The sequence below is a fragment of the Pseudomonas sp. BS-2016 genome (genome assembly GCF_001806145.1).
Classification (GTDB): Bacteria; Pseudomonadota; Gammaproteobacteria; order Pseudomonadales; family Pseudomonadaceae; genus Aquipseudomonas; species Aquipseudomonas lundensis.
On the sequence record NZ_MLCT01000034.1, the window covers coordinates 1 to 54,032 of the forward strand.

Sequence of the window (54,032 nt, forward strand, 5' to 3'; positions counted from 1 at the left end):
AGTTCTGGCAAATGGTGTCGAGCACGTCGCCGCTAGCTGTTCTGCAAGTCGTCGCCATAACGTACAAACTCCAAGGTAAAGCCCTGTTTACGCGGAATGCCGCCTTGCAGCAGGGCACTCTGTTCTTCTTCAATGTTTTTTAAACACCAGTTGCCCTGCACGTCGCCGTAGCCGGTGGTCAGGCCCAGCGGTTGAAGTTGGGCGGCAGCGCTGCGCAGGGTGTCGAGTTGTTTGATGCCTGAGGCAATCAAGAAGTTGAACGCCTCGGTGTCACACGATTTAAGCTGATTCGCCAGGCATTGCAGTACGTGGGCGTTTTTTTAGTCCTGGCGCTGAAATTGTGGCAATCACGTATGTAAACATGATGCATCTATGGGTGGAAAAATAGCAGCAGATACTTAAACCCCATGAAAGTCATGCAGTACAACCTGAACTAGTTACTTGAATCATAATCACCGTTGAAGCAGACTTCCTAGCTGACACCTTCCCACCCAAATTAAACCCAGGAAATACCTTCCCTCGCAAAGTGAAACGGCGCGTTGCATAGGGGCTATGCAAAAATGCGTTTGAGTTGACTGATGTGGAAGTAGATTGCTAACCTGCAAGGCGTTAGGGCACCTCGACATTATTACCTCTTGGCCCAATTTTTTCCGGGGGAGCAGACAAGGTGGTTGATTTTAAAAAAAACCTGAACGGCATAGCAACACGCATAAAAAGCACGTTCTCTTTTTTATTTTTAACTTTATTTGTTCCTATTTTTTTAGTGTGTCAAATAATAGAATTCAATGACGACGTGATTGACGGCTTTCAACTTACAGGCCTCGGAGTCATATCTGGACTGATCGTTCCTTATGTCTATTTCAAAATGCGCAGATTAATTTTTAATCATAAAAAATCCAACCCCCTAGATAAACTCAACTATCCCCAGCGCAAGCAAATACGTGAAGCCCCCTACATTTATATTATTTCTATTTTTGCCGGCCTTGTCGCAACGACTGCGCTCAACAACTGTTTCTCTGTCGCCGAGCGAACCGAGCAATTTAGGGTCGCAGGGTTTGGAACAAAACATTCAGGCAAATCCAGTTATCAATATGCAGTTTTGATAAGCGGCGATAAAAAAGTCATCTATCGTCTATCCAGCAGGGATAAATTCGAAGAGCAACAGCTTGTTGCAATAAGACTTAAAAAAGGAATTCTTGGGTATTGGCACCCATAAAAACATGATTCTTTACCAATATAACTGGCGTTTAGTTTGTGTTTTCAGTCTCTGAGCAACATCAAGAGCCATCGCAGGATGTGCCGAGAAGAAAGCACTCGACTCGAAAAGATTTAACCGGGCATACCGCAGTAGAACGCCTACCTAACGTGCATTGGTAGCTGCCAGCAGCTCTGATGAGGAAATCCTGTATTCGCGGTACTCGGCCATTTGGCTCGTTATAAAAGCGCTAGCGCACAAGCTTTTCAGGTTATGGGTGGCGCCTTAATAGACGTTCGCGGGGGCGAGCAGTTGTACCAATGCATCAAGAAGTGGCGGATATCGCGCTGGGCTTCTTGAGCCGTTCGGTAACCCGTGGTCAGTATCCACTCCGTTTTCAAGCTGCGGAATGAAACCGGACACCCATTTAGGCGAGACTGTTCGCCAGATCGAGGCCTCAGATGACCAAACAACGCCGTTCCTTTTCTGCTGAATTCAAACGCGAGGCTAGCGACCTCGTGCTCAAGCAAAACTACAGCTACATCGAAGCCAGCCGTTTACTCTGCGCCGTTGAGTTGATCAGGTTCAAAAGGAGCGCCAAGGCGTCACCTCGCAGAGCAATCGCTTACACAGGAACAGCAGAAAATCCAGGAGCTGGAAGCTCGGGTCGCCCGCCTTGAACGGGAAAAATCGATTTTAAACAAGGCTACCGAGCTCTTAATGTCGGAAGATCACGAGCGTACGCGCTGATCAATCAGTTGAGCGTCCATGAGCCGATTGATTGCCTGTGAAAGCAGCTCGGTCGGTTCAAAGTGCGTAGCCTGATGCGCGAGCTTGACCTCGTCAGTAAACAGCCCGGATCACATGCCTATAAAGGAGCGACGGTTGAACGGTTGGATATCCCGAACATATTGAATCGGGAGTTCGATGTTCCAGCATCCAACCAGGTGTGGTGCGGCGACATTACAGGGACGCCCGGACTGCCAAGGTTCGGGCCAACCGCGAGATCGCCACTTTGTCCCACGTGTTCAACATGGCCAGAGAGTGGGGCATCACCACCAAAGAGAATCCGTGCCAAGGCGTGCGAAAGAACCGCGAGAAACCGCGCGACTATTATGCCAACGATGTGGTGTGGGCTGCTGTATACAGCAAAGCGCCCCAGGAACTCAAAGACGCTATGGATCTGGCGTACCTGACAGGCCAGCGCCCTGCTGACGTGTTGATGATGCGCAAAGACGATGTAGAGGGTGGTTTCTTGATTGTCCAGCAGAATAAGACCGGGAAGCGACTCAGAATTCGCGTGAACTCTGACGGGCAAGTTAACAGCTTGGGAAAGTTACTCAGCCAGATTGCCGAACGTAATGCCAGGCTAGTAACCAGCTATTTGATTGTAAGCAAAACAGGAATACGCATGACCGCGACGATGTTGCGCAAGCGTTGGGATGAGGCGAGAGAATCAGCCAGAACATCCGCGATGATGGAAAACGATTCGTTATTGGCAAGCAAGATTGCCGCATTTCAGTTCAGGGATATCCGTCCCAAAGCAGCCTCTGAAATCGAAGATATTGGCGAGGCCAGTCTGCTGCTCGGGCACACGAAGGGAGATATTACGCAAAGGGTTTACAGGCGTATTGGAGCTACGGCTAACCCCTCTAAATGAGCTGAGTTATGGAACACATGCTAAAAAGTTTTGGAACACATCACCCAAAATCGTCTTTCAGCAACACCCTTTCCCAAACCCCAGAAACGACAAAGCCCGTCTAGGACGGGCTCTGTCGGTGTAGCAATATGGCGGAGGCGTAGAGATTCGAACTCTAGGACCTGTTACAGTCGACGGTTTTCAAGACCGTTGCCTTAAACCACTCGGCCACACCTCCTAACGTTGTTGCGGGCGCCATAATACCTGAACGAAACACGTTGTCAAACTCTCTTGATCGCTTGTTGCAGAGCCTCTGCTATGATCTTTGCTACTTAACATTTCAATACACAGGAGTATCGCCATGCGCGAACAGGATTACGCAGTTAATAACAGCGTGCAGGCCGAGCAGCTAGAGGTTAGCCGCGTCCTGCGCAACACTTACGGTTTACTGGCTTTAACCCTCGCTTTCAGCGGTGTGATGGCTTTCGTCGCGCAGCAGATGCGTGTCGGTTACCCAAACATTTTCGTTGTATTGATCGGCTTTTATGGTCTGTTCTTTCTCACCAACAAGCTGCGTGACTCGGCGTGGGGCCTGGTGTCGACGTTTGCACTGACGGGCTTTATGGGTTTCCTGCTCGGCCCGATCCTTAACCGTTACCTGGGTATGCAAGGCGGCGCTGAGGTCGTGGCTTCTGCCTTTGCGATGACGGCTCTGGTTTTCGGCGGCCTGTCTGCTTATGTGTTAATCACCCGCAAAGACATGAGCTTCCTGGGCGGTTTTATCACTGCGGGTTTCTTTGTACTGCTGGGTGCAACGCTGGCGAGCTTCTTCTTCCAGATCAGCGGGTTGCAGTTGGCTATCAGCGCCGGTTTTGTGCTGTTCTCTTCGGTCTGCATTCTGTTCCAGACCAGCGCCATCATTAATGGCGGCGAACGTAACTACATCATGGCGACCATTAGCCTATACGTGTCGATCTACAACCTGTTCATCAGCTTGCTGCAAATTTTCGGCATCATGAGCCGCGACGACTGATCCAGCAGTTGTTTGGCAAGAGCCCGCCTCGGCGGGCTTTTTGCTGCCTGGTGCAAGCATCTTGAGCCTAGTGGCTTTATCATTGCGCGAGTTTTGCAGAGAGCACCCCATGAAATTTGCTATCGCCCTATATTCTGCGGCCCATGCGCCCTCTTCCCGGCGAGCCCTGCGCTTTGCCGAAGCCGTTTTGGCTGGCGGACATGAAATTGTGCGCCTGTTCTTCTATCAGGACGGCGTGTATAGCGCATCGTGCAACATCGTAACGCCTCAAGATGAGCCTGATCTCGCCCAGCAATGGGCAGCTTTTGTGTCTGAACACCAATTGGATGGCGTGGTCTGCATTGCCGCCGCCTTGCGACGAGGTGTGCTGAATGAGGCAGAGGCCACGCGCTATCAGCGCTCTGCAGTGAATTTGACAGCGCCTTGGGATTTGTCCGGCCTCGGGCAATTGCACGATGCCATTCAGGCTGCGGATCGGCTGGTCTGTTTTGGAGGGGATTAAGATGCCCAAATCGTTACTGATTATCAGCCGACAAGCACCGTGGTCTGGCCTGGGCGCGCGTGAAGCCTTGGACATCGCGCTCGCGGGCGGCGCATTCGACCTCCCGATTGGGCTTCTATTCCTCGACGACGGCGTGTTTCAGCTGTTGCCTGAGCAACATCCCACCGCCCTTGAACAAAAGAACCTGACGGCCAATTTGCAGGCGTTGTCGATGTTCGGCGTAGACGATTTGTTCGCGTGCGACGCCAGCCTCCACGAGCGCGGACTCGCACCCACAGCGTTGGCCGTAGAAGGCGTGCAGACTTTGTCCACACAACAAATCAGCGCTCTCATCGCCCGTCATGACCAGGTGATAACCCTCTGATGTCGACCTTACATGTTTTGAGCCACTCTCCTTTTTCTGATACGCGCCTCGGAAGTTGCTTGCGTCTACTCTCGGCTATCGACGGCATTCTGCTCTGTGGCGATGCTGTTTATGCCCTCCAACCGGGCACCCTCCCTCGCGAGACGCTCGATAACATGAGCCCGGCACTCAACCTTTACGTGCTCGATGAAGACCTGCAAGCCCGTAACCTCCTGCCCCCGGAGTGGGCTACACGCGTCGACTACCCTGCATTTGTCGAACTGTCCCTTCACTATGACAAGGTCAACACCTGGCTATGACGGTCCTCACTCTCGACGGCAGATCCATTGAGCTGGATAAGGACGGTTATCTGGCCGACCTGAATGACTGGTCGCCCGAGGTGGCCACGGCACTGGCGGTGCAAAATGACATCGAGCTGACCCCGGAACACTGGGAGATTCTGCAGCTGCTGCGCAACTTCTATGAAGAGTTTCAGCTCTCGCCCGCCACGCGGCCCTTGATCAAATACACCGCGCTCAAACTGGGGGCAGAAAAAGGCAACAGCCTGCACCTCAATCGCCTGTTCAACGGCACCCCTGCCAAACTCGCCGCAAAACTGGCGGGCCTGCCCAAACCGACCAACTGCCTATGAACACCCCTGCTGCGCTGACGCTAACCACTCCCGCCGAACACCCTTTCGCTCAATTCGTACGCATTTTGGGCAAAGGTAAACGCGGCGCGCGCAACCTGACCCGTGAAGAAGCGCATGAAGCGATGGGCATGTTGCTCGACGAGAAAACTGAAGAGGCCCAGCTAGGCGCCTTCCTGATGCTGCTCAGGCACAAAGAGGAAAGCCCGCAAGAGCTGGCCGGTTTTGTGGACGCGGTCCGGGAACGACTGTCTGCGCCGACCATTCATGTCGATCTCGACTGGCCCACCTACGCGGGCAAAAAACGCCATCTGCCGTGGTACTTGCTTGCGGCAAAATGCTTGGCCCAGAACGGCGTGCGCATCTTGATGCATGGCGCAGGTGCTCATACGGCCGGGCGCCTTTACAGCGAGCAACTGCTCGACGAATTGAACATTGCGCTGTGCCGCGACTGGGCACAGGTCGAAAGCGCCTTGCAGCTGCACAATCTGGCCTTTTTCCCTTTACAGGACTGGGCACCTCAGCTGCAACACATGATCGATTTGCGCAACACGCTCGGCCTTCGCTCACCGATTCACTCATTGGCGCGCCTGCTTAATCCGCTCCACGCCCGCTGTGGACTGCAAAGCATTTTCCATCCGGGTTATCAAAGCGTGCACCGCGAAGCCAGCACGCTGCTGGGTGACACCTGCATCGTGGTGAAAGGGGATGGCGGTGAGATCGAGATCAACCCCGACTCGATCAGCCACCTGTATGGCACGGCTAATGGCCTTAGTTGGGACGAAGAGTGGCCGGCGTTATCGGCACAGCGGCACGTGAAACCCGCCTTTCTGGACACACTGCAACTCAAGGCCTTTTGGCGCGGGGACTTCGAAGACAGCTATGCGCAAAAGGCTCTGTTATCGACCATGGCCCTGGCTTTGCGCGGGCTGGGCACGCCCCGGGAACAGGCCTTCGTCATTGCCAAAACGTATTGGGAAAACCGCAACAAATCGATTTAACCGATGGGTTACGCCCACGTTTTGCGCTATTCGTTCGAACTCAGACCTTTAGACTGAACTCCAAAGCGAAACCGCCAGGAGCTTCACATGGGCTTATTAATTGATGGGCATTGGCATGACCAATGGTATGAAAGCAGCAAAGACGGTGCGTTCCAGCGAGAGCAGGCACAGCGCAGAAACTGGATCACGCCCGATGGCGCGCCCGGTCCAACCGGAATTGGCGGTTTCGCACCCGAGGCCGGTCGCTATCATTTATACGTTTCTCTGGCCTGCCCATGGGCCCATCGCACGCTAATAACCCGCACCCTCAAGGGCCTCGAACCCTTGATCGGCGTGTCCGTGGTGAGCTGGCTGATGCTGGAAAATGGCTGGACGTTTGATCGCGCTTACGGCTCCAGTGGCGACCACCTGAATAACGCTGACTTCCTGCATCAGCTGTATACACGCGACACGCCCGATTACACCGGCCGCGTCACCGTACCGGTACTTTGGGATACCCATCTAAAGCGCATCGTCAGCAACGAATCGGCGGATATCATTCGCATGTTCAATAACGCCTTTGACCCCCTGACGGGCAATCGACTCGACATGTACCCGACCGCATTGACGAACGACGTAGATGGCTGGAATGAACGTATCTACCCCGCCCTCAATAACGGTGTCTATCGCGCCGGTTTCGCCACGTCCCAAACGGCGTATGAAAGCGCCTTCGACGATGTGTTCAACGAACTCAACCACCTTGAACAGCACCTGGCAGAACATCGCTATCTAGCGGGCGTTTACCTGACGGAAGCCGACATTCGCCTGTTCACCACCCTCATCCGGTTCGACGCTGTCTACTACAGCCACTTCAAATGCAATGCGCGCAGAATCGACGATTACGCCAATCTGTCCAATTGGCTACGTGAGCTGTATCAATGGCCCGGTATCAGTGAGACCGTGAACTTTACTCACATCAAAGGTCATTACTACGCCAGTCACCGTACGATTAATCCCACGGGGATCATCCCCAAAGGGCCTGATCTGAGCCTTACCTCGGCCCACGACCGTGACCGCCTGAAGGGGCGCGGGATCTTCACTCGCTAGCGCTTGAGCACGTTTGAGTACTGGCACCGGGCGACGGGTGCCAGTAGCATCTGCGCATTGATCAAGAGAACCCCTCATGCTTATCCCCTACGACCAACTTGAACCCGACACACTGACTCACCTCATTGAAGATTTCGTCAGCCGTGATGGCACGGATAATGGCGACGACACACCTCAGGAAACCCGCGTACTGCGCGTTCGCCAAGCCCTGAGCAAAGGTCAGGCGGTGATTTTCTTTGACCTTGAAAGCCAGCAATGCCAGTTAATGCCCAAACATGCCGTGCCAAAAGAATTCTTCGATTAACGTTTGTGCGCAGTGTGAATGGATACCGCTGCGCCTTGCTGTTGACGAATACGTTCATAGACTTCAGCCCGATGCACGCTCACGTCTTTGGGCGCCTCTATCCCCAAGCGCACATGATTGCCATTGACGGCCACAATTCGGACCGTGATGTCCTGGTTGATTGAAATGTATTCGCCGACTGAACGGCTCAGAATCAGCATGGCGCTCATCTCTGCTTGATGGGTGGGCATCAAGACTGCATCGCGCAAAAACACGCTTCAATCCCTACAACAAAAAACATCCCCTCCCTACTTCTACAAAGAACAATTCCCACACCATAAAACCCAAAGCCCTACATGACTGCTCGTAGAGTCCCCTTCTGAACCGTCTTTCAAGCGCTGGTGAAACGCGGCCCCAGCAAAATGATGGTCGCGCCGATCACGCACAACCCCACCCCGACCCAATCGGTAGCCAGCGGCCTGACTTTTTCCACCGCGGCCAGCCATGCAATGGACGTGATGATGTAGATACCGCCATACGCGGCATAAGCGCGCCCTGCGTAGGCGGCTTCGACTTTGGTCAGCAGCAAGGCAAACAGGGCCAGGCTCAACATGGCAGGCACCATCCACCACGCACTCTTGCCCTGACGCAACCACATCCAGAAGCCATAACAACCGGCAATCTCAAACAGGGCCGCTAAAAAAAAACAGACATAGTTGAGCATGTTTAACCTCGAGCAATCAGCAAGCGGGCCACCCTACCTGCGCGCCGGAACCCCGGCAATGCCTGAATTTTTGAATCAACTTAAATAAGTTTGAATTAATCCCGTCTCGACGCAGTCGGACGTTATAAGCACTGCCCACCCTTGTTTCCCAAGCAGCGCTCCCTGACACCTTGCTTGTTGCTTGATCCCATTAATAAGGAATTCACCATGACCACGATTCTTCTCATCATCCTGATTCTGCTGCTTGTTGGCGGGCTCCCCGTGTTTCCTCACTCGAAAAGCTGGGGTTATGGACCTTCAGGGATTATTGGTGCCGTACTGGTCGTCCTGCTGATTCTCTTGTTACTCGGCAAGATCTAGCGCTTTACCCTGCGCAACGCACAATAAAAAAGAGGCCCTCAGGCCTCTTTTTTATTGGGTGATGGCTTATTTGGGATCAGCCACACCGGCGGTGTTATCCAGCAGACTTTTGGTGGCCGTCTGCAGGAATGACTCCAGCTTTTGCTTGAGTTCGGCTTCGTGTGCAGAATCGTTCACCACCTTGGCTTCAGGGTTGGCACCCAACGTGTATTGCCACACTTTGGCCGGCATGTCCTTTGGCTGAACCAACAAGTGATCATCGCTGATGATAGCGACAGTCTGATCGCTGCCCGACGGCTTGATCACACCACTGCCCTTGTCGCCCGCAGGCAACGTCAACAGGTCGCGACCCCAGCATTGCTGGCGGAATTCGCCGCCCAGGCGGCCCATGATGGTTGGCACGATATCAACTTGAGTCCCCACGATGTCGCTGCGTGGACCGAATTTTTCCTGAATCCCCGGCCCGATGAACAGCAATGGGACGTTGAAGCGGCCCAAGTCCATTTCAGAGATTTGCTGCTCGTTACCAAAGCCATGGTCACCGACGACGACAAACAGGGTTTCCTTGAAGTACGGCTCCTTACGGGCCTTTTCAAAGAACTGGCCCAACGCCCAGTCGGAGTAGCGCATGGCCGTCAAATGCTCATTCAACGAGCCGCGATCCGTCACAGGCTCAACCGGCAAGGGGGTCGGCAACGCATACGGCGTGTGGTTGGACAAGGTTTGCAGCAGTGCGTAGAAAGGCGCTTTGCCCTCACGCTTTTTCAGCTCTTCAAGACCCCGGTTGAACATGTCCTGATCGGACACACCCCATGTAGGATCAGAGAACACAGGATCAACGAAATCGTTGCGCCCTACGAAGGTAGTCATGCCCTGATTGCTGAAGAAACCGGACTGGTTGTCCCAGGCAAAGTCGCCGTTATAGACATACACATCATCAAAATTGCGGGCGCCCAGCAGTTCCGGCAAGCCCGAGAGCTTGTGGCTGCCTTCCGGCGTCTGCATCAGGTATTCAAAACCCGGCAGGTTCGGGAAGCACGCCATCGTGGCAAACATGCCTTGGTGGGTGTGCGTGCCGTTGGAGAAAAAGCGCTCAAACAACAGCCCCTCTTTCGACAGATTGTCGAAGTAAGGCGTGATATTGCCCGGGCGGCCCAGCGCACCAACCGAGTGGCCAGCAAAGCTTTCCATGAGGATAACCACCACGTTCTTGATCGGCAGCGTTCGCTCCGCAGGTGGCGTGGTGTCGCGACGCACGGGGGCCGTATCCGGATCGACCAGCTTGTCGTGTTCGGTTAGCAGCATGTCACGCACAGTGCCCACTGCGACGGGATCTTCAAGCGTGGCCTTCCAGATGTTGGTGCGCTCGTCAGAGAACCGGCTCTTCGCTGCGGCGATCAAAGAAAGCGAACCATTGAGGCCCAACTGGTTAGCGAAATTGGAATCGGTGGTGTAAGCATCGCCCCAACGCAGCGGAGGGCCTTGACGCAAGGTGCCACGTGCGGCAACCACACACACCAACAACACCACCACAAACACGGCAATCCGCGCATACCACGGAGCGGCTGCACGAACAGCACCAGTACCGGCAGCCGGCAGTGCCGGACGCGTGGCGCGGTCAACCCCGCGGAAAGCGAAGTACAGCACCCCGGTGCCCACCGCCCACGCCAGCAAGTAACGCACTACCGGGAAGCCATACCACAGCATGCTCATCACGGTTTTCGGGTCTTCCTTCACGTACTGGAAGACCAAGCCGTTAAGCCGTTGATGGAACTCTCGGTAGAAGTCCATCTCCATCAGGCCCAAAAACAGTGCCAGACTCGATGCAGCGGTCAACCAGAAGCGCATCACGCCGCGCTGGGCCATCGCTTTTACGCTGAGCAAGGCCAACAGCAACGGGATGCTGAGGTACACCACGATCCGCAGGTCAAAGCGCAAGCCATTGGCGAACGCTTCCAGAAAAGTCGACGCGGGGGTGTCGAGGATCATTTCCCGGTTATAAACCAGCAATGCAACCCGCAGCAGGGTAAACATCACCATCATGACCAACGCGCATAACAGCGTAAAAGCCAGATGCGATTTGACGGTCGGTTGCAACCCACGCATTCCAGCGTTGGGTTGTCTTAGGGCGTCCGGGTTTGCCATGTCGTTTTAGGACCCATTGATTCGGTTGGTGTGACATCGAGTGCGCATCTTGCGCCCTGGCAACGCTGCCGCGAGGCAGTGCCGTGGGGTGTACATGCGCGGTGGGCAAATGTTGCACAATCGCCTGTGGTTGAACACTGGCGAGGTGCGGGTGCAGCGCAGAATCAGACTCCGGGGCGTTGCGAAAGCATCATTCCAGAGCCCTTCAAGCAAGACGATGCGCGTTAATACTGGCGCGGATTCTCTTAAATGAAACGTGAAAATTTTGTTTAAAGCATATTTTGAAACACAAGAAAGGGCCTTTCGGCCCTTTCTTGTGTTTCAGCTTTTTAATCGTTACTTGCTTTATTGATGGCCTGCAACACGTACTGCGGCATGGCAAATGCTCCGATGTGAACCTCGGGATTGTAGTAACGCGTCACGATCCCGCTGCCTGCGAACCGCTGACGCAAAGTTTCAAGCGGGAGCTTGCGGTAGGCACTGTCGGTGGAGCCCCAGGCGAAGGTCATCGCGCCACCAATGTAGGTCGGCACGGCAGCCTGATAAAAATGCCAGTCAGCAAAGAGACTGCGCAGGCGCCCGGCCGTGGTTTTCACTTCTACGATTTGCATGAACGGCGTCCCGTTTTGCGTGACCAGCACACCGCCTTCATTCAGGCAACGATGGCAAGCTTGGTAGAAGTTCTCCGAAAACAGCACTTCGCCCGGACCGATCGGGTCGGTGGAGTCCGAGATGATGACGTCAAATTTTTCTTCGGTGGTGGCCACAAAACGCATGCCGTCGTCGATCACCAGGTTGAGACGTGGATCGTCGTAGGCGCCGTTGGAGTGGTTGGGCAAAAACGTTTTGCACATGTCCACTACGGTGCCGTCGATCTCGACCATGGTGATGTGCTCGATGCCGCGGTGCTTGGTCACTTCCCGTAGCATGCCGCCGTCGCCGCCGCCGATGATCAGTACGCGCTTGACCGAACCGTGGGCCAGGATCGGCACATGGGTGAGCATTTCGTGGTAGATGAATTCATCGGCTTCGGTGGTCTGGATGACGCCGTCCAGAGCCATGACGCGCCCCATCACCGGATTTTCGAAGATCACCAGGTGCTGGTGGTCGGTGCGCACTTCGTGCAGCAACTTGTCCATGCGAAAGCGCTGGCCGTAGCCCTGGTACAGCGTTTCGAGATAGTCGGTTTTAACTTCGGTCATGGGAAGTCCCCTTGAATGCTGGTGGCAACGGACGGTCACCCGCCCATGATCGACAGTCAAACTGCACGCCGCAGCGCGGCACACACGTTCAATTGCCCAAGAAAGGCGCGCATTCTACTTCGGGGAAGATGACAGGTCGAACCTTGAGGCGGACAAACACCCTGAACTGCCGCATTTTTTGTGCGGCAGGTCACTCAATGCAGGTTAAACCCTGACATTGCCGCGCGGGCCAGCAATGGCCCAGATCACCAGCCCCAATACCGGCAGGAAGATAATCAGCAACACCCAGAGGATTTTCATCCCGGTTTCAGCGCCACTTTTCAGCACGTTGATGATGGCCCAGATATCCAGAGCCAGAATGATCAGGCCAATCAGGCCGTTGAACGTGGAACCCATGATGACGCTCCTGAGTGAAGGGCTTGTTCCCTTAGGATAGTCAGTGCTTTCAAGGGTTCCGTTATTTATTCAATCGCGGGTGGTTAAACGTGAACCGCCACTTTCAGGGCTTCGAGCGACGGCTCGGCCTTGATGCCGACCTCGGCACATAATTGAAGTACGCGCTGTACGTCATTGCCATAGACCAGCACGACCTGAATCTCGTCATCCAGCGGCTGGCTGAGGTTCATCAGCACATAACCACCGTTCTCCGGGTTCATGCTGCCCATCTGGATTTGAATACGGTTCAAAGCAGTCAAGGGCTTGGTCTTGGCCAACTGCTTGGGCTTGATATTGAACGCCACACCGGGGCCGAAAGACGCCACGATCTGAGCGAAAACATCCATGTAGGTGTCTGCCTGAAACAACACGGTCTCAGGCAGGCTGCCAATCACCACCCACTCGCCCAGCGGAATCGGGAAGGTCTCGTCGTAGTTGATATCCGGATTGTTAGCCAGAAACCCCTCAGGGTCGGCGTAAGCCTGGGCCGCTTCATCAGCGATCTTGACGATTTCGTCCTCGCCCATGCACCCCGAGCTGATTTTGCTGATGAGTTCAACGAGTGTGGTTTTCATGGGCACGGCCTGTCGCAGGGAAATTTGAGGGCGCGCAGGATATATCAATTGCGGCCCTCAAGGCAGGGCATCAGCCCAACAGCTTTTCAAGTTGAGCCGCCGAGTCGGTCGCACCCATGGTTTTGGCCGCATCCAGTGCGGTGATGCCATTGGCATCCTTGGCTTTTGGATCCGCCCCTTTGCTGATCAAGTAGTCAATGATCTCAGTACGGTTGAACATCGCCGCCATCATCAACGCCGTGCGTCCGTCAAACGACGCACCTTCAATGTCGGCACCGTTCTCGACCAATGTTTTGACCATCTCCAGATTGCCTTTGAACGCAGCACCGGCAATCGGGCTCTGGCCATTGTCATTGCGCACTTCAGGGTCGGCCTTGTGTTCGAGCAGCACTTTCACTGCATCCACATGCCCGTGGTAACTGGCGAGCATCAGCAGGGTGTCGCCCTTGTGATTGCGCAGGTTCGCCGGCAAGCCTTTGCTCAGCAGCGCGGCCAGCATGGCGGCATCCCCTTCGCGGGCTTTGTTGAATACCTGTTCGGCAAAATCGGCTGCTTCTTCCGGGGTCATCTGCCGTGGTTGATCGGCTGCGGGGGTGTCTGACATTTGAGGCTCCAGATGCGCTACAAAAAGAACGTAGTTTCCTGAGACGTGCCGGGCATGTCATCCCTTTTTTACGCAAAGAGGCGATAGGCAAAAATCATCACCCGCGGTTTTCTCTTTAGTAGAAACCAGGCCCGCCTTAACCCCTGCGCAAATTGGGCAAAATGCAGGATGCACGATGGCCATTCATGCAGAATGCACGACAGGGGTATTTTGATACATCTTCAACCTATTGATTTATAAGGATTTTTTAAAAAACCAATAGTGGCACAATCACTGCAATACCTACTCCATGCAAGCCCTTCATGAGCTAATGGAGCTGAAAGACATGAGCATGATTCAAGAAAAATTCGCATCGCTGTTCTCGAACTACACCGTCACCACCAAAGCCCGCCCGGATGGCGGTGTGTTGCTGACGCTGTGTGACAGTGATGGCAAGCAGACCCAGCGCTCTATTTCTTACGCTCAACTGCACACCGCCGAGCAACTGACGTGGGTGATCAGCGCAATTCGTCGCGACCTCGCGGGCCAGGCCAGTGAACTGCCGACAATTTCGCTGCTGCAAAGTCAGAACCGCTTTGCACTGCCGACCTATCACAACGCTTGAGCAACGCCCTGAACGCAAAAGCCAGCACACGCTAATACAGCGCCTGCTGGCTTTTTTATTGCGCCGCTGTCTTCACACCAATGGCGGATCGATCTCGGCGAAACTGCGCACGGTTTTGTGCCCCGCCAGCTCGCCTCCGTCACGCGCCAGGCCGCACGTTTGCATGCCCGCTTGTTGCGCGGCATCAAGTTCTTCGACAATGTCGGAGAGAAACAGAATTTTCCCCGCCGGACAGCCTATGGCTTCAGAGATGTGGCGATACGATTGCGCTTCGCGCTTGGGCCCGGAGGTCGTGTCGAAGTAGCCACTGAACAACGGCGTCAGGTCGCCCGCCTCCGAGCAACCGAAAATCAGTTGCTGCGCCTGAATCGAACCCGACGAATACACGTACAGCGCATACCCTTGATCGTGCCAGGCCTTGAGCGCCGCCACGGCATCGGGGTAGACGTGCCCTTTTAACTCGCCCGCTTCATAGCCCTGCTTCCAGATCATGCCTTGTAACGCCTTTAGCGGCGTGGCCTTGCGATCTTCGGCGATCCATTGCTGCAGAATTTCTATCACCCGCTCCACGTCGGCCTCGGGTTCACCGCTGTCCAGGCGCACAGCCCCCAGTTGCATCGCGACTTGCGGGTCTTCTGCATGCTCGCGAATAAAGGCGGGCAGGTGTTGGGCTGCGTAGGGAAACAACACGTCGAAGACAAAACTCACTGCGCTGGTGGTGCCTTCAATATCGGTCAGGATGGCCTTGATGGGCATGCGAGATTCCTTAATCTTCGAGGCGCGGGAAACGGCTGGCGATGTCTTCACCGGTAAAATTGGCGACCCAGCCTTCAGGGTTATTGAACAGGCGGATGGCGACAAAATGCGGGTGCTCACCCATGTCAAACCAGTGTGGCGTGCCTGCCGGGACAGAAATCAGATCATTCTTTTCACACAACACCGCGTACACGTAGTCATCGATGTGCAAGGTAAACAGACCACGGCCAGCCACGAAAAAACGGACTTCATCTTCTGCGTGGCGATGCTCGTCGAGGAATTTGGCGCGCAATTCTGCTTTTTGCGGATGATCGCTGTTGAGGCTGATCACATCGACCGTGACGTAGCCCCGCTCGCTCATCAGCTGATCGATCTGCGAACGGTAGGCGTTGATCACCTCTTCCTGACTGGCCCCCGGCTGGATAGGCGTTGCCGCTTGCCAGCGGTCAAAACGCACGCCCTGCTCGGCGAGCGTGGCGGCGATGTCATCAACGTGGGTCAATACCTTGTTCGGCAGCTCAGGGCTTGAAACGTGATAAACAGACAAACTGCTCATAAAGGGTAATTCCTCGGCTACGGCACGCTTTGAGCGTTTACACACGGGTCAGCGTGCCGTTCAAATCAGGGGACAGCGCTTGCGGGCCACGTTGCCTCAACGGTGGAGCACGGCGCGGGTTTTCAGTTCACATTCAAACAAAAACTCAAAGGCTTCGATCTGGCGCAGGGCGTCGCTCATGCGCGGCCCCCACGTGTAGAGACCATGCCCGCGAATCAGATAGCCCACGCAGTCGGGGTGCGTATCCAGCCAGGGCTGAACGTTGCGTGCCAGGCGAGTGATGTCCTGATCGTTATCGAAGATCGGCACGTGCACACGCGAGGCGTGAGTCGACACCCCGCTGAACGCTTTTTGCAGTTCGTAATCTTCAAACGTGATGCTGTCGCCAGGCGTCAAGCGCGAGAGCACGGTCGCATTCACCGAGTGGGTATGCAGCACCGCTCCAATGTCTGGGCGCCAGTTATACAACTGGGTGTGCAGCAGGGTTTCAGCGGACGGTTTTTTGCCGGGCTCGAGGCTGTTGCCCGCCATATCGGTGGCCAACACGTCATCAAGGCCCAATTGGCCTTTGTGTTTACCCGATACCGTCAGCAGCGCTTCGCTGGCCGAGAGCCGGGTGGAATAGTTGCTGCTGGTGGCTGGCGACCAGCCGCGGCCATATAAAAAGCGCCCGGCGTCAATGATTTCCAGGCTCAGGTGTTCACGGGTAAGGCTCATGGCCTGTCCTCTTGCAGTCGAGTGGCAATGATAACGGCTGCGGCCAGCGCTGCGACGCTGGCCATACTAAAGGTGATAGTCGGGCCGAGGGTGTTCCAGGCATATCCGGCGTAGAGCGCCCCTGCTGCGCCGCCGACCCCGGCCAGTGTCGCGTACAGGGCTTGTCCCTGACCTTGCTGGCCCGGCCCGAAACTGCGTTGAACAAAGGTCATGGCGGCTGCATGAAAACTGCCGAAGGTCGCCGCGTGCATGAGCTGAGCCAGCAACAGCAGCCAAAAGTGCTCGGCAAACGAACCCAGCAACAGCCAACGCACCCCTGCCGTGAGAAAACTGAACAGCAACACGCGGCGTACCGAAAAGCGCAGGAGAATGCGGCGCATGGCCATGAACATCAGCACTTCGGCCACCACCCCCAACGCCCACAGCAACCCGATCATTCCACGGCTGTACCCCAGGGATTCAAGGTGCAGGGTCAGGAAGGTGTAATACGGGCCATGGCTCATTTGCATCAGGGCCACACACGCATAAAAAGCCAGCACACCGGGGCTGCGCAGCTGCTTGAAAAAACCGTCCGCCAGCACCTTGCGATTGCCGCTGGAAGGTTGCGCATTCGGCACCCACAGGCTGCACAGCACAATCGCGGCCATGACCACGACCAGCGTCACCGGGTACACGTCCAGGCTCAACCCTTCAAACACCCGGCCCAGAATCACCACCGTCAGGATGAAGCCCACCGACCCCCACAGGCGGATCTGGCTGTAGCGCTCGGGTTGCTCACGCAGGTGGGCAAAGGTGATGACTTCAAATTGCGGCAGCACCGCGTGCCAGAAGAACGCATGCAAAGCCATGACCAGCGCCAGCCACGCGTAACTTTTACTGACAAAAATCAGGGCAAAACTGAACAAGGTGCAGAGCGCACCCACGCGCACGATCAGCAGACGCTGACCGGTGTAATCCGCCAGCCAGCCCCACAGGTTGGGGGCTACGCAGCGCATCAGCATGGGAATGGCCACCAGTTCGCCGATGCGCGCACTGGAAAACCCGAGGTGATGGAAGTACAGCGCCAGAAATGGCGCTGTGGCTCCCAGCAAAGCGAAGTAAAAAAGATAGAAACCGGACAAACGCCAGTAAGGAAGTGTCGCCACCGTCGTCAGACCGTGGCGCTCAACAGCCCCTGCATTACAACTGGCCCAGCACAGGCGTGCTGACACGCACGTCGGCGTTCTGGCCGCGATGGCGCAACAAATGGTCCATCAGCACAATGGCCATCATTGCTTCTGCGATGGGCGTGGCACGGATGCCGACACACGGGTCATGACGGCCTTTGGTGATGACATCCACCGGGTTGCCGTGCACATCAATCGAACGGCCGGGCGTGGTGATGCTCGACGTGGGCTTGAGGGCAAGGTGCGCCACGATAGGCTGGCCGGAGGAAATGCCACCCAGGATGCCACCGGCATTGTTGCTGAGGAACCCTTGGGGTGTCAGCTCGTCGCGATGCTCGGTACCGCGCTGGGCAACGCTGGCAAAACCGGCGCCGATTTCAATGCCCTTCACCGCGTTGATGCTCATCAGGGCATGGGCCAGCTCTGCATCCAGTCGGTCGAAAATCGGTTCGCCCAGGCCCGGTATCACGCCTTCGGCCACCACGGTGATCTTGGCGCCGACCGAGTCCTGATCGCGGCGCAATTGGTCCATGTAGGCTTCCAGCTCAGGCACTTTGTCCGGATCAGGGCTGAAGAACGCGTTTTCTTCGACGCTATCCCAGGTTTTGAACGGAATTTCAATCGGACCCAACTGGCTCATGTAGCCACGAATCACGATGCCCTGGGTGGCCAGGTACTTCTTGGCGATGGCACCGGCCGCCACGCGCATGGCCGTTTCGCGGGCCGAACTGCGGCCGCCGCCACGGTAGTCGCGTTCACCATATTTGTGGTGATAGGTGTAGTCGGCATGGGCCGGGCGAAACAGGTCTTTGATCGCCGAGTAGTCCTTGGACTTCTGGTCGGTGTTGCGGATCAGCAGGCCAATGGCGCATCCGGTGGTGCGACCTTCGAACACGCCGGACAGGATTTCGACTTCGTCCGCTTCCTGACGCTGCGTGGTGTGACGGCTGGTGCCCGGCTTGCGGCGGTCCAGGTCACGCTGCAGATCTTCAAGGGACAGCTCAAGCCCTGGCGGGCAGCCATCAACAATGGCGACCAACGCCGGGCCATGGCTTTCGCCAGCGGTGGTGACAGTGAACAGCTTGCCGTAGGTATTGCCGGACATGCAGGGCGCTCCGTGAAAATCAGCCGATCGGGCTCAGCCGGGATAACTAAGCGCGCCAGTATACGCAGGCTGCCCCAGTAGTTCATCCTCGAACCTTATTCATCCGGGTCTGTCCAACCGGCACTCAGTCATAGATGGCGAAATGATGTTCAGGATTCTGCTTGTGGTACTCACCCTCTTCAGTGGCGTGGCGAATGCTGCGTCCCCTTCCGTGCTGTTGCGCCCCATCGAGCTGAACACGCCTACGGGCACGCTGTATGGCTCGCTGGTATTGCCCAAAAGCGACAAGCCGGTGCCCGTGGTGCTGATCATTGCAGGTTCGGGCCCGACTGACCGCAACGGCAACAATACGCAGGGCGGACGCAATGACAGCCTGAAGAAACTCGCCTGGCGTCTTGCGCAAAACAACATTGCCAGCGTGCGCTTCGACAAGCGCGGTATCGCCCAAAGCCAGCCCGCTGCCCCGGACGAGCGCACCCTCAATCTTGACCAATACGTTACCGACGCCGTGGCGTGGGGCAACCTGCTCAAGGCCGATCCACGCTTTGCGGATGTGTTCGTGCTGGGCCACAGCGAGGGCGCGCTGATTGCCAGCCTGGCAGCCCCAGCCATGGACGCGGCAGGCGTGATCTCCATCGCAGGGACCGCGCGGCCCGTGGGCCAAGTGTTGCGCGAACAACTGCAACGCAACAACATGCCACCCGGCCTGCTGCAACGCAGCGTTGAGCTGATCCACACCCTTGAAAGCGGCCGCACTGACGACAACGTGCCCGAAGCGTTGCAAGTGATCTTCCGCCCCAGCGTGCAGCCCTACCTGATCAGCCTGTTGCGCTACGACCCGGCCAAGGCGTTCGCCGCTCTGAAAATGCCCGCCTTGATTATTCAGGGCACCCACGACATTCAGGTCGACGTCAACGACGCGCGACTGCTCAAGGCCGCCAAGCCGGACGCTGACCTGGCACTGATCGAGGGCATGAACCATGTCATGCGCATCGTCCCCATGGACATGAAACGTCAGGTGCAGTCCTACAACGATCCGAACCAGCGATTATCCAGTGAACTGGGTGACAGAATTGTGCGCTTTATCACTAAAGTCATCGATCGCTGATCGGGTAACCCTCCAGTCCTGCGCATAACGGCCGATAAGCCTATGTCGGCAGCCTTTGCTTTGCCGGCATACCGGGCTTGCACAGGATTTTGCCGTTATGACCGACACCCCACAAAAACCCGCCGAAGCTCAAGAGCCGGCGACTCCCGAAGCGCCCCCGCTCCCGTGGGCGGAGGTGCAACCCGAGCATTTCAAAATGCTGCGGCTTGCACCCCTGCAAACTGACCGCAATACCGGCGGCCGCCCCCTGCGCTTCGTGCAGTTCGGTTATGCCGAACGCCATAACAAAGAACATAGCCTGTTACGCATGAGCATCCTGTTGCCGGGTCAGCGCGTGCGCAAAGAACAAAACCAGCTCGACATCTGGGTCGACCATGACACCCAACGCGTCAGCATCAGCCCGCAAAGCGGCCTGCAAGTCGAACCGTGGAACCGTGGCATCGGCCGCTTCCTGATGGCTCAAGGCATTCTGTGGGCCCAGAAAAAATGGTCGAAATACAGCGTTGACGGCATGCCGCTGGCCAGCAAGGACGCATTGAACGAAGACACGCGCCTGCGCCGCGACCACTTTTTACGCATGCATGGGTTTGATGTGGTGTACGCCGATGCCCAACACTTGAAAGCCAGCATCGAAGGCGTCCAGGTGGGCGAGCTGCTGAACAACTGGAACACCGAAAAAGTACAGTTCGTGGAAATTCTTGAAGCCGCGCAAATGCTGCAACAGGCCGAGCAAACCTTGCAGGAACAGGAAGTCAAACTGCGCGAGAAAGAAGAAAAGGTCAGCAAGTTCCAGCGTGAAGACACCGGGCTGCGTTTCACCATCACGTGCCTGGTGGCGTTCGCCGTGTTTCAGGCCGGGCTGTTGATCTGGATTGCAACACACCGCTGACCTGCCCCAGATCACAGACTGCACCGGCGGCCTCACGTGCCCGCCGGATGCCGCCAGTAACAGCTCGGGGTCTACACTCGCGAGGCGAACAGCGCCTGATGGTCACGGCATTGCTCGGCAGTGAGCATGAACACGCCGTGACCGCCGCGCTCAAAGTCGAGCCAGGCAAAATCAACTTCCGGGTACAGCGATTCAACGTGCACCTGGCTGTTGCCCACTTCCACGATCAACAGGCCTTTCTCGGTCAAGTGATCGGCCGCCTCGGCCAGCATGCGCCGTACCAGGTTCAAACCATCGTCCCCACAGGCCAACCCAAGCTCAGGTTCGTGCTGGTACTCAGCAGGCATATCGGCGAAATCTTCCGCATCCACATACGGCGGATTGGACACGATCAGGTCGAAGCGCTGCCCCGGCAGCCCCTCAAAACCGTCGCCCTGCACGGTGTAGACACGCTCATCGACGCCGTGACGCTCAATGTTCTGGTTGGCCACTTCCAGCGCCTCAAACGACAGATCCGCCAACACCACTTCAGCGTTCTGGAACTCATAGGCGCAGGCAATACCGATACAACCCGACCCCGTGCACAAATCCAGAATACGAGCAGGTTCGGCACCCAGCCACGGCTCAAACCGTTTTTCAATCAACTCGCCAATCGGCGAGCGCGGGATCAGCACACGCTCATCCACGATGAAAGACATCCCGCAGAACCAGGCCTCGCCCAGCAAATAAGCGGTCGGAATGCGTTCTTCGATGCGACGCTTCAACAAATGTTGCAGGTTAACCAGCTCATCATCTTCAAGACGGCAGTCCAGATAGCTGTCAGCGATTTCCCACGGCAGGTTCAACGCACCCAGCACCAGTTGGCGGGCTTCGTCCCACGCATTGTCGGTGCCATGACCGAAGAACAGCTCTTCCCCATGAAAGTGGCTGACGGCCCAACGAATATGGTCGCGCAGTGTGCGCAGACGGGAAGTGATCAACGGACTTACTCCTCAAAATCGACCGACGATTCTATCAGTCAAACCCCGGCGCGGCCAAAGTTGTGCCCGGCGGTCGACCCCGCGAGCCAATTCGCGCATCGCAAACGCTGCACCTGGACGGTTTGGCACATTCCAACGACTCAAATACAGCGCTTGACACGGCTACAGCCCAGCATCCACGCCGTTTTCAAGAATGACCATTCACATAACCGTCCCGTCAGTGGAGAATGTCGCAAAAGCCCCACACAAAGGAGCCCCGAATGCCTGCTTTAAAAACGATGTTTCAACTGACCGGACGTGGTTATGCCGCTGCCACTCTGAACAATGCCAGCCTGTTGATCATCGATGCGCAAAACGAGTACCTGGAAGGCCCTCTGGCCTTGTCCGGCATGCCAGCAGCCACCGCCAACATCGCCTTGCTGCTCGAAGCCGCCCGTAAAGCCAAACGCCCCGTGGTTCATATCCGTCATCTGGGCACCGTCGGCGGCCTGTTTGACCCGCAAGGCGAGCGCGGTGCGTTCATCAAAGGCCTGGAGCCACAAGGCGACGAGGTGATTATCGAAAAGCGCATGCCCAATGCCTTCAACGACACCGGATTGCAAAAAGCCCTGGAAAACCTGGGCCCCCTGGATGTGATCGTCTGCGGGTTCATGAGCCATTCCAGCGTCAGCACCACGGTGCGTGCCGCCAAGGACTACGGCTTTCGCTGCACCCTGGTCGAAGACGCCTGCGCCACCCGCGACCTGCCGACCCGCGACGGCATCATCCCGGCCGTTGATGTGCAGCGTACGGAGATGGCCATCATGAACGACAACTTCGCCACCCTCGCCCGCACCCGTGATCTGATTTGATCTGACGCCCCACTGATAGGCGGCTGATGTTGACCGCCTATCCGTAACTCCCCTTTCCTACATACCTCACATCTATTTCCCATTCCATTCAGGAACAAGATGCGACTCTCCCGGTCGAAGGCCCGATACTCTTTAAGGAAAGATCGGAATGAAGATCTCCGATGGTTTTGATGCGCGACGTTTACGCCCCAAAGGCCCCAGCAACTGGCGTTCGCGTTTGGTACTGACGATTGCAGCGCTGATCACGCTGTGTGGCCTGCTGATGACACTGACCGGTCTGGCGAGCCTGATCGGGCATTCACCGGCCCTGGGTGAACTCAACGCCAGCCCCGCCGGGGCGGCCTTGATCGCGGGTCTGGGCTTGCTGGTGACCTGGCTTGGAGGATGGATGTGGCGCCGGCGCCGTCGTTACATGCGCCAACCGCTTGGGCTGAGCATGTCTGCGCACTTGATGAAAAAACACGATTAAGGCAGATCTGCCGCACGCGGGGCGTCGACTTCGGTAAACTGGCGCCCCTTCGCGGAGGCTGACATGCAAGACGACGACTTTTCCCTGTTCAAAAACGAAATCCGCGGCGTAAAGCCGATCAAACATGATCGCGCTGACACAGGCAAACCCAAGGCCGACCGGGCGCAACTGGCCAAGTTGCGGCAAAACGCAATTGTGCGCAGCAATGAGACCATCATTGACGGCTTGTCCGATCAGTTCGTGATTGATGTCGGCCCCGAAGATCACCTGCACTGGGCCCGGGACGGCGTGCAAGAAAGCCAGATGCGCAAGCTCAAACTGGGGCAGATCAGCTTTGAAGGCAGCCTTGACCTGCACGGCATGACCGTTGAAAAGGCCCGTGAAACACTGTGGGCCTTTTTGGCCGAAGCGACCCAGCTGGAAGTGCGCTGCGTGCGCGTCACCCACGGCAAGGCCGTACGCCTTGACGGCAAACGCCCGATGATCAAGAGCCACGTCAACACCTGGTTGCGCCAGCACTCCAAGGTGCTGGGCTTTTGCTCGTGCCAGGCCAAACATGGCGGCGCAGGCGCCGTCTATGTGATGCTCAAACGCACCATGATGGAAGGCCGCGACGAGTAACCTCCGCGGTTTGGCTCAGGCCCCCAACTCTTCTTTCTTCTTTTCGGACCACGTGTGGTCGCACTCGTCACACGCGTAGTCATAGCGATTGATGACAAAGGTCGTGTTCATAAAACGGGTATTGGTGCCGCGCGAATTTTTCTCTCGCACTTTGATTCGGCCTTTGAACCTATCCAGCTCTGCCTGCCCTGTGCAGTGAACATTCAAGCTTTTGCATGACGGGCAGCGGTGACGGATAAACCGATGCCAGACCCACCCGGCCACGATTGCGGCAAACACCAAACCTATCCAAAACAGCCATTGCCCTCTGGCCTGGCGCTCCTGATGCGCTACCGCCTGCTGCTGTCGCTCTTGCAGAGCGAGGGCGCGTGCCTGCTCCTGCGCCAAGTCGGCTTGCTGTTGCGCCAGCGCCTGCTGTTGCCGGGCTTGTTGCAGGGCATGCTGTTCGTTAGTGGCCTGGGCGATCCAGTATTTAAAGCGCGGGATACCGTCAATCACCTTTTGCAGGGCCTCAACGCGCAGTCGGTAGGTCGAGTCCTGATTAGGATCATTGGCCAAATTGCGCTGGGTATTCCATTCTCGAGCTTCGTGCAGCTCGACCTCCTTTTGCTGCTCCAAGCGGTATTTTAAATAGTCAAAATCTTCGTTATCCCAGCTCAGCACCGGCTTGCCAAAGAGTTTGCCCTGCGGATCGCGCCAGGCCGACTCACTCAACACCCCCTGCACGCTATAAAAATATTTGGGCTCGAACAGAATCGGTATCGGATTGTCAGCGGCCAATACCGGAGCGCTCGCGGTGCTGTGCGCAACATGCGCCGGCATCTCGGCAGTCTGGCCTGAAGGGACACCATTCAATGCAGCAAGCTGTTGCTCATAAACCCTTAGCAAGCAGGTTACATTTGCCGAACATTGTTCTCTCGGGCCGCGCAACCATGCCAGTTGCCGCGTTCTAACTTGAGCATCCTGAGCAAGCGCTGCGCGATAAGTCAGTGAAAGCTGCTCATCCAGCGCAGACAGCCTTGGGTTGCCACAAATGGCATATTCGACGAGGGTACTGGCGTGAGCGCAATCGAAGCTGGCTGCATTGCCTTGCGCCATCCCCAAGGCTAAAAACAGCCCGGACAGCACCCTTGGCGACCTGCGAAATAAAGCGTCCATTTCAGACTTGCATCCTTAATTGATAGTTGGCCAGCTCGAGATGCCATCATTTAGACATCAGCCGCGCATGCTATCGATTTCCTGTCGTGCAAACCATAACGGCAGAACGAATGTTCACTGCCCGTGCACCCATCGCCCGACCTAAGCTACTATGTGCGCCAAATGAAGGTACCCCCCTCATGGACCCGATCGCGATCGGGGGTCAGCGCCAGGGAGCAACGGCCTGTCAACGTGCCATCCGCGGTGACATCGTCCGCCCGCTCCGCCCCGAAACGCCTCATATGGGTACATGCACATCGAGTACCCCTCCGAAACCCACATGGAAAACAGCCCTGTGACATTGGAACAAAACTACACCGCCATCCTCGGTCAGCTTGGCGAAGACGTCTCCCGCGAAGGCTTGCTGGACACGCCCAAGCGCGCAGCCAAAGCCATGCAGTACCTGTGCCGCGGGTATGAGCAAACACTGGAAGAAGTCACCAACGGTGCCTTGTTCAGCTCTGACAACAGCGAAATGGTGCTGGTCAAGGACATCGAGTTGTATTCGCTGTGCGAACACCATCTGTTGCCGTTCATCGGCAAGGCCCACGTGGCTTACATTCCGAGCGGCAAGGTGCTGGGCCTGTCAAAGGTGGCACGTATCGTTGATATGTATGCTCGCCGCTTGCAGATCCAGGAAAACCTCAGCCGCCAGATTGCCGATGCCGTGTTGCAAGTCACTGGCGCACTGGGTGTGGCAGTGGTGATTGAAGCCAAGCACATGTGCATGATGATGCGCGGTGTCGAGAAGCAGAACTCGTCGATGATCACGTCGGTGATGCTCGGTGAGTTTCGCGACAATGCCGCGACGCGCAGCGAGTTTCTCAGTCTGATCAAGTAAAACCCGCGTCCCAAAAAACCGGCGCTCATCGCCGGTTTTTTTTCGCCCGCGTATTTCAGGTAAGCTGCGGGCCTTCTTTCTTGCCCATGAGGCTATTACTGTGTTTATCAAAGCGCTCCGCGTAGGCCTGGGTCAGCTGATTATCGCTGGCGATTTCCTGACCCGCCCCAGCAAAAAACAGCGCCCTGCCACCGCTCAGGCGCAGGTTGATCAAGCCGCCCAAGGCTTGACCCTGTACCAGTTCCACGCGTGCCCCTTTTGCGTCAAGACGCGCCGCACCTTGCGCCGCCTGAACGTGCCAGTGGCCTTGCGAGATGCGAAAAACAATGAGCAGGACCGTCAAACCCTGCTGGAGCAAGGCGGCAAGATCAAAGTCCCTTGCCTGCGTATTGAGGAAGGTGGCAAGACCACCTGGATGTACGAATCCAAGGTCATCATTGACTACCTGAACAACCGCTTCGCCAACGTCTGACACCCCGCCACCGGTCGTAGAGGCACGCAGGCTGCGGGCCTTTGGGGCATCGGCCACAGGCTCAAAAAACCGGCACATGGCCGGTTTTTCAGTGCGGGCAGTTCAGCCCAGCATCGTTACATGCCGCGGGTGACTGGCCACCCGTTGTAACCAGGCTTGAATGCTCGGGTAACCCGCCAGATCAAACCCGCCCTGATGAGCCACGTGGGTGTAGGCATACAGCGTCACATCAGCAATCGAATAGTGCTCACCCACCAGATACGGGGTGCGGGCCAGTTGCTGCTCCATGACGTCCAGCGCTTTGTACCCGCGCTTTTGCAATTTTCGGTACTCCTCAAGCCGCTCCTGGGGCAGCCCCAGGTAGAACTGAATGAAGCGCGCCACGGCAACATAAGGTTCATGGCTGTACTGCTCGAAAAACTGCCATTGCAGCACTTGGGTGCGCAAACGCGGCTCGGTCGGCAGGAACTCGCTACCGTCCGCCAGGTAGTTGAGGATCGCGTTGGATTCCCACAGGCACGTACCGTCCTCAAGCTCAAGGACAGGCACTTTGCCGTTAGGGTTTTTCGCCAGGAACGCCGGGGTTTCAGTCTCCCCGTTGAGAATGTCCACTGACTGCCATTCGTACTCAAGCCCCAACAGGTGCAGCATCAGCTTGATCTTGTAGCAGTTGCCCGAGTTGTAATCGCCATAAACCTTAAGCATCGCAAACCCTCTAAGCCGCCTGTGCGGCTTGTGCGTGACGAATAACGTTGGCCAGGCGCTTGAGGCCTTCATGCAAACGCTCAGGATCGATGTGGCTGAAGTTCAGGCGCAAGCTGCCGATGTGTTGATCCGGCTCGGCAAAAAACGGTTCGCCCGGCATGAACGCGACATTTTGCTCCAGCGCCGGCTTGAGCAAGGTGCGGGTGTCGAGCGGCTGCTTGAGGGTGAGCCAGAAGAACAAACCGCCCTGCGGCACGTGCCAGTCGGCCAGGTCCGCGAAGTGCTCTTGCAGCGCAGCCTGAAAGCCATCGCGACGCACGCGGTAAAAGTCACGCAACTCGGCCAGGTGATTGCGCATTTTTTCAGTGCCGATCCACTGCAAGGCCTGCCACTGCCCGACGCGGTTGGTGTGCAGATCCGCCGATTGCTTGAGGCGCAGCAAGTGCGGGAACAAATCAGGGCTGGCGATCAGGAATCCCACGCGCAGACCCGGCAGCAGGGTTTTGGACACCGTACCGGTGTAGATCCAGCTGGCCTTTTTCAGACGGCTGACAATCGGCGTGGCACTGCCGCCGTCGAAATTCAGCTCACGGTACGGTTCGTCTTCAATCAGTGTCACGCCGAACTCATCCAGCAGCGCCGCCACGGCATCCCGCTTGGCTTCGCTGTAGCGCACGGCCGAAGGGTTCTGGAACGTCGGGATCAGGTAAATGAACGCAGGCGAATGTTTTTCCAGCTCACTGCGCAGCGCCGCCAGGTCAGGGCCGTCGGCTTGCAACGGAAAGGTCAGGCACTGGGCGCCGAACAGTTGAAAGATCTGCAAGGCCGCCAAATAGGTCGGCGCTTCGAGCATGATCTCGGTGCCCTTGTCGATGTACAGCTTGGCCGCCAGGTCCAGGGCTTGCTGCGAACCGCTGAGCACCATCACTTGGCTGGCGTCGCACTCAACGCCCAGAGCACGCGCTTCGGCCGCCAGCACTTCACGCAGGGCCGGCTCGCCTTCGCTCATGCCGTATTGGCCCATCGAGGCCGGCATGTCGGTCCAGTCGACTTTGGGCAGCATTGCTTCGGCCGGTAGACCGCCGGCAAACGACATGACTTCCGGACGTTGGGCCGCAGCCAGAATTTCGCGAATCAAAGAACTTTTCAGGCGGGAAACACGTTCGGAGAAGGCCATACAGATCACCGGTAGCGGAAGTAATTGGAAATAAGTCAAACTGCTTGACCGAAATTACGCCGCGCAGCCTAGATACGTCAATATGCTTGACCTTAAAAATCCGATCACTCAGCGTGCCGCCATGCAAGCCTTCTTCTTTGGCTATCAAGCATTTACCGCCAAGGCGGATGAAATGCTGGCCCGCCGCGGGCTCAGCCGGGTGCATCAACGCATCGTATTTTTCATTGCCCATTACCCCGGGGTCAGCGTCAAAGAGCTGCTGACCTTGCTGGGCGTGAGCAAGCAGGCGCTGAACACACCCTTGCGCCAATTGATCGACATGAATCTGGTGCGCAGCGTTGCGCCCGAGACCGACAAACGCAAACGCCTGCTGGAGCTAACGCCGGACGGGGTGCGGTTTGAAAGAAACTTGCGCCGTGAGCAAGTCAAACTCTTACAGCGCGTCTTCGCCCAAGAAGGTGAAGAGGCGGTCAACGGATGGCTGGCAATCAACCATGCCTTGGGTCAAAGCCGTCAAACCGGGGCCTGAGCCCACCCTGCCCCAACCCTTTTCGATTTAAATCCCGCACAATCCTGAAAACATTATTTGCTTTATTTGTATACAAAAGCATAATTCACCTCACGCACTTTCTTGACTCAATAGTCAGGAAGCTGCGTTTCTTGCGTCATTTGCCTCAACCAGCGCGCTCAAAAACAATAAAAGCCTGAGGAAATCACCGTGGACAGCCCTAAACCGAACGCCCCTGCTCTGGATCTTTCGCCGCCCGCCCAACGTGGCTGGCTGGAGCGCCTGTTCAAGTTGTCGCTGCATGGCACCACCGTCAAAACGGAGTTGATCGCCGGGCTGACCACCTTCATCACCATGGCTTACATCATCTTCGTCAACCCGAACATCATGGCCGACGCGGGCATCAACCACGGCGCCGCCTTTGTTGCCACGTGCATTGCCGCCGCCCTGGGCAGCCTGCTGATGGGCCTGTATGCCAACTGGCCTGTCGGCCTTGCGCCCGGTATGGGTTTGAACGCGTTTTTTACCTACACCGTGGTCGGGACGATGGGCTACAGCTGGGAGACCGCGCTGGGTGCCGTTTTCGTTTCAGGCGTGCTTTTTCTGATATTGACCCTGTCGCGTGTCCGCGAATGGTTGCTCAACAGCATTCCCGTCAGCTTGCGTTACGCCATGGGTGCAGGCGTCGGCCTGTTCCTGGGCCTGATCGGCCTGAAAACCTCGGGCATTATTGTCGACAGCCCGGCGACCCTGATTAAACTCGGCTCTTTGCGCGACCCAGCGCCGCTGCTGGCCGCCGTGTGCTTCCTGATGATTGCCGTGCTCAGCTATCACCGCGTGTTTGGCGCCATCCTGATCAGCATCATCGCCGTGACGCTGGCCGGATGGGGCCTGGATCTGGTGCATTACAACGGCATTCTGTCTGCGCCCCCCAGCCTGGCGCCGACCTGGATGGCCATGGACCTCAAAGGTGTGTTCAACATCAGCATGATCAGCGTGGTACTGGCCTTTCTGTTTGTCCACATGTTCGACACCGCAGGCACCTTGATGGGCGTGGCACAACGTGCCGGGCTGGTGAAGGCTGACGGCAAAATCGAAAACCTGTCCCGCGCCCTCAAGGCCGACAGCGCGTCCAGCGTATTCGGCGCGGTGGTCGGTGTTCCGCCTGTGACCAGCTACGTCGAAAGTGCTGCTGGCGTGGCGGCAGGCGGGCGCACCGGGCTAACCGCCGTGACCGTAGGCGTGTTGTTTGTCGCGGCCATGTTCTTCGCCCCGCTGGCAGGCATGATCCCCGCCTATGCCACAGCCGGGGCCCTGATTTACGTCGCGATGCTGATGGTGGGCGGCATGCAACACATCAACTGGGACGAGCCGACTGACTGCATCCCGGCCATTGTGACGATGATCATGATGCCCCTGACCTTTTCGGTAGCCGATGGCATTGCCTTGGGCTTCATCAGCTACGTGGCACTCAAGGCTGGCACGGGCAAATACCGTGACATTTCCATCAGCCTGTGGGTGCTGTGCGCCATTTTCATCGCCAAGTTTATTTACCTGTAAGCGCGGCGATATCAACCTGCCCCGCCACTGTGCGGGGTGCTTGTGACATGGAGGAAGTGATGAGTCTGGAAACCTGGCTGCTGTTCAGCAGCGCGGCATTGGTGGTAATCCTGATTCCGGGGCCGTTGTCGTTACTAATGATCAGCAACAGTTTGAACTACGGCCTGCGTCGTTCGTACCCGGCTTTTCTGGGCGGTGTATTCGCCTCGATTTGCCTGCTGAGCGCCTCGGCGCTGGGGTTGGGCGCCCTGCTGCTGGCCTCGGAGCAACTGTTCAGCGCACTCAAGATTGTGGGTGCGCTGTACCTGTTCTACCTCGCGTGGCAAAGCTGGAAGCAATCACGCCAGCCCGCGCAAGCAGCCACAGTGCCCGAAGCCGCCCCTAAACCGCGCTTTAGCGCACTGTTTGGGCGCGCGTTTGTGCTGGGCGCCAGCAACCCGAAAGACATCTTGTTCTTTGCCGCCTTCCTGCCGCAGTTTCTCAACCCTGACGCACCGTTTCTTAATCAGTTGTTGGTGATGATTGCGACCTGGACCGTCCTCGACTTGCTCTGCAAGCTGGCCTACGGCCTGGGCGCACACGGGGCTGCGGGGTACTTGCGCAGCGGCAAAGGACAGAGCTGGTTCAACCGGGTCAGCGCCGGATTGTTCAGTGTCGCGGGCACTGCATCGCTGTTGAGTCGCTAATCTGTAACGTGCTCCAGACAAGTCAGGAAGCCCGTTTCTGACTTGTTCCCTGATTGCATACGCCCTACACCACATTGAACGTATGCGTCACCAGCCCCTCAGGATCGCCCGCAACGATTCAACTCAGGGCCTACCGGTCAATCGGTTCCTGTCGCACAACGCCCATGAGTGAATATCGACACTGCGAGGAAGGCACGAGTCTGTTTTTCAGCGTGCAATACCACCACAGTGACAACCGTTCACTGCGCATGGGGGAGTACACCGGCGAATTCACGTTACAAGCCCGCGATAACAAGGAGCCAAACTGGATGCTGCCCATCCGCGTCGTCGTGCGCATTCACGGCAGACGGTTGCCAGGGCCTGATCCCATGGCCGTGAAATAAAAAAAGCCCGCAGTGTGAGCGGGCAAAAAACCACATGCGCAGGGTGAAACTAGCTTCCGCGATACGTGGAATAGCTGTAAGGCGAAATCAATAAAGGTACGTGGTAGTGCGCCTGCTCGGCATTGATGCCAAAGCGCAGTACCACAACATCCAGAAAGGCCGGTTCAGGCAATTGCACACCGCGGGCGCGGTAGTAATCACCCGCACTGAACTGCACCTGATATACCCCGGAGCGGTAATCGTCACCCTCCAGCAGCGGCGCGTCGCAACGACCGTCGCTGTTGGTCAGGGCAGTGGCGACCAGTTCCAACTGTGAACCCTCAACCCGAAACAACTCGACCTTGATCGAGCTGCCAGGGCAACCGTGTGCGGCATCCAAAACGTGAGTGGTCAAACGTCCCATTGATTCTGCGCGCCTGCCGAATCGTTGATCGTGCAGGCCTCGCGCCTCCCGGAGTCAGTTGATAAAAAGGACCGCTGCACCCGTGTGGAGCACGATGGGGCGGCAGCGAAGGCATGATTAAGACATTTATCAAAAAAATTGTACACAATTAAAATCACACATTTACGCAGGCCCCGATTCACGTGGCCTCACAGCTATTTCCTGTCAACGACGCCGCTCTTCACGACTTTGTATTCACGCCATGACCGATCAGGCAGGTTTCTTGCTTGTACACTTCGAGCACAATTCATGTTAAAAAAGCAAAAAATCAGGCTTACAAAGTGTTTATTAAGTTGTATACAATCAGGCCATCGCAGTGAAGCCAGATCTGGCCGATCGACTGTCAACACGAATAATAAGGAAGACTGTAGTGAGCGCTGATTACCCACGCGACCTGATCGGTTACGGTCCCAACCCTCCTCACCCGCACTGGCCCAATAACGCCCGTATCGCCCTGTCGTTTGTCCTCAATTACGAAGAAGGCGGCGAGCGCAACATTCTGCACGGTGACAAAGAATCTGAAGCCTTCCTCTCGGAGATGGTCTCGGCGCAACCGCTGCAAGGCGAGCGCAACATGAGCATGGAATCGCTTTACGAATACGGCAGCCGCGTCGGCGTGTGGCGGATTCTCAAGCTGTTCAAGGAATTCGACCTGCCGTTGACGGTATTTGCCGTGGCCATGGCAGCCCAACGTCACCCGCAGGTGATCAAGGCCATGGTTGCGGCCGGCCACGAGATTTGCAGCCACGGCTACCGCTGGATCGACTACCAGTACATGGATGAGGCCCAGGAGCGTGAACACATGCTCGAAGCCATCCGCATCCTGACTGAAATCAGCGGCGAACGTCCGCTGGGCTGGTACACCGGCCGCACCGGCCCCAATACCCGGCGCCTGGTGATGGAAGAAGGCGGTTTCCTGTACGACTGCGACACCTATGACGATGACCTGCCGTACTGGGAACCCAATAACCCGACCGGCAAACCGCACCTGGTGATCCCGTACACGCTGGACACCAATGACATGCGCTTCACCCAGGTCCAGGGTTTCAATAACGGCGAGCAGTTCTTTCAATACCTCAAAGACGCCTTCGACGTGCTCTACGCCGAAGGTGCCGAGTCGCCAAAAATGCTGTCCATCGGGCTGCATTGTCGCCTGATCGGTCGCCCTGCCCGCCTGGCCGCCCTCAAGCGCTTCATTGAGTACGTCAAAGGCCATGACCACGTGTGGATCACCCGCCGGGTCGACATCGCCCGCCACTGGCAAGCCACTCACCCGTTTACTGCAGAGAATGCCCGATGAGCACCTTCAAGACCCTCACGCCTTCAACCCTGAGCCGCGAAGCATTCGTCGAAGCCTTTGCCGATATTTACGAGCACTCGCCGTGGGTCGCTGAAAAAGCCTACGACCTGGGCCTGGACGCCAGCGTCGATCAGATCGAAAGCCTGCACCAGCGCATGAGTGACATTTTGTTGAGCGCCGATCACGCCAGCCAGCTGGCACTGATCAACGCTCACCCGGACCTGGCCGGCAAAGCAGCCGTCCAGGGCCAACTGACCGAAGCCAGCACCCATGAACAGGCTGGCGCCGGTATCCACCAATGCACGGCCGAAGAGTTCCAACGCTTCACCGAGCTGAACGAGGCCTACAAGGCCAAGTTCAAGTTTCCCTTCATCATGGCGGTAAAAGGCAGCGACCGGCACCAGATCCTCGCCGCGTTCGAAACCCGCATCCATAACCCGGCAGACGCCGAGTTCAGATGCGCGTTGGCAGAAATCAACAAAATAGCCCTGTTCCGATTACTCCAGCTCTAAGCCGAACCGGCACCCGCCGGTCAGGCATCTCCAGCCACTTATTCAAAGGCAGACAAGAAGAATGAAAGCTTACGCCGTACCGTTCGAGAAGTTCGTCAACCTGGCCGACGCCCGCCTGGGTACCAAAATCATCTCCGTGACCGATGATTGGTTTGCCGACGCCAACCGCATGTTCCAGCCGACCCCGGCCGTATGGAAGGAGGGCGTTTTCGATGACAACGGCAAGTGGATGGACGGCTGGGAGTCACGCCGCAAGCGCTTTGAAGGCTACGACAGTGCGGTGATCCGCCTGGGCGTTCCGGGCTCGATCAAAGGCGTTGACATCGACACCTCATTTTTCACCGGCAACTTCCCGCCGTCGGCCTCGCTGGAAGCCTGCTTCCTGGCCGAAGGCGAACCGACCGAGCACACCCAGTGGGTTGAAGTGCTGTCCGCTGTCGAACTGCAAGGCAACAGCCACCACTACCACGAAATCAGCAACGATCAGGCCTTCAGCCACCTGCGCTTCAACATTTACCCGGACGGCGGCGTAGCCCGTCTGCGTGTATACGGCGTGCCGTTCCGCGACTGGTCTTCGATCGGCGACAACGAACAGGTTGACCTGGCAGCTGCCCTCAACGGTGGTCGTGCCCTGGCCTGCTCCGACGAACACTTCGGCCGCATGAGCAACATCCTCAACCCGGGCCGCGGCATCAACATGGGCGATGGCTGGGAAACCGCCCGCCGTCGTACACCGGGCAACGACTGGGTCATCGTGGCGCTGGGCCACCCGGGCGAGATCGAAAAAATCATCGTCGACACCCTGCACTTCAAAGGCAACTACCCGGACAGCTGCTCGATCCAGGGCGCCTACGTCAAAGGCGGCACCGACAGCCAGATCGAAACCCAGAGCCTGTTCTGGCGTGAGCTGCTGCCGAGCCAGAAGATGGAAATGCACGCCGAGCACACCTACAGCGAACAACTGAAGGACCTGGGCCCGATCACCCACATTCGCCTCAACCTGTTCCCGGACGGCGGTGTCAGCCGCCTGCGTGTCCTGGGCAAAGTCGCGAAGTAAGGCTGGACCTGTCGTCGCTGCCGCAACCTGCGGCAGCGACGACACCTGCAACACACCACAGAAACCAGAACAAGAAGACAGACCATGCGCACTTTAACGATTGAACCCTTGAGCAAAGAAGCATTCGCCCCTTTCGGTGACGTGATCGAAACCGACGGCAGCGATCACTTCATGATCAATAACGGTTCGACCATGCGCTTCCATCGTCTGGCCGAAGTTGAAACAGCCACTCCAGAAGACAAGGCGATCATCAGCATTTTCCGCGCCGACGCGCAGGACATGCCGTTCACCGTGCGCATGCTGGAGCGGCATCCGTTGGGCAGCCAGGCTTTTATTCCGCTGCTCGGCCACCCCTTTCTGATCGTGGTCGCGCCACTTGGCGATGAACCTGTATCAGGCTTGGTCCGCGCCTTCGTCACCAACGGCAGGCAGGGCATTAATTACCATCGCGGCGTCTGGCACCACCCGGTGCTGACGATCGAAAAGCGGGATGACTTCCTGGTGGTTGATCGCAGTGGCACAGGCAATAACTGCGATGAGCATTTCTTTAAAGAGGATGAGTTACTGATCCTCGCCCCCCACCAATAAGAGAAGGCCCAAACGCTCAAAAAAGAGCGACGGGTAGAGGTAAAGACTGTGGAAGCACATTTGATGGAATGGCTGAATCTGAGCGTGCGCTGGATTCATATGATCACTGGCGTGGCCTGGATCGGTGCGTCGTTTTACTTTGTCTGGCTGGAAAACAACCTCAACCGCGTCAACCCCAAGGACGGCCTGTCGGGCGATCTGTGGGCCATCCACGGCGGCGGTATCTACCACCTCGAAAAATACAAACTGGCACCTCCCTCCATGCCGGAAAACCTGCACTGGTTTAAATGGGAAGCCTACTTCACCTGGATGTCAGGGATCGCCCTGCTCTGCCTGGTGTTTTACTTCAACCCGGCGTTGTACCTGATTGCCCCCGGCAGCACCCTGAGCGGGCCTGAAGCGGTGGCCATCGGTATCGGTTCGTTGATTGCCGGTTGGTTCGTTTACGACTTTCTGTGCGACTCCGCCCTCGGCAAACGCCCGGCGTTGCTCGGTTTTATCCTGTTCGTGCTGCTGGTCGCAGCGGCGTTCGGCCTGAGCAAAGTGTTCAGCGGCCGTGGCGCGTACCTGCATGTGGGCGCCATCATCGGCACCATCATGGTTGGTAACGTGTTCCGCATCATCATGCCCGCCCAACGCGCGCTAGTAGCGGCAATCCAGGAAGGTCGCACCCCTGACCCGGCGCTCCCGGCCAAAGGCTTGCTGCGTTCACGTCACAACAACTACTTCACCTTGCCGGTGCTGTTCATCATGATCAGCAACCACTTCCCGAGCACCTACGGCAGCCAGTACAACTGGTTGATTCTGGCCGGGATCGCCGTATTGGCCGTGCTGGTTCGCCACTACTTCAACACCCGCCACGACAGCCACAAATATGCCTGGACCTTACCGGTCGCTGCATTGGGCATGATCTGCCTGGCCTATGTGACGGGCCCGAACACGGCACCGACCGCACCTGAAACCGCCAAAGTCATCAAGTACCAGCCGATTCCGCAAACCGCTGTCAGCGGGGCCAAGCCCGACGCCAACCCGGCGCCGGTCACCGCACCGGCTGCACCGGCAACCCCGGTCGCCACGGTTGACTTCGAAAAAGTGCATGCCGTGATTCAAGAGCGCTGCACCGTGTGTCATTCCTCCAAACCCACCAGCCCACTGTTCAGTGCAGCGCCTGGCGGGGTGATGTTTGACACCGCGCAACAGATCAAGCTGATGGCACCGCGCATTCAGGCACAGGCTGTCGCCAGTCAAATCATGCCGTTGGGCAACATTACGCAAATGACCCAACAAGAGCGTGAACTCATCGGTTCCTGGATCAACACAGGAGCCCAAACTAACTGATCCACACACGTTGTGGCCGCTACCGAAGACTGCGACCTCCCTTGAACGGGAAGCTCGGCCCGATACGTCCTGCAGTCTGTCAGGTCTGTCGCAGTCTTCGGTAGCGGCTACAAAACCACACCACTAGTTCACAACAATAAAAATGACCGAGGTGTTGCATGTCCGATCTAACCGAACCGCGCATACCCGCCGTGACCGCCCCGCCGCCCATGCAGCGGCTACCGCTGTTGCAATTGATTCTGGTGGGTTTGCAGCACGTGTTGCTGATGTACGGTGGCGCCGTTGCCGTGCCCCTGATCATCGGACAAGCCGCTGGCCTGAGTCGTGAGGAAATTGCTTTTCTGATCAACGCCGACCTGCTGGTGGCGGGGATCGCAACCATTGTGCAATCGCTGGGCATCGGCCCGATGGGCATTCGAATGCCCGTGATGATGGGCGCCAGCTTCGCCGCTGTGGGCAGCATGGTGGCCATGGCCGGCATGCCCGGCATCGGCATGACCGGCATCTTCGGGGCCACCATTGCGGCAGGTTTCTTCGGCATGGTCATTGCGCCGTTCATGTCCAAAGTGGTGCGTTTCTTCCCGCCACTGGTGACCGGCACGGTGATTACGTCCATTGGCCTGTCGCTGTTTCCGGTCGCCGTGAACTGGGCCGGTGGCGGCAGTGCCGCTGCGCAGTTCGGTTCACCGGTCTTTCTGTGCATCGCCGCGCTGGTGCTGGGCACCATCTTGCTGATCAACCGTTTCATGCGCGGGTTCTGGGTCAATATCTCCGTGCTGATCGGCATGGCACTGGGCTACGTCCTGTCCGGGGCCATCGGCATGGTCGACCTGACCGGCATCGGCAACGCCCCCTGGTTTCAAGTGGTGACGCCGCTGCATTTCGGCATGCCGGAGTTCCATCTGGCGCCGATCCTCTCCATGTGCCTGGTGGTGGTGATCATTTTCGTCGAGTCCACCGGGATGTTTTTGGCCCTGGGCAAGATTACCGGTCAGGAAGTCACCCCGCGCATGCTGCGCCGCGGCTTGCTGTGTGACGCCGGCGCCTCGTTTATTGCCGGTTTCTTCAACACCTTCACCCACTCCTCCTTTGCGCAAAACATCGGTCTGGTGCAAATGACCGGCGTGCGCTGCCGCTCAGTGACCATCATGGCCGGGGCGTTCCTGATCACCCTGAGCCTGCTGCCCAAAGCAGCTTTTCTGGTGGCCTCGATTCCGCCTGCGGTTCTGGGTGGCGCGGCAATTGCCATGTTCGGCATGGTCGCCGCCACCGGCATCAAGATCCTTCAGGAAGCCGACATCGCTGACCGCCGCAACCAGTTGCTGGTGGCCGTGAGCATCGGCATGGGCCTGATCCCTGTCGTGCGCCCTGAGTTCTTCGCCCACTTGCCACTGTGGATGGGTCCAATTACCCACAGCGGTATCGCCATGGCCGCCGTCAGCGCGGTCTGCCTCAATCTGCTGTTCAACGTGCTGGGCGGGGCCGAACGCGCCGCCTTGAGTGGCCACGTGCACCAGCATTGATGGACTCACCCTCACCCTGCACGCCTCCTGCCGGAGTCGCTCAGGGTGAGGGGCTTCAGCTCTGAAAACATAATAAAAAAGGAGTTACCCATGAAGTGCATACACTGGGGCGCTACGCTCGCGGGTGGGTTATTGGCTGCCGGTCAGGCCATGGCCGGGGATCTGTTTCTGTGGCAGACCAACAGCCTCACCTACCTGTATGGCAAGAACTTTGCGATCAACCCGTCCATCCAGCAAACCGTGACCTTTGAACACGCAGACAAATGGAAGTACGGCGATAACTTCCTGTTCGTCGACCGCATCTTTTACAACGGCAAACCCGACCGCAACAAAGGCCCGCACACCTACTACGGCGAATTCAGCCCCCGCCTGTCGTTCGGCAAGATCCTGGACCGCACGCTGGCGTTCGGCCCGATCAAGGACGTGCTGCTGGCCATGACCTATGAGTACGGCGAAGGCGACAGCGAGGCCTACCTGATCGGCCCCGGTTTCGACCTGGCCGTGCCCGGCTTCAACTATTTCACCCTCAACTTCTATCGTCGCCACACCGAAGGCCCACGGCCGGGTACAGGCGTGTGGCAGATCACGCCGTCGTTTTCCTACACCATCCCGGCGGGTCGTTCCAACGTGCTGATCGACGGCTACATGGACTGGGTGGTCGACAACGACCGGAATTCGCGCGGCACCTACCACGCCAACCTGCACTTCAACCCGCAGGTCAAATACGACCTGGGCAAAGCGTTGAACTGGGGCGCCAAGCAGCTGTACGTCGGTATCGAGTACGACTACTGGAAGAACAAGTACGGCATCGAAGACAGCGGTTCATTCAAAACCAATCAGGACACCGCCAGCCTGTTGGTCAAGTACCACTTCTGATGCACGGGCCTCGGCCTGCCGCTACGGCTGAGGCGCCCGCAATACCCCGCGCAACATCAAGTCGAGACTGTCCAGCGCCGCTGTCAGGCGCTGTGGCGGTTGGTGATCGGCGGCGATCCAGAACGATGCATCCATCAACCCGCCTTGAATCAAACGCGCCAGCGCTTCGGGGTCGGTGTCTCGAATCACGTGCGTGTCCATCAGGTCGCGCAACAGGGTCGCCAGCGACGCACTGCACGCCGACTGGCTGCTCTGCAGGTATTCGGAACCCAGCACCGAGGGCGCATCGCGCAACATGATGCGTTGCACCTCGATGTGCGTGGCCATTTCCAGAAACACCCGGCAGCGCCCCCTGAAGCCTTCCCACGCATTGGCTGCCTGCTCAGACACCTGCGCCAGTTGCGCGTCCAGCTCGGCGTCGACCTGCTGCACAACCGCCTGCAACAGCCCCTTCTTGTCCCCAAAGTGGTGATAAAGCGCACCCCGGGTCAACCCTGCCGAGGCCGTCAGTTCATCCATCGACGTCTGCGCGTACCCCACCGAGCCGAAGGCCTGGCGCCCCGCCTCCAGCAACTTGTTGCGGGTTTCTTCTATCATTTGTGCACGCGCTTTGGGCGCCATGTTGGCCTCCTGCATGTTGAGATACGCCGCGTATGTTAATTGACATACGTCACGTATGCGTATATTTCTGCATACGCCGCGTATGTCAGATCCCCGACAGTGCCGCTGCGTGAGGCAGCTCGCACAGGAACACGCGGCTCACTTTTGTTTCGGAGCGTGTATGGCAAACCCTTATCGCGAGATTTTCCGCGCCCCCGGCAGCCTGGCCTTTTGCGCCGCGGGCCTGATCGCACGCATGCCGATTTCCATGACCGGGATCGGCATCATCACGTTGCTGGCGCAATTGCGCGGGTCGTATTGGCTGGCGGGCGCCGTGGCCGCAACGTTCGCCCTGGCCATGGCGTTGATCGCCCCGCAAATTTCCCGCTGGGTAGACCGCTATGGTCAGCGCCGCGTGTTGCCCGGCGTCACCGCGCTGGGCGTCAGTTCGCTGCTGGCCCTGTTGCTGTGCAGCCACCTGGGCACGCCCGACTGGACGCTGTTCGTGTTTGCCGCACTGTCGGGCTTCATCCCCAGCATGCCAGCCATGGTGCGGGCGCGCTGGACCGAGCTGTACCGCGGCTCGCCCAAACTGCACACGGCCTTTTCGCTGGAGTCGGTGCTCGACGAAGTGAGTTTCATCATTGGGCCGCCGATTTCCGTGGGCCTCTGCGTCGCCGTATTCCCCCAGGCCGGGCCGTTGGCCGCCGCCCTGCTGCTGGCCATCGGCGTGACCACCTTTGTGTTGCAGCGCAGCACCGAGCCGCCGGTTCACCCGCGCAGCACCGAACACGCAGGCACCGTGCTGCGCCAGGGCGCCGTGGTGATTCTGCTGATGGTGCTGCTGGGCATGGGCACCATTGTCGGCACCGTGGACGTGGTCAGCGTCGCGTTCGCCCAACAACAGGGCCAGCCGGCAGCCGCCAGTGTCGTGCTATCGGTGTATGCCTTGGGCTCCTGTGTGGTAGGGCTGGTTTTCGGCACGCTCAAACTGAAGATGCCGCTGCCCAAACAGTTCCTGATCGGCGCCCTGGCCACCGCCATTACCGTGGTGCCCCTGATGTGGGTCAGCAGCATCGCCACCCTGGCGGCCGCCATGTTTGTCGCCGGGCTGTTCTTCGCGCCGACGCTGATCACGGCCATGGGGTTGGTGGAAAACATCGTCCCGGCCGCCAAACTCACTGAGGGCCTGACGTGGATGATCACCGGGCTCGGCATCGGTGTGGCGCTGGGCGCCGTGCTGGGTGGATGGATGATTGACGCCTATGGCGCGCAAGCCGGGTTCCGGGTGTCGCTGGGTGCGGGAGGCGGCGTGTTGCTGTTCGCCGCGCTGGGCTATCGCTTGCTCAGCCACAGCACCCTGCCCCGTGGTGCCCGCTTCGCCTGATACATAACCTGCGTGCTTGCCCCTGAGGCGGCACGGCCACCCAGCAAAGCCACTGTTTTTATATGGCTATTAGGTTTACCCGTAAACGGCCGATACAGAAGGTGCTGTATTTTTTCACCAGACGCTCTGTCTCAAGCCTCGGGAGTACAAACGGATGTTCAATCGCCGATGGCGCCAACGCTGCGCCAACCTTGAAACGCAGCTACATGCGTTAGAGCAGGACAAACAGGCCCTTGAACAGGAGGTTCAAACCCTGCGTGCACAGGTCACTCAAGACCGCGACCAGCAGCTCGTGCTGGCACACTACGAACGCTACCAACAAGACTTGCACAGCAAGCTGGAGCGCTTTGACGAATCCTTGCAAAAGACCCGCGATGGCGTGGTTGCCCAGGCCGAAAGCCTGCAAGGAGAAGTCGTTCACCTGCGCGATAACAGCAATGTGTTTGCGCAAACCTCGGCCCTGCTGGCCGGCTTTTCCAGTTCGCTGGGGCACATGGCCGGTCAGGGGGTCAGCAGTGTCGACAGCGTGGGCGTTCTGCGCCAACGGGTCGGAGAAATCAGCCGCATCGTCGAGCTGATCAAGGCCGTGTCCGACCAGACCAACCTGCTGGCCCTCAATGCCGCCATTGAAGCGGCGCGCGCGGGCGAACAGGGTCGCGGCTTTGCCGTGGTCGCTGACGAAGTGCGCGCACTGGCCCAACGCACCAATGGCGCCACCCACGAAATCAGCCAATTGGTTGCAAGCATCAACCAGGAGACCGAAGCCGCGAGCACCGCCATTGGCGTGCTGTCGGAGGAAGCCTCGCGGTTGTCAGGCGATGTGTCGCGCTCGGCCCAAACCCTCGACGAGATGATGACCCTCGGCGAACACATGGGGCAGTTGATTGAAGGCATCGCCCTGCGCTCGTTCTGCGAGTCGGTGAAGCTCGATCACTTGCTGTTCAAGTTGATGGTTTATCAACGCCTGTTCAAACAGGACGAGAACCTGAACCTGTCGACCCACACCACCTGCCGCCTCGGCAAATGGTACCTGGCGCCTGAAACCCAGGCGCGCTATGGCGACAACCGCGACTTCCAGCATCTCAACGAGCCGCACCGGATCGTGCATGAAACCGCGCACAAGGCCCTGCACGCGGCTCAGGAAAAAAACTGGAGCCAGGTCTTGCTGGAGATCAACGACATGGAAAGCGCCAGCCTTGACGTCAGCGCCCTGCTCGACAACCTCAGCCACTGACCCTCACCCCTTGATGGCGCGCCACAGTGAGCTGGCCGCCGTCACACCCGCCAACACCACCGCGCCGGCAATAATGCCGGCCACGGCGTTGAGCAAGGTCGGCACGATGACCGACAGCGGGCCTACAAACGGCGCACTGCTCAGGGCCGCGCTCTCAACCCAGTGATGCAACAGCGGCACCCCGTGTACCAAAATCCCGCCACCGACCATGAACATCGCGGCCGTACCAATCACCGTCAGCGCTTTCATCATGTACGGCGCGGCATTCAACACCCCTTGGCCGAAACGGCGCTGAAAGCTCGGCCAGGTGCCTTCACCGGTTTTTTGGGTCAGGTACAAACCGCCGTCGTCCATCTTCACGATGCCGGCCACCACGCCATACACCCCGACCGTCATCACAATGGCAATCCCGGACAACACCACCACTTGCTGCATCAGCGGCGCATCCGCCACGGTGCCCAACGTGATTGCGATAATTTCCGCCGAGAGGATGAAGTCGGTGCGTATCGCGCCCTTGATTTTGTCTTTCTCGAACGCCGCCAGGTCCACCTCGGGGTTGGCCACGGCGTCAGACAAGGCCGCGCGCGCCTGGTGATCGTCGTCCTTGCTGTGCAGGAATTTGTGCGCCAGCTTTTCGAAGCCCTCGAAACACAAATAGGCGCCGCCCACCATCAACAGCGGCGTGACCGCCCACGGCGCAAACGCGCTGATGGCCAACGCGGCGGGCACCAGAATCAGCTTGTTGCGAAACGAGCCCTTGGCCACTGCCCACACCACCGGCAATTCACGTTCGGCCCGCACACCGGAGACCTGTTGCGCGTTCAATGCCAAGTCATCGCCCAGCACCCCGGCGGTCTTTTTGGCGGCCATTTTTGTCATCAGCGCAACGTCATCGAGTACGGCGGCGATGTCGTCGAGCAACATCAGCAAACTGCTGCCTGCCATGGGTGTCGGTTCCTTGTGGATTGAATGACGTCAAGCATAGCGCGTGCCAGCCCCCAGGCGGCAATCTTGAGCCGCTTGCAAGCACGGTGCTACCATGCCCGACCGCCCCAGCAGGCAAGGAAATACGGGTTTATGAGCAGCATCCGCGAACGTAATAAAGAGCTGATTTTGCGCGCCGCCAGCGAAGAGTTCGCTGACAAGGGTTTCGCCGCCAGCAAAACCAGCGACATCGCGGCCAAGGCCGGCGTGCCCAAGCCCAATGTGTATTACTACTTCAAATCCAAAGAGAACCTCTACCGCGAGGTGCTCGAAAGCATCATCGACCCGATTCTGCGGGCCTCGACCCCGTTCAATGCCGACGGCGAACCGAACGAAGTCCTGAGCCATTACATCCGCTCGAAAATCATGATCTCGCGCGACCTGCCGTTTGCTTCCAAGGTGTTCGCCAGCGAAATCATGCACGGCGCGCCGCACCTGAGTGAAAAACAGGTCGAGTTGCTCAATGCCCAGGCCAAACACAACATCGAATGCATCCAGGTATGGATCGACCGGGGCCAGATTGCCCCCATCGACCCGCATCACCTGATGTTCAGCATCTGGGCCGCGACCCAGACCTACGCCGACTTCGACTGGCAGATTTCCGCCATCACCGGCAAAGCCAAACTCGACGACAACGACTACGAGGCGGCGACCCGGACCATCATTCGCCTGGTGCTCAAAGGCTGTACGCCCGACTGACCCCGCACACACCGTAGTCGCTGGCGCAGGCAGCGACTACCCGCTACCGATCAGACCACCACCCCGGCATCGGCCCGCAAGCCTTGTGCTTCGATGGCGCTGATCGCGCATTGTTCATCAATGTCCGAGGTATCGCCGCTGATCCCCATCGCGCCAATTACCTGCCCGCTCGCATCGCGTATCAACACGCCCCCCGGCGCCGGGACAACGTCACTGGTGCCCATGCCATTGAGTGCTGCAAAAAACGCAGGCCGCTGCTGTGCATCCAGCGCCAGCAGGCGCGAACCTTTGCCCAATGCAATGGCGCCCCAGGCTTTGCCGATGGCAATGCTGGGGCGCAGCAGGCTTGCACCGTCTTCACGCTGCAACGCCACCAGATGCCCGCCGCCATCGAGCACCGCCACCGCCAGCGGCGCAGCCGCGATCTGACGCCCGGCCGCAAGGGCCTGGCTGGCCAGGTTTAACGCCAGTTTCAAAGTTAACGCACTCATGGTTGCCGTCCTTCGTCTTGTTATTGGAAAGCCTTTAGGGCGTCTTGGGAGACGTCTCGACAGACTCAATAGAACACAATAAATATTCATCTTGTATACAATTATTTGAGCGCGCATTTCTTCAAATACCGTAAACCTGCCTAATACAGGGCTTCCGGTCTTCCAGCGATTGATTGAACAAAAGCCATTGACCTGCACCGGGGCGGATGAATACACTCAGCCCACAGCCACTTGTATACAATTACAAAACGTAAGAGGCACAAAGCAATGAGCAAAATGAGAGCAATCGAAGCTGCCGTTCTGGTGATGCGTCGCGAAGGTGTCGATACCGCATTCGGTATCCCGGGCGCCGCCATCAATCCGCTGTACTCGGCCCTGCAAAAGGTCGGCGGCATCGATCACGTACTTGCTCGCCACGTGGAAGGCGCCTCGCACATGGCCGAGGGTTACACCCGCACGAAGGCCGGCAACATCGGCGTGTGCATCGGCACCTCAGGCCCTGCGGGCACGGACATGGTCACCGGCCTGTACAGTGCCTCGGCCGATTCGATCCCGATTTTGTGCATCACCGGTCAGGCCCCCCGCGCCCGTATGCACAAAGAAGACTTCCAGGCTGTCGACATCACCAGCATCGTCAAACCCGTGACCAAGTGGGCAACCACCGTGCTGGAACCGGGCCAGGTGCCTTATGCCTTCCAGAAAGCCTTTTACGAAATGCGCTCCGGGCGCCCCGGCCCGGTGCTGATCGACCTGCCGTTTGATGTGCAAATGGCCGAGATCGAGTTCGACATCGACGCCTACGAACCGCTGCCGCTGGCCAAGCCCAGCGCCACCCGCGTTCAGGCCGAAAAGGCCCTGGCCATGCTCGACCAGGCCGAGCGCCCGCTGCTGGTCAGCGGCGGCGGCGTGATCAATGCCGACGCCAGCGACCTGCTGGTGGAATTCGCTGAACTGACCGGCATCCCGGTGATTCCGACCCTGATGGGCTGGGGCACGATTGCCGACGATCACCCGCTGATGGTGGGCATGGTTGGTCTGCAAACCTCGCACCGCTACGGTAACGCCACCCTGCTCAAGTCCGACGTGGTACTGGGCATCGGCAACCGCTGGGCTAACCGCCACACCGGTTCGGTCGAGGTCTACACCGAAGGCCGCCGCTTCATTCACGTGGACATCGAGCCGACGCAAATCGGGCGCGTCTTCACCCCGGACCTGGGCATTGTGTCCGACGCCGGTTCTGCCCTGAAGGTGTTCCTTGAAGTGGCCCGCGAGTGGAAAGCCGCCGGCAAACTGAAAAACCGCAGCGCCTGGCTGCAAGACTGCCAGCAACGCAAAGCCACCCTGCACCGCAAGACCCACTTCGACAACGTACCGGTCAAGCCGCAGCGCGTGTACGAAGAGATGAACCAGGTGTTCGGCAAAGACACGTGCTACGTCAGCACGATCGGTTTGTCGCAGATTGCCGGTGCGCAATTCCTGCACGTGTACAAGCCACGGCACTGGATCAACTGCGGCCAGGCCGGTCCGCTCGGCTGGACCATTCCGGCTGCACTGGGCGTGGTCAAGGCCGATCCGAACCGCAACGTGGTGGCGCTCTCCGGCGACTACGACTTCCAGTTCATGATCGAAGAGCTGGCCGTGGGCGCGCAGTTCAACCTGCCGTACATCCACGTGGTGGTGAACAACTCGTACCTGGGTTTGATCCGTCAGGCACAGCGCGGCTTTGAAATGGATTACTGCGTGCAGCTGTCGTTCGACAACCTCAACGCACCGGAACTCAACGGTTACGGCGTCGACCATGTGGCCGTGGCCGAAGGCCTGGGTTGCAAGGCTCTGCGCGTGTTCGAGCCAAGCCAGATCCAGCCGGCGCTGCGCCAGGCACAAGAAATGATCAAAGAGTTCCGTGTCCCGGTGGTGGTTGAGATTATTCTCGAACGCGTGACCAATATTTCCATGGGCACCGAAATCAACGCTGTGAACGAGTTCGAAGACCTGGCGCTGGTGGGCAACGACGCCCCGACTGCCATCTCGATGCTCGATTAACGTTAAGCCTGCCCCTCTCCCACCGGGAGAGGGGACACACACATTGCAGGAGTCCACCATGCCGCGTTTTGCCGCCAACCTGTCCATGCTGTTCACCGAACAGGATTTTCTTGTCCGTTTTCAAGCGGCTGCCAATGCTGGTTTCCACGGCGTTGAATACCTGTTTCCGTACGACTACAGCTCTGCCGAAATCAAGGCCCAACTCGATGCCAACAAACTGACCCAAGTGCTGTTCAACCTGCCAGCCGGCGACTGGGCCAAGGGCGAGCGCGGGATTGCCTGCCTGCCGGACCGTGTCGAAGAGTTTCGCGCCGGGGTGGATCTGGCCATCGCCTACGCCCAAGTGCTGGGCAACGATCAGATCAACTGCCTGGCGGGCATTCGCCCCCAAGGCATCGACGAGGCGCTGGTTGAGAAAACCTTCGTCAGCAACCTCAAATACGCCGCCGACAAGCTGCAAGCGGTGGGCATCAAGCTGGTGATGGAAGCCATCAACACCCGCGACATCCCCGGTTTCTACCTCAACAACACGCGTCAGGCGCTGGCCATTCAGGAGAAGGTCGGCAGCGCCAACCTGTTCCTGCAATACGACATCTACCACATGCAAATCATGGAAGGTGACCTGGCGCGCACGATGCAAACGCACCTGCCGCAGATCAACCACATCCAGTTGGCCGATAACCCCGGCCGTCACGAACCGGGCACCGGCGAAATCAACTACCGCTTCCTGTTCGAACACCTTGATCGCATCGGCTACCAAGGCTGGGTCGGCTGTGAGTACAAGCCACTGAGCAGCACCGAAGCCGGTCTGGGCTGGCTCAAGACGCATAACGCGGTCTAAGGCCGTCATCAGCGTCCGGGTTTCGAGATCACGGGCTGGCGCGCCACCCTTCGCCGCCTTCAGCCGCGTCTACGGCTGTTTACCCCATAAAAACAAGAGGATTTGTCATGGCTAAAATCGGATTTATCGGCACCGGCATCATGGGTTCTCCCATGGCCAGCAACCTGCAAAAGGCGGGTCACAGCCTGTTCCTGTCGACCCACCACGGCGCGGCCCCTGCCGACCTGGTCGCCGCAGGCGCTATCGCCCTGGCCAGCCCGAAAGAAGTGGCCCAGGAAGCCGAGTTCATCATCGTCATGGTGCCGGACACCCCGCAGGTCGAAGACGTGCTGTTTCGCGAAGACGGGATCGCGGCCGGCCTGAGCCCGAACAAAGTGGTGATCGACATGAGTTCGATCTCGCCTACCGCGACCAAGGCCTTCGCTGAAAAAATCACCGCCAAAGGCGCGTACTACCTCGATGCACCCGTCTCTGGCGGTGAAGTCGGGGCCAAGGCTGGCACCCTGAGCATCATGGTCGGCGGCGAGGAATCCACTTTCCAGCGCGCCCTGCCGCTGCTGCAAAGCATGGGCAAGAACATCACCCTGGTGGGCGGCAATGGCGACGGCCAGACCGCCAAAGTGGCCAACCAGATCATCGTCGCCCTGAACATTCAGGCGGTGGCTGAAGCGCTGGTGTTTGCTGCCAAGAACGGCGCAGATCCGGCCAAGGTCCGTGAGGCACTGATGGGCGGGTTTGCGTCCTCCAAAATCCTCGAAGTCCACGGCGAGCGCATGATCAAAGGCACCTTCGACCCGGGCTTCCGCATCAGCCTGCACCAGAAGGACCTCAACCTGGCCCTGGCGGGCGCCCGCGAGCTGGGCATCAACCTGCCCAACACCGCCAATGCGCAGCAAGTGTTCAGCACCTGCGCCGCCATCGGTGGCAGCAACTGGGACCACTCGGCGCTGATCAAAGGCCTGGAACACATGGCCAACTTCTCGATTCGCGAGCAGTAACCGCACCTGTAGCCGCCGCCCGCCCCGCGCGGCGGCTGCACACCTCATCCCCTTCTCAAGTGTGTCGTCACCATGCACGCCCCCTCATTCAGCCAGCCTTGCCCGGATTGGGCGACGGCCCTGTGCAACGGTTTCAGCCAGATTTTCCTGCAACGTCATCCGCTGTGCGGCGTGCTGTGCCTGCTGGCCATTCTCGTCAGCGCGCCTTCACTCTTGGGGGGCGCACTGCTTGGCGGGGTCAGCGGCCTGTTAACCGCACAACGGCGCGGTTACCCCAAAGCTGAACGCCAGGCCGGGCTTTACAGCTACAACGGCGTGTTGCTGGGGTTGCTGCTGAGCCATCAGTTGCCGTGGTCAGCCATGTTGCCGCTGCTGATCATTGCCAGCGCCGGGCTGAGCACCATGCTGGTCCACCAATGGCTCAAGCGCGCCAGCAACGGCAACACCCTGATGGCTTACACCGCGCCCTTTGTCGGGCTGGGCTGGCTATTGCTCAGTTTCAACCCAGCACCGCCAGCCTCCGCCTGGCCCACCCCCGAACTCAACGGCCTCACGCTGGCGCAAGGGCTGTTGACGGGCATCGGCCAAGTCATGTTGTTGCAATCACCGCTGGCGGGGCTGTTGATCGTCACCGGCCTGTGGCTGAGCAGCCGACGCGCTGCGCTGTGGGCATTGACGGGTGCGCTGGCGGGCGTGGGGTTCAGCCTCTTGCAGCACGACCCGGCCACCGCGCTCAGCGGGCTGGGCGGGTATAACGCGGCACTGGCCGCTTTGGCATTGTGCCAACGCACACGCCACCCCTGGCAGCCACTGGCGGGCATCCTGCTGGCGTTGATGCTCACACCCGGCTTTAGCGCGCTCGGGCTGCCCGCCCTGACGGCGCCCTTCATCCTGAGCAGCTGGTTGGTACTGGCCAGCGTGCGCCTGTTAACACCCTCCAGTGTGCAATCCCGGTTGCGCATTGAGCGCTAATCCCCGAATCTTCTTACCTTTGAGATTCGAGCTTCGTACATGAATAACAACGACTGGCGCCAGCGGCTCTACGTGATGGTCTTTCAGGCCGACACCCCCGCAGGGCGCCGTTTCGACACCACGCTCCTGCTGATCATCCTCTGCAGCCTGGTGGTGGTGATCCTCGACAGTATCGACAGCATCCACCGCGATTACGCCAACCTGCTGGCCTACATCGAGTGGGGCTTCACCTTTGTGTTCGCCGTGGAATACGGCCTGCGCCTGTATTGCTCGCCCAAACCCCTGCGCTACGCCTTCAGCTTTTACGGGCTGGTGGATTTACTGGCCATCGTGCCGGGGATTCTGGCGATCTATTACAGCGATGCGCAGTACCTGCTGATTATTCGCATCATCCGCATGCTGCGAATCTTTCGGGTGCTCAAGCTGGCGCCCTACTTGAGTCAGGCCAACTACCTGCTCTCGGCACTGCGCGGCAGCAAACAAAAGATCATCGTGTTTCTGGTCAGTGTGTCCACGCTGGTGACCGTGTTCGGCACCCTGATGTACGTGGTCGAAGGGCCGGAAAACGGCTTTACCAGCATCCCGGTGAGCATCTACTGGGCCATCGTCACCCTGACCACAGTGGGCTTCGGCGATATCGTGCCGAAGACCCCGTTCGGGCAAATCATCTCGGCCATGGTGATGATCACCGGTTATTCGATCATCGCCGTGCCCACCGGGATCTTCACCGCCGAACTGGCCAACGCCATGCGCGGCGAACAGCTCAAACACAACTGCCCCACGTGCAAAAAAGAACGCCATGAACCTTCGGCGGCTTTTTGTTCTCGCTGTGGCAACGCGCTTTTTACAAAAAATGCATAAGCAAAGGCTTTTTTAATCTTTTATGCACTAAGCGTCAGCGGCTATAGTCGCTGGCAAATTGCCCCATATGCCCCTCCAACAAGGAATGAGCAGTGAAAAACCTTTTTAGCGCCTCTGTCCTCGCCGCCAGCCTGGCCTTTATGGGCGTTGCCCACGCCGCTCCCAAGCCGCTGCTGAACGTGTCGTACGACGTCATGCGCGACTTCTACAAAGACTACAACCCGGCATTCCAGAAACATTGGGAAGCAGAGCACGACGCAAAGCAAACGGTGCAAATGTCGTTCGGCGGCTCCAGCAAACAGGCGCGCTCGGTGATCGACGGGCTGCCCGCGGACGTCATCACCATGAACATGGCCACCGACATCAATGCCCTGGCCGATAACGGCAAACTGGTGCCTGAGAATTGGGTCACCCGCCTGCCGAACAACAGCGCGCCCTTCACCTCGGCCACGGTGTTCATCGTGCGCAAAGGCAACCCGAAAGCCCTGAAAGACTGGCCGGACCTGGTCAAGGATGGCGTGCAAGTGATCGTGCCGAACCCGAAAACCTCGGGCAATGGTCGTTACACGTTCCTGTCCGCTTGGGGCTACGTGCTGAAAAACGGTGGTGACGAAACGAAAGCCAAAGCCTTCCTCGGCAAGATGTTCAAAAATGTGCCCGTTCTGGACACCGGCGGCCGCGCAGCCACCACGACCTTCATGACCAACCAGATCGGCGACGTGCTGGTGACCTTTGAGAACGAAGCGGAAATGATCGCCCGCGAATTTGGTCGCGACCAGTTCGAAGTGGTCTACCCCAGCGTCTCGGCCGAGGCTGAGCCGCCGGTGACCGTGGTCGACAAAGTGGTCGACAAAAAAGGCACGCGTGAGGTGGCTGAAGCCTACTTGAAGTATTTGTGGTCGCCTGAAGGCCAGGAAATCGCCGCCAAAAACTACCTGCGCCCGCGCGACCCGCAGATTCTGGCCAAGTACAGCGACCGCTTCCCGAAAGTTGACTTCCTGTCGGTTGAGAAAACCTTCGGCGACTGGCGCGAGGTGCAAAAAATCTACTTCAATGACGGCGGCGTGTTTGACCAGGTGTACTCGGGCCAATAAACACCCCCGCGTCACCGGTGCAGGCGCTGCCTGCACCCTTGACCTGTACATAAACACAGTAAAAACAGTTGCCCCGATTTCAATCTCTGCCATGCTGTGCACCTTCTGCGCAGCATGAACGAGTGAAACGATGCGGCTGTTTTTGTGTGAAAAACCCTCCCAGGCCAAAGATATTGCGGCCGTGCTCGGTGCCAGCCGTCGCGGTGATGGCTGCTGGGTGGGCCCCAATGCCACCGTCACCTGGTGCATCGGTCATTTGCTCGAAACCGCCCCGCCCGACGCCTACGACGAGCGCTACAAACGCTGGGTCCTGGCCGACCTGCCCATCGTGCCGCAGCAGTGGAAGATGCGCGTCAAACCCAAAACCGCCAGCCAGTACAAGGCCGTCAAACGCCTGCTGGGCGAAGCCCGTGAACTGGTGATCGCCACCGATGCCGACCGCGAAGGCGAAATGATCGCCCGCGAGCTGGTCGAACACTGCCGTTATCGCGGGCCGATCCAGCGCCTGTGGTTGTCGGCACTGGACGACGCCTCGATTCGCAAGGCACTGGCCGCGCTCAAGCCCGGCGCCGACACTTTCAACCTGTACCACGCAGCCTTGGGGCGTTCGCGGGCCGACTGGCTGATCGGCATGAACATGAGCCGCCTGTTTACCCTGCTCGGGCGCAAGTCGGGCTATCAGGGCGTGCTGCCCGTAGGCCGGGTGCAAACCCCGACCTTGCGCCTGGTGGTGGATCGCGACCGCAGCATCAGCGATTTCATCCCTGTGGCCTATTGGGCCATTGATGTGCAACTCAGCCATGACGGGCAAGTGTTTACCGCCCAGTGGCGCGCCGACCCGGACACCTGTGACGACCAGGACCGCTGCCTGAATCAGGCCCACGCGCAGCACGCCGCCACGGCGATGCAAAACGCCCGCCACGCACGGGTCATCACCCTGCGCACCGAGCGCCTGCGCGACGTCGCGCCCCTGCCGTTCGACCTCGGCACGCTGCAGGAAGTGTGTTCCAAGAAATTAGGGCTGGGCGCCCAGGAAACCCTCGACATCGCCCAATCACTGTATGAAACCTACAAAGTCATCACCTACCCGCGCAGCGACTGCGGCTACCTGCCGCAAAGCCAGCACGCCGAAGCCGCCTCAATTCTCGGTGCCTTGCAGCAGGCGGATCCGGCCTTGCAACCGCTGGCAGGCTTTCTGGACCCGCAACGCCGTTCACGGGCGTGGAATGACGCCAAGGTCAGCGCCCACCACGGCATCATCCCCACGGCGGCCGCGAAAAACCTCGAACGCCTGAGCGGCAAGCAGCGGGCCGTCTATACCCTGATTCGCGCGCGTTACCTGGCGCAGTTCCTGCCCAACCATGAATACGACCGCACCCAGGCCGACTTCGACTGTGCGGGGCAGGCCCTGCGCGCGGTGGGCAAGCAGATCATCGAGCCGGGCTGGAAGCGCGCCCTGCCCGAAGCCCTGGCCCCGGCCAAGGGCCGTGAAGCCCCGGCACCGCAGCCGCTACCGCGCCTGCACGAAGGCCTCGACTGTGCGGTGGCGAACGTCCTGCTCAAAGACTTGTGGACCCAGCCGCCCAAGCCGTTCACCGAGGGCGACCTGATCAAGGCCATGAAAAACGTCGCCAAATGGGTCCAGGACCCGCTGCTCAAACAAAAACTCAAAGACACCACCGGCATTGGCACCGAAGCCACCCGCGCCGGGATCATTCAGGGCTTGCTGGACCGCGGTTATCTGAACAAAAACGGCAAGGCGCTGGCGGCCACGCCCGCGGCTTTCAGCCTGATCGACGCCGTGCCCCGCGCCATTGCCGACCCCGGCACCACGGCGATCTGGGAACAAGCGCTGGACATGGTGCAAAGCGGCGACATGACCCTCGACATCTTCGTCGCCAAACAGGCCGCCTGGATGAGCAAGCACATCGAACGTTGCAGCGGCCTGCAAATGACCATTCGCGGCCCGGCCAGCCCGGCCGGGGCCGCCCCCGCGTGGAAGAAAAAACGCAAGGCGCCCGCCAGCAAACCCAGGGCCAAACGCGCGGTTAAAGCAAAAGGGGCCTGAGCGGGCGACAGCGCAGCAAGCCGAGGCCTTACAGCGTCAGATGACCCGAGAGACAAGTCACCGCCGCGCCACCCACCCAAATATCGCCCCTTACGCGTTCGATGGCGACGCGCCCGGCCCGGCCCATGGCCGTGCCCTGACTCACCGTATAACGCGCCGGTGCCAAGCCCTGCGCCATCAGCCATTGCGCCAAACCGGCATTCAGGCTGCCGGTGACCGGGTCTTCCTGCATGCCATCCCCGGCGATGAACGCGCGCACTTCAAAGTGCGCATCATCGCCATCCTTCGCACTGTCCCACGGCGCAATCACCCCCAGCGCCAGGCCCAGCAGTTGCGGGTAGTCGGGCTCCAGCGCCAGCACCTGCGCCCGATCGCGCAGCATCACCGCCACCCACCCCGGCCCGTTGTCGACCCAGCTCGCGCGGACCACCGACTGTGGTTCAATCCGCAAGCCCGCACAGATGCGCTGTATCAGCGCCTCTTCCACAGGCCCGCTGCGCAACAAAGGCGGCGCCTTGAACGCCAGTTGTTCAGCGTCGCGCCGAATCGTGATCAGACCCGCGCCACATTCCTGAATGACTTCCCGGCCTTTTGGCTGCCCCCCGGCTTCTAGCCAGGCATGGCAACTGCCCAACGTCGGGTGCCCGGCAAAGGGTAGTTCGCGCAGGGTGGTAAAGATGCGCAAACGATAATCGGCCTGCGGGTCCTGCGGCCTGAGCACGAACGTGGTTTCACTGAGGTTGGTCCAGCGCGCAAAGTCCGCCATCTGCGCATCGCTCAGGCCATCGGCATTGAGCACCACCGCCACCGGATTGCCCTTGAGCGCCACCCGACTGAACACATCCACTTGTTTGAATTGGAACTGGCTCACACACGTCACTCCTGTCAAAGACCCTGCCCGTCAGGACGGTGCGCGGCACAGGCGCTGGGTCGGGTAGCCCGCAACATAGAATCTCGCGCACGCCGTGACAAGGTATTATCCCTGCCCGTTTTCACA

General features: G+C 58.5%; 60 protein-coding genes, 1 tRNA gene and 4 pseudogenes. 42 read left to right on the forward strand and 23 right to left on the reverse strand.

All coding sequences use genetic code 11. From position 1 onward, the window contains the following. Positions 1-32 precede the first annotated feature (32 nt). A pseudogene (locus BKD70_RS17455) lies at positions 33-239 on the reverse strand (phage tail protein); the annotation flags it as partial. Positions 240-667: 428 nt separating this feature from the next. Between BKD70_RS17455 and BKD70_RS17460 the strand changes: the two are divergent. The 3 genes and pseudogenes from BKD70_RS17460 to BKD70_RS17465 form a co-directional block, all read left to right on the forward strand. Further along, positions 668-1,216 (forward strand): hypothetical protein, encoded by a 549-nt coding sequence (locus BKD70_RS17460; protein WP_047275768.1) that lies wholly within the window; start codon positions 668-670, stop codon positions 1,214-1,216. Between the two features lie 440 nt (positions 1,217-1,656). Further along, a pseudogene (locus BKD70_RS24825) lies at positions 1,657-2,163 on the forward strand (IS3 family transposase); the annotation flags it as partial. Continuing rightward, positions 2,157-2,855 (forward strand): annotated as a pseudogene (locus BKD70_RS17465) (tyrosine-type recombinase/integrase); the annotation flags it as partial. The pseudogenes BKD70_RS24825 and BKD70_RS17465, both read left to right, overlap by 7 nt. A 129-nt stretch (positions 2,856-2,984) precedes the next feature. Here the strand turns inward: BKD70_RS17465 and BKD70_RS17470 are convergent. Further along, a tRNA-Ser gene (locus BKD70_RS17470) sits at positions 2,985-3,072 on the reverse strand. A 123-nt stretch (positions 3,073-3,195) separates the two neighbouring features. On the opposite strand from BKD70_RS17470, the gene BKD70_RS17475 reads away from it, so the two are divergent. The 8 genes from BKD70_RS17475 to BKD70_RS17510 all read left to right on the forward strand — a co-directional run bounded on the left by BKD70_RS17475 (position 3,196) and on the right by BKD70_RS17510 (position 7,752). Then, positions 3,196-3,867, forward strand: a complete 672-nt coding sequence (locus BKD70_RS17475) for a Bax inhibitor-1/YccA family protein (protein WP_047275770.1) — start codon at positions 3,196-3,198, stop codon at positions 3,865-3,867. 109 nt (positions 3,868-3,976) lie between these two features. Further along, entirely contained in the window at positions 3,977-4,369 is a 393-nt protein-coding gene (gene tusD, locus BKD70_RS17480; protein ID WP_047275771.1) for a sulfurtransferase complex subunit TusD, read from the forward strand. A gap of 1 nt (position 4,370) precedes the next feature. Next, positions 4,371-4,733 (forward strand): sulfurtransferase complex subunit TusC, encoded by a 363-nt coding sequence (gene tusC, locus BKD70_RS17485; protein WP_047275774.1) that lies wholly within the window; start codon positions 4,371-4,373, stop codon positions 4,731-4,733. Further along, positions 4,733-5,032: a sulfurtransferase complex subunit TusB gene (gene tusB / locus BKD70_RS17490; RefSeq protein WP_047275776.1), complete on the forward strand. Its 300-nt coding sequence runs from the start codon at positions 4,733-4,735 to the stop codon at positions 5,030-5,032. The genes tusC and tusB overlap by 1 nt, the downstream gene beginning before the upstream one ends. Continuing rightward, positions 5,029-5,364 carry a TusE/DsrC/DsvC family sulfur relay protein gene (locus BKD70_RS17495; RefSeq protein ID WP_047275778.1) on the forward strand — a complete coding sequence of 112 codons (336 nt, stop codon included), beginning with the start codon at positions 5,029-5,031 and terminating at the stop codon, positions 5,362-5,364. The genes tusB and BKD70_RS17495 overlap by 4 nt, the downstream gene beginning before the upstream one ends. Then, positions 5,361-6,362: a glycosyl transferase family protein gene (locus BKD70_RS17500; RefSeq protein WP_047275779.1), complete on the forward strand. Its 1,002-nt coding sequence runs from the start codon at positions 5,361-5,363 to the stop codon at positions 6,360-6,362. Before BKD70_RS17495 ends, BKD70_RS17500 begins: the two co-directional genes overlap by 4 nt. 87 nt (positions 6,363-6,449) lie before the next feature. Continuing rightward, a complete protein-coding gene (locus BKD70_RS17505; RefSeq protein WP_047275781.1) occupies positions 6,450-7,448 on the forward strand; it encodes a glutathione S-transferase family protein in 999 nt (332 codons plus the stop codon). 76 nt (positions 7,449-7,524) lie between these two features. Continuing rightward, positions 7,525-7,752 (forward strand): YheU family protein, encoded by a 228-nt coding sequence (locus BKD70_RS17510; protein ID WP_047275783.1) that lies wholly within the window; start codon positions 7,525-7,527, stop codon positions 7,750-7,752. Here the strand turns inward: BKD70_RS17510 and csrA are convergent. Together csrA and BKD70_RS17520 are read right to left on the reverse strand one after the other, a co-directional pair. Further along, entirely contained in the window at positions 7,749-7,952 is a 204-nt protein-coding gene (gene csrA, locus BKD70_RS17515) for a carbon storage regulator CsrA (protein ID WP_047276187.1), read from the reverse strand. The two genes, BKD70_RS17510 and csrA, sit on opposite strands and share 4 nt — an antisense overlap. Before the next feature lie 170 nt (positions 7,953-8,122). After that, positions 8,123-8,455 carry a YnfA family protein gene (locus BKD70_RS17520; protein WP_047275784.1) on the reverse strand — a complete coding sequence of 111 codons (333 nt, stop codon included), beginning with the start codon at positions 8,453-8,455 and terminating at the stop codon, positions 8,123-8,125. Positions 8,456-8,662: 207 nt separating this feature from the next. Here BKD70_RS17520 and BKD70_RS17525 point away from each other — a divergent pair, with 207 nt between their 5' ends. After that, positions 8,663-8,815 carry a DUF3309 family protein gene (locus BKD70_RS17525; protein ID WP_047275786.1) on the forward strand — a complete coding sequence of 51 codons (153 nt, stop codon included), beginning with the start codon at positions 8,663-8,665 and terminating at the stop codon, positions 8,813-8,815. Between the two features lie 66 nt (positions 8,816-8,881). Here BKD70_RS17525 and BKD70_RS17530 read toward each other — a convergent pair whose 3' ends face one another. The 5 genes from BKD70_RS17530 to BKD70_RS17550 all read right to left on the reverse strand — a co-directional run bounded on the left by BKD70_RS17530 (position 8,882) and on the right by BKD70_RS17550 (position 13,776). Then, the gene (locus tag BKD70_RS17530; protein WP_047275788.1) at positions 8,882-10,960 is read right to left on the reverse strand and encodes an LTA synthase family protein; all 2,079 of its coding nucleotides are present in this window, start codon (positions 10,958-10,960) and stop codon (positions 8,882-8,884) included. Between the two features lie 329 nt (positions 10,961-11,289). After that, positions 11,290-12,162 carry a polyamine aminopropyltransferase gene (gene speE / locus BKD70_RS17535; RefSeq protein WP_047275790.1) on the reverse strand — a complete coding sequence of 291 codons (873 nt, stop codon included), beginning with the start codon at positions 12,160-12,162 and terminating at the stop codon, positions 11,290-11,292. Between the two features lie 204 nt (positions 12,163-12,366). Continuing rightward, a complete protein-coding gene (locus tag BKD70_RS17540) occupies positions 12,367-12,558 on the reverse strand; it encodes a PLDc N-terminal domain-containing protein (RefSeq protein ID WP_047275793.1) in 192 nt (63 codons plus the stop codon). A gap of 83 nt (positions 12,559-12,641) precedes the next feature. Beyond that, complete coding sequence (locus BKD70_RS17545) at positions 12,642-13,172, reverse strand: hypothetical protein (protein ID WP_047275795.1); 531 nt, start codon at positions 13,170-13,172, stop codon at positions 12,642-12,644. Positions 13,173-13,242: 70 nt separating this feature from the next. Beyond that, the gene (locus BKD70_RS17550; RefSeq protein ID WP_047275798.1) at positions 13,243-13,776 is read right to left on the reverse strand and encodes an ankyrin repeat domain-containing protein; all 534 of its coding nucleotides are present in this window, start codon (positions 13,774-13,776) and stop codon (positions 13,243-13,245) included. Positions 13,777-14,101: 325 nt separating this feature from the next. On the opposite strand from BKD70_RS17550, the gene BKD70_RS17555 reads away from it, so the two are divergent. After that, complete coding sequence (locus BKD70_RS17555) at positions 14,102-14,380, forward strand: DUF3509 domain-containing protein (RefSeq protein ID WP_047276189.1); 279 nt, start codon at positions 14,102-14,104, stop codon at positions 14,378-14,380. A 72-nt stretch (positions 14,381-14,452) separates the two neighbouring features. Here the strand turns inward: BKD70_RS17555 and mtnC are convergent, their stop codons facing one another. From mtnC to aroC, 5 genes are all read right to left on the reverse strand, one after another. Then, positions 14,453-15,136 carry an acireductone synthase gene (mtnC, locus tag BKD70_RS17560; RefSeq protein WP_047275800.1) on the reverse strand — a complete coding sequence of 228 codons (684 nt, stop codon included), beginning with the start codon at positions 15,134-15,136 and terminating at the stop codon, positions 14,453-14,455. Positions 15,137-15,146: 10 nt separating this feature from the next. Beyond that, positions 15,147-15,692: an acireductone dioxygenase gene (locus BKD70_RS17565; RefSeq protein WP_047275802.1), complete on the reverse strand. Its 546-nt coding sequence runs from the start codon at positions 15,690-15,692 to the stop codon at positions 15,147-15,149. Positions 15,693-15,788: 96 nt separating this feature from the next. Beyond that, complete coding sequence (locus BKD70_RS17570) at positions 15,789-16,409, reverse strand: methylthioribulose 1-phosphate dehydratase (RefSeq protein WP_047275805.1); 621 nt, start codon at positions 16,407-16,409, stop codon at positions 15,789-15,791. Next, on the reverse strand, positions 16,406-17,554 hold the full coding sequence (locus BKD70_RS17575; protein ID WP_047275807.1) for an MFS transporter: 1,149 nt from the start codon (positions 17,552-17,554) through the stop codon (positions 16,406-16,408). Before BKD70_RS17575 ends, BKD70_RS17570 begins: the two co-directional genes overlap by 4 nt. Positions 17,555-17,588: 34 nt before the next feature. Beyond that, positions 17,589-18,680, reverse strand: a complete 1,092-nt coding sequence (aroC, locus tag BKD70_RS17580; RefSeq protein WP_047275808.1) for a chorismate synthase — start codon at positions 18,678-18,680, stop codon at positions 17,589-17,591. Positions 18,681-18,822: 142 nt separating this feature from the next. Between aroC and BKD70_RS17585 the strand changes: the two genes are divergently transcribed. Together BKD70_RS17585 and BKD70_RS17590 are read left to right on the forward strand one after the other, a co-directional pair. Next, positions 18,823-19,788, forward strand: coding sequence for an alpha/beta hydrolase (locus BKD70_RS17585; protein ID WP_047275810.1), 966 nt, complete (start codon positions 18,823-18,825; stop codon positions 19,786-19,788). A 97-nt stretch (positions 19,789-19,885) separates the two neighbouring features. After that, positions 19,886-20,677, forward strand: a complete 792-nt coding sequence (locus tag BKD70_RS17590) for a hypothetical protein (RefSeq protein WP_047275812.1) — start codon at positions 19,886-19,888, stop codon at positions 20,675-20,677. A 71-nt stretch (positions 20,678-20,748) separates the two neighbouring features. Here the strand turns inward: BKD70_RS17590 and prmB are convergent, their stop codons facing one another. Beyond that, the gene (prmB, locus tag BKD70_RS17595) at positions 20,749-21,657 is read right to left on the reverse strand and encodes a 50S ribosomal protein L3 N(5)-glutamine methyltransferase (RefSeq protein ID WP_047275814.1); all 909 of its coding nucleotides are present in this window, start codon (positions 21,655-21,657) and stop codon (positions 20,749-20,751) included. Between the two features lie 260 nt (positions 21,658-21,917). Between prmB and BKD70_RS17600 the strand changes: the two genes are divergently transcribed. From BKD70_RS17600 to BKD70_RS17610, 3 genes are all read left to right on the forward strand, one after another. Then, a complete protein-coding gene (locus BKD70_RS17600) occupies positions 21,918-22,508 on the forward strand; it encodes a cysteine hydrolase family protein (protein WP_047275815.1) in 591 nt (196 codons plus the stop codon). 148 nt (positions 22,509-22,656) lie between these two features. Then, on the forward strand, positions 22,657-22,977 hold the full coding sequence (locus BKD70_RS17605) for a hypothetical protein (RefSeq protein ID WP_047275817.1): 321 nt from the start codon (positions 22,657-22,659) through the stop codon (positions 22,975-22,977). Positions 22,978-23,040: 63 nt separating this feature from the next. After that, positions 23,041-23,598, forward strand: a complete 558-nt coding sequence (locus BKD70_RS17610) for a Smr/MutS family protein (RefSeq protein ID WP_047275818.1) — start codon at positions 23,041-23,043, stop codon at positions 23,596-23,598. A gap of 15 nt (positions 23,599-23,613) precedes the next feature. On the opposite strand, the gene BKD70_RS17615 is transcribed toward BKD70_RS17610, so the two are convergent. Continuing rightward, the gene (locus BKD70_RS17615) at positions 23,614-24,726 is read right to left on the reverse strand and encodes a lysozyme inhibitor LprI family protein (protein ID WP_139047514.1); all 1,113 of its coding nucleotides are present in this window, start codon (positions 24,724-24,726) and stop codon (positions 23,614-23,616) included. Positions 24,727-25,090: 364 nt separating this feature from the next. Between BKD70_RS17615 and folE the strand changes: the two genes are divergently transcribed. Together folE and BKD70_RS17625 are read left to right on the forward strand one after the other, a co-directional pair. Next, on the forward strand, positions 25,091-25,636 hold the full coding sequence (gene folE, locus BKD70_RS17620) for a GTP cyclohydrolase I FolE (RefSeq protein ID WP_047276193.1): 546 nt from the start codon (positions 25,091-25,093) through the stop codon (positions 25,634-25,636). 100 nt (positions 25,637-25,736) lie between these two features. Next, complete coding sequence (locus BKD70_RS17625; protein ID WP_047275820.1) at positions 25,737-26,108, forward strand: glutathione S-transferase N-terminal domain-containing protein; 372 nt, start codon at positions 25,737-25,739, stop codon at positions 26,106-26,108. Positions 26,109-26,210: 102 nt separating this feature from the next. On the opposite strand, the gene BKD70_RS17630 is transcribed toward BKD70_RS17625, so the two are convergent. Both BKD70_RS17630 and BKD70_RS17635 read right to left on the reverse strand, forming a co-directional pair. Beyond that, positions 26,211-26,813: a glutathione S-transferase family protein gene (locus BKD70_RS17630; RefSeq protein ID WP_047275822.1), complete on the reverse strand. Its 603-nt coding sequence runs from the start codon at positions 26,811-26,813 to the stop codon at positions 26,211-26,213. Positions 26,814-26,823: 10 nt separating this feature from the next. Then, a complete protein-coding gene (locus tag BKD70_RS17635) occupies positions 26,824-27,990 on the reverse strand; it encodes a PLP-dependent aminotransferase family protein (protein ID WP_047275823.1) in 1,167 nt (388 codons plus the stop codon). An 82-nt stretch (positions 27,991-28,072) separates the two neighbouring features. On the opposite strand from BKD70_RS17635, the gene BKD70_RS17640 reads away from it, so the two are divergent. From BKD70_RS17640 to BKD70_RS17655, 4 genes are all read left to right on the forward strand, one after another. After that, positions 28,073-28,519: a MarR family winged helix-turn-helix transcriptional regulator gene (locus BKD70_RS17640; protein WP_047275825.1), complete on the forward strand. Its 447-nt coding sequence runs from the start codon at positions 28,073-28,075 to the stop codon at positions 28,517-28,519. A 189-nt stretch (positions 28,520-28,708) separates the two neighbouring features. Further along, the gene (locus BKD70_RS17645) at positions 28,709-30,058 is read left to right on the forward strand and encodes an NCS2 family permease (protein WP_047275827.1); all 1,350 of its coding nucleotides are present in this window, start codon (positions 28,709-28,711) and stop codon (positions 30,056-30,058) included. Positions 30,059-30,117: 59 nt separating this feature from the next. Further along, positions 30,118-30,744 (forward strand): LysE family translocator, encoded by a 627-nt coding sequence (locus BKD70_RS17650; protein WP_047275829.1) that lies wholly within the window; start codon positions 30,118-30,120, stop codon positions 30,742-30,744. 164 nt (positions 30,745-30,908) lie between these two features. Next, positions 30,909-31,127, forward strand: a complete 219-nt coding sequence (locus tag BKD70_RS17655) for a hypothetical protein (protein WP_047275831.1) — start codon at positions 30,909-30,911, stop codon at positions 31,125-31,127. 49 nt (positions 31,128-31,176) lie between these two features. On the opposite strand, the gene uraH is transcribed toward BKD70_RS17655, so the two are convergent. Next, positions 31,177-31,530: a hydroxyisourate hydrolase gene (gene uraH / locus BKD70_RS17660; protein ID WP_047275833.1), complete on the reverse strand. Its 354-nt coding sequence runs from the start codon at positions 31,528-31,530 to the stop codon at positions 31,177-31,179. Between the two features lie 409 nt (positions 31,531-31,939). Between uraH and puuE the strand changes: the two genes are divergently transcribed. The 7 genes from puuE (at position 31,940) to BKD70_RS17695 (ending at position 38,763) form a co-directional block, all read left to right on the forward strand. Continuing rightward, a complete protein-coding gene (gene puuE, locus BKD70_RS17665; RefSeq protein ID WP_047275835.1) occupies positions 31,940-32,869 on the forward strand; it encodes an allantoinase PuuE in 930 nt (309 codons plus the stop codon). Continuing rightward, the gene (uraD, locus tag BKD70_RS17670; RefSeq protein WP_047275837.1) at positions 32,866-33,381 is read left to right on the forward strand and encodes a 2-oxo-4-hydroxy-4-carboxy-5-ureidoimidazoline decarboxylase; all 516 of its coding nucleotides are present in this window, start codon (positions 32,866-32,868) and stop codon (positions 33,379-33,381) included. Before puuE ends, uraD begins: the two co-directional genes overlap by 4 nt. 61 nt (positions 33,382-33,442) lie before the next feature. After that, entirely contained in the window at positions 33,443-34,438 is a 996-nt protein-coding gene (gene alc / locus BKD70_RS17675) for an allantoicase (protein ID WP_047275838.1), read from the forward strand. 84 nt (positions 34,439-34,522) lie between these two features. After that, entirely contained in the window at positions 34,523-35,026 is a 504-nt protein-coding gene (locus BKD70_RS17680; protein ID WP_047275840.1) for an ureidoglycolate lyase, read from the forward strand. A gap of 48 nt (positions 35,027-35,074) precedes the next feature. Beyond that, a complete protein-coding gene (locus BKD70_RS17685; RefSeq protein ID WP_047275842.1) occupies positions 35,075-36,364 on the forward strand; it encodes a urate hydroxylase PuuD in 1,290 nt (429 codons plus the stop codon). Positions 36,365-36,522: 158 nt separating this feature from the next. Further along, positions 36,523-37,887 carry a nucleobase:cation symporter-2 family protein gene (locus tag BKD70_RS17690; RefSeq protein ID WP_047275844.1) on the forward strand — a complete coding sequence of 455 codons (1,365 nt, stop codon included), beginning with the start codon at positions 36,523-36,525 and terminating at the stop codon, positions 37,885-37,887. Positions 37,888-37,977: 90 nt separating this feature from the next. After that, the gene (locus tag BKD70_RS17695; RefSeq protein WP_070415386.1) at positions 37,978-38,763 is read left to right on the forward strand and encodes an outer membrane protein OmpK; all 786 of its coding nucleotides are present in this window, start codon (positions 37,978-37,980) and stop codon (positions 38,761-38,763) included. 21 nt (positions 38,764-38,784) lie between these two features. Here BKD70_RS17695 and BKD70_RS17700 read toward each other — a convergent pair whose 3' ends face one another. Continuing rightward, positions 38,785-39,384 (reverse strand): TetR/AcrR family transcriptional regulator, encoded by a 600-nt coding sequence (locus tag BKD70_RS17700; RefSeq protein ID WP_047275850.1) that lies wholly within the window; start codon positions 39,382-39,384, stop codon positions 38,785-38,787. A 160-nt stretch (positions 39,385-39,544) separates the two neighbouring features. On the opposite strand from BKD70_RS17700, the gene BKD70_RS17705 reads away from it, so the two are divergent. The 3 genes and pseudogenes from BKD70_RS17705 (at position 39,545) to BKD70_RS25730 (ending at position 41,984) form a co-directional block, all read left to right on the forward strand. Then, positions 39,545-40,750, forward strand: coding sequence for an MFS transporter (locus tag BKD70_RS17705; protein ID WP_047275853.1), 1,206 nt, complete (start codon positions 39,545-39,547; stop codon positions 40,748-40,750). Between the two features lie 562 nt (positions 40,751-41,312). Further along, a pseudogene (locus tag BKD70_RS25725) lies at positions 41,313-41,588 on the forward strand (methyl-accepting chemotaxis protein); the annotation flags it as partial. A gap of 33 nt (positions 41,589-41,621) precedes the next feature. Next, on the forward strand, positions 41,622-41,984 hold the full coding sequence (locus BKD70_RS25730; RefSeq protein WP_256542988.1) for a CZB domain-containing protein: 363 nt from the start codon (positions 41,622-41,624) through the stop codon (positions 41,982-41,984). Positions 41,985-41,987: 3 nt separating this feature from the next. On the opposite strand, the gene BKD70_RS17715 is transcribed toward BKD70_RS25730, so the two are convergent. Continuing rightward, on the reverse strand, positions 41,988-42,929 hold the full coding sequence (locus BKD70_RS17715) for a DUF808 domain-containing protein (RefSeq protein ID WP_047275854.1): 942 nt from the start codon (positions 42,927-42,929) through the stop codon (positions 41,988-41,990). Between the two features lie 132 nt (positions 42,930-43,061). Between BKD70_RS17715 and BKD70_RS17720 the strand changes: the two genes are divergently transcribed. Beyond that, positions 43,062-43,667, forward strand: a complete 606-nt coding sequence (locus BKD70_RS17720) for a TetR/AcrR family transcriptional regulator (RefSeq protein WP_047275856.1) — start codon at positions 43,062-43,064, stop codon at positions 43,665-43,667. A gap of 50 nt (positions 43,668-43,717) precedes the next feature. Here BKD70_RS17720 and BKD70_RS17725 read toward each other — a convergent pair whose 3' ends face one another. Beyond that, positions 43,718-44,158 carry a heme-binding protein gene (locus tag BKD70_RS17725; protein WP_047275858.1) on the reverse strand — a complete coding sequence of 147 codons (441 nt, stop codon included), beginning with the start codon at positions 44,156-44,158 and terminating at the stop codon, positions 43,718-43,720. Positions 44,159-44,425: 267 nt separating this feature from the next. Here BKD70_RS17725 and gcl point away from each other — a divergent pair, with 267 nt between their 5' ends. The 7 genes from gcl (at position 44,426) to BKD70_RS17760 (ending at position 53,035) form a co-directional block, all read left to right on the forward strand. Next, entirely contained in the window at positions 44,426-46,201 is a 1,776-nt protein-coding gene (gene gcl, locus BKD70_RS17730) for a glyoxylate carboligase (protein ID WP_047275860.1), read from the forward strand. 58 nt (positions 46,202-46,259) lie between these two features. Beyond that, entirely contained in the window at positions 46,260-47,042 is a 783-nt protein-coding gene (gene hyi / locus BKD70_RS17735) for a hydroxypyruvate isomerase (RefSeq protein WP_047275862.1), read from the forward strand. Positions 47,043-47,149: 107 nt separating this feature from the next. Then, positions 47,150-48,040, forward strand: a complete 891-nt coding sequence (locus BKD70_RS17740; RefSeq protein WP_047275864.1) for a 2-hydroxy-3-oxopropionate reductase — start codon at positions 47,150-47,152, stop codon at positions 48,038-48,040. 72 nt (positions 48,041-48,112) lie between these two features. Then, positions 48,113-49,012 carry an urea transporter gene (locus tag BKD70_RS17745; protein ID WP_047275866.1) on the forward strand — a complete coding sequence of 300 codons (900 nt, stop codon included), beginning with the start codon at positions 48,113-48,115 and terminating at the stop codon, positions 49,010-49,012. Between the two features lie 39 nt (positions 49,013-49,051). Continuing rightward, positions 49,052-49,873, forward strand: coding sequence for an ion transporter (locus BKD70_RS17750; RefSeq protein WP_047275868.1), 822 nt, complete (start codon positions 49,052-49,054; stop codon positions 49,871-49,873). Between the two features lie 92 nt (positions 49,874-49,965). Beyond that, complete coding sequence (locus BKD70_RS17755) at positions 49,966-50,967, forward strand: sulfate ABC transporter substrate-binding protein (protein WP_047275870.1); 1,002 nt, start codon at positions 49,966-49,968, stop codon at positions 50,965-50,967. 130 nt (positions 50,968-51,097) lie between these two features. After that, positions 51,098-53,035, forward strand: coding sequence for a DNA topoisomerase III (locus BKD70_RS17760; RefSeq protein WP_047275872.1), 1,938 nt, complete (start codon positions 51,098-51,100; stop codon positions 53,033-53,035). Between the two features lie 28 nt (positions 53,036-53,063). Here BKD70_RS17760 and BKD70_RS17765 read toward each other — a convergent pair whose 3' ends face one another. Continuing rightward, entirely contained in the window at positions 53,064-53,906 is an 843-nt protein-coding gene (locus BKD70_RS17765) for a PhzF family phenazine biosynthesis protein (RefSeq protein ID WP_047275874.1), read from the reverse strand. Positions 53,907-54,032 lie beyond the last annotated feature (126 nt).

What these genes read in the sequence shown, in the direction of transcription:
- BKD70_RS17475 (WP_047275770.1), top strand. Translation starts at nt 3,196, where the DNA reads ATGCGCGAACAGGATTACGCAGTTAATAACAGCGTGCAGGCCGAGCAG.
- tusD (WP_047275771.1), top strand. Translation starts at nt 3,977, where the DNA reads ATGAAATTTGCTATCGCCCTATATTCTGCGGCCCATGCGCCCTCTTCC.
- tusC (WP_047275774.1), top strand. Translation starts at nt 4,371, where the DNA reads ATGCCCAAATCGTTACTGATTATCAGCCGACAAGCACCGTGGTCTGGC.
- tusB (WP_047275776.1), top strand. Translation starts at nt 4,733, where the DNA reads ATGTCGACCTTACATGTTTTGAGCCACTCTCCTTTTTCTGATACGCGC.
- BKD70_RS17495 (WP_047275778.1), top strand. Translation starts at nt 5,029, where the DNA reads ATGACGGTCCTCACTCTCGACGGCAGATCCATTGAGCTGGATAAGGAC.
- BKD70_RS17500 (WP_047275779.1), top strand. Translation starts at nt 5,361, where the DNA reads ATGAACACCCCTGCTGCGCTGACGCTAACCACTCCCGCCGAACACCCT.
- BKD70_RS17505 (WP_047275781.1), top strand. Translation starts at nt 6,450, where the DNA reads ATGGGCTTATTAATTGATGGGCATTGGCATGACCAATGGTATGAAAGC.
- BKD70_RS17510 (WP_047275783.1), top strand. Translation starts at nt 7,525, where the DNA reads ATGCTTATCCCCTACGACCAACTTGAACCCGACACACTGACTCACCTC.
- csrA (WP_047276187.1), bottom strand. Translation starts at nt 7,952, where the DNA reads ATGCTGATTCTGAGCCGTTCAGTCGGCGAATACATTTCAATCAACCAG.
- BKD70_RS17520 (WP_047275784.1), bottom strand. Translation starts at nt 8,455, where the DNA reads ATGCTCAACTATGTCTGTTTTTTTTTAGCGGCCCTGTTTGAGATTGCC.
- BKD70_RS17525 (WP_047275786.1), top strand. Translation starts at nt 8,663, where the DNA reads ATGACCACGATTCTTCTCATCATCCTGATTCTGCTGCTTGTTGGCGGG.
- BKD70_RS17530 (WP_047275788.1), bottom strand. Translation starts at nt 10,960, where the DNA reads ATGGCAAACCCGGACGCCCTAAGACAACCCAACGCTGGAATGCGTGGG.
- speE (WP_047275790.1), bottom strand. Translation starts at nt 12,162, where the DNA reads ATGACCGAAGTTAAAACCGACTATCTCGAAACGCTGTACCAGGGCTAC.
- BKD70_RS17540 (WP_047275793.1), bottom strand. Translation starts at nt 12,558, where the DNA reads ATGGGTTCCACGTTCAACGGCCTGATTGGCCTGATCATTCTGGCTCTG.
- BKD70_RS17545 (WP_047275795.1), bottom strand. Translation starts at nt 13,172, where the DNA reads ATGAAAACCACACTCGTTGAACTCATCAGCAAAATCAGCTCGGGGTGC.
- BKD70_RS17550 (WP_047275798.1), bottom strand. Translation starts at nt 13,776, where the DNA reads ATGTCAGACACCCCCGCAGCCGATCAACCACGGCAGATGACCCCGGAA.
- BKD70_RS17555 (WP_047276189.1), top strand. Translation starts at nt 14,102, where the DNA reads ATGAGCATGATTCAAGAAAAATTCGCATCGCTGTTCTCGAACTACACC.
- mtnC (WP_047275800.1), bottom strand. Translation starts at nt 15,136, where the DNA reads ATGCCCATCAAGGCCATCCTGACCGATATTGAAGGCACCACCAGCGCA.
- BKD70_RS17565 (WP_047275802.1), bottom strand. Translation starts at nt 15,692, where the DNA reads ATGAGCAGTTTGTCTGTTTATCACGTTTCAAGCCCTGAGCTGCCGAAC.
- BKD70_RS17570 (WP_047275805.1), bottom strand. Translation starts at nt 16,409, where the DNA reads ATGAGCCTTACCCGTGAACACCTGAGCCTGGAAATCATTGACGCCGGG.
- aroC (WP_047275808.1), bottom strand. Translation starts at nt 18,680, where the DNA reads ATGTCCGGCAATACCTACGGCAAGCTGTTCACTGTCACCACCGCTGGC.
- BKD70_RS17585 (WP_047275810.1), top strand. Translation starts at nt 18,823, where the DNA reads ATGATGTTCAGGATTCTGCTTGTGGTACTCACCCTCTTCAGTGGCGTG.
- BKD70_RS17590 (WP_047275812.1), top strand. Translation starts at nt 19,886, where the DNA reads ATGACCGACACCCCACAAAAACCCGCCGAAGCTCAAGAGCCGGCGACT.
- BKD70_RS17600 (WP_047275815.1), top strand. Translation starts at nt 21,918, where the DNA reads ATGCCTGCTTTAAAAACGATGTTTCAACTGACCGGACGTGGTTATGCC.
- BKD70_RS17605 (WP_047275817.1), top strand. Translation starts at nt 22,657, where the DNA reads ATGAAGATCTCCGATGGTTTTGATGCGCGACGTTTACGCCCCAAAGGC.
- BKD70_RS17610 (WP_047275818.1), top strand. Translation starts at nt 23,041, where the DNA reads ATGCAAGACGACGACTTTTCCCTGTTCAAAAACGAAATCCGCGGCGTA.
- BKD70_RS17630 (WP_047275822.1), bottom strand. Translation starts at nt 26,813, where the DNA reads ATGCTTAAGGTTTATGGCGATTACAACTCGGGCAACTGCTACAAGATC.
- BKD70_RS17635 (WP_047275823.1), bottom strand. Translation starts at nt 27,990, where the DNA reads ATGGCCTTCTCCGAACGTGTTTCCCGCCTGAAAAGTTCTTTGATTCGC.
- BKD70_RS17640 (WP_047275825.1), top strand. Translation starts at nt 28,073, where the DNA reads ATGCTTGACCTTAAAAATCCGATCACTCAGCGTGCCGCCATGCAAGCC.
- BKD70_RS17650 (WP_047275829.1), top strand. Translation starts at nt 30,118, where the DNA reads ATGAGTCTGGAAACCTGGCTGCTGTTCAGCAGCGCGGCATTGGTGGTA.
- BKD70_RS17655 (WP_047275831.1), top strand. Translation starts at nt 30,909, where the DNA reads ATGAGTGAATATCGACACTGCGAGGAAGGCACGAGTCTGTTTTTCAGC.
- uraH (WP_047275833.1), bottom strand. Translation starts at nt 31,530, where the DNA reads ATGGGACGTTTGACCACTCACGTTTTGGATGCCGCACACGGTTGCCCT.
- uraD (WP_047275837.1), top strand. Translation starts at nt 32,866, where the DNA reads ATGAGCACCTTCAAGACCCTCACGCCTTCAACCCTGAGCCGCGAAGCA.
- alc (WP_047275838.1), top strand. Translation starts at nt 33,443, where the DNA reads ATGAAAGCTTACGCCGTACCGTTCGAGAAGTTCGTCAACCTGGCCGAC.
- BKD70_RS17680 (WP_047275840.1), top strand. Translation starts at nt 34,523, where the DNA reads ATGCGCACTTTAACGATTGAACCCTTGAGCAAAGAAGCATTCGCCCCT.
- BKD70_RS17690 (WP_047275844.1), top strand. Translation starts at nt 36,523, where the DNA reads ATGTCCGATCTAACCGAACCGCGCATACCCGCCGTGACCGCCCCGCCG.
- BKD70_RS17695 (WP_070415386.1), top strand. Translation starts at nt 37,978, where the DNA reads ATGAAGTGCATACACTGGGGCGCTACGCTCGCGGGTGGGTTATTGGCT.
- BKD70_RS17700 (WP_047275850.1), bottom strand. Translation starts at nt 39,384, where the DNA reads ATGGCGCCCAAAGCGCGTGCACAAATGATAGAAGAAACCCGCAACAAG.
- BKD70_RS17705 (WP_047275853.1), top strand. Translation starts at nt 39,545, where the DNA reads ATGGCAAACCCTTATCGCGAGATTTTCCGCGCCCCCGGCAGCCTGGCC.
- BKD70_RS25730 (WP_256542988.1), top strand. Translation starts at nt 41,622, where the DNA reads ATGGGGCAGTTGATTGAAGGCATCGCCCTGCGCTCGTTCTGCGAGTCG.
- BKD70_RS17715 (WP_047275854.1), bottom strand. Translation starts at nt 42,929, where the DNA reads ATGGCAGGCAGCAGTTTGCTGATGTTGCTCGACGACATCGCCGCCGTA.
- BKD70_RS17720 (WP_047275856.1), top strand. Translation starts at nt 43,062, where the DNA reads ATGAGCAGCATCCGCGAACGTAATAAAGAGCTGATTTTGCGCGCCGCC.
- BKD70_RS17725 (WP_047275858.1), bottom strand. Translation starts at nt 44,158, where the DNA reads ATGAGTGCGTTAACTTTGAAACTGGCGTTAAACCTGGCCAGCCAGGCC.
- gcl (WP_047275860.1), top strand. Translation starts at nt 44,426, where the DNA reads ATGAGCAAAATGAGAGCAATCGAAGCTGCCGTTCTGGTGATGCGTCGC.
- hyi (WP_047275862.1), top strand. Translation starts at nt 46,260, where the DNA reads ATGCCGCGTTTTGCCGCCAACCTGTCCATGCTGTTCACCGAACAGGAT.
- BKD70_RS17740 (WP_047275864.1), top strand. Translation starts at nt 47,150, where the DNA reads ATGGCTAAAATCGGATTTATCGGCACCGGCATCATGGGTTCTCCCATG.
- BKD70_RS17745 (WP_047275866.1), top strand. Translation starts at nt 48,113, where the DNA reads ATGCACGCCCCCTCATTCAGCCAGCCTTGCCCGGATTGGGCGACGGCC.
- BKD70_RS17750 (WP_047275868.1), top strand. Translation starts at nt 49,052, where the DNA reads ATGAATAACAACGACTGGCGCCAGCGGCTCTACGTGATGGTCTTTCAG.
- BKD70_RS17760 (WP_047275872.1), top strand. Translation starts at nt 51,098, where the DNA reads ATGCGGCTGTTTTTGTGTGAAAAACCCTCCCAGGCCAAAGATATTGCG.